The following is a 57671-nucleotide window of genomic DNA, read 5'->3' on the forward strand; positions in this document are numbered from 1 at the left end:
TCTCATCGCTATAGGCCTTCGCCGCGACTTCCGACACTTCCTCGCGCGCCAGTTCCGCAATGGCGTGAACGGCGGCCATCTTCATTTCTTCGTTGATGGTTGTCGCGCCACAATCCAGCGCACCCCTGAAGATATAGGGGAAGCAGAGCACGTTGTTGACCTGGTTCGGGAAGTCCGAACGGCCTGTGCAGATCATCGCATCCGGGCGTGCCTGACGCGCCAGTTCCGGCATGATTTCCGGGTTGGGATTGGCGAGCGCCAGAATGAGCGGCTTTTCGGCCATGCGCGCCAGCAGTTCAGGCTTCAGAACGCCAGCAGCGGACAGACCAAGGAAAACGTCGGCGCCATCGATGGTTTCGTTCAAAACGCGCTTGTCCGTCTTCTGCGCGTAAACTTCCTTCCACTCGTCCATCAAGGTGTTGCGGCCCTCATAGACGAGGCCTTCGATGTCGTGAACCCAGATGTTTTCACGCTTCGCACCCAGCACCACCAGCAGGTTGAGGCAGGCGAGTGCAGCGGCACCAGCGCCTGAAGCGACGATCTTGACGCTCGACAGGGACTTGCCGGCAAGTTCCAGTGCGTTGGTCACGGCGGCAGCGACGATGATGGCCGTGCCGTGCTGGTCGTCGTGGAACACGGGAATGTTCATTTTCTCGCGAAGCTGACGCTCCACTTCGAAACATTCCGGTGCCTTGATGTCTTCCAGATTGATGCCACCGAAGGTCGGTTCCAGCGCCGAGATGGTGGACACCATGTCGTTGATGCCGGGGGCGTCGATTTCTATGTCGAAGACGTCAATGCCAGCGAACTTCTTGAACAGGACGGCCTTGCCTTCCATGACAGGCTTTGAGGCGAGAGGGCCGATATTGCCGAGGCCCAGCACTGCCGTGCCGTTGGAAATGACGGCGACGAGATTGGCGCGCGCGGTATATTGCGCTGCCATTTCCGGGTTTTCATGGATCGCTAGGCAGGGGGCGGCGACACCGGGGGAGTAGGCAAGCGCTAAATCGCGCTGGTTACCCAGCGGCTTTGATGCCTGTATTTCCAGTTTTCCCGGGCGGGGATAGCGGTGATAAAACAGGGCCTGTTGTTCCAGATCCGCATTGGCGTTTTGGTCTTGCGTCTTGCCCGTGTCCTGAGAACTCATTTTATCACCGCTTATTTCAATTTCTTGGAGGCCTTTGCATACAACAATCAGTCCATGCGTACAGCCGTTTATTTTGCCTCCATATCCCAAAACTGTCGTTTTGAAATTGCTTAAAAGCGGCACTTCCTGACCCGAAATGGCGTTCTGTCATCTTGCTGAAACACGAGTCTGTTTTTCCAGAGGTTGAAAATTGCCGAGACAGGGGGAAGAGTTCCATGGCCGCGCAAACCGAAACCAGACAGTTCAGAACGCTTTTCATTTCCGACGTGCATCTTGGCTCCAAGGCAGCCAAAACGGATTTCCTTCTGGATTTCCTTCGCTACCATGAAGCCGATACGATCATCCTCGTCGGTGACATTATCGATGGCTGGCGCCTGCGCCGTAACTGGTACTGGCCACAGGGCTGTAATGATGTGGTGCAGAAGCTGCTGCGCAAGGCACGCAAGGGCACGCGCATCGTCTATATCCCCGGCAACCACGATGAGTTTCTGCGGGAGTTCCCCGGCACCCATTTCGGCGGTATCGAAGTGGCTGAAAGAATGATCCATGAAGCTGCCGACGGAAAGAAATATCTCGTCATTCACGGCGATGAATTCGACGTGGTGGTGCGCAATGCGCGTCTGCTGGCCTATCTGGGTGACTGGGCCTACGACGCGGCGATTGCCATCAACGTTCTCCTCGCTGCTGTTCGCCGCCGGATCGGCTTGCCCTACTGGTCGTTCTCGGCCTGGGCAAAGCTTCAGGTGAAGCATGCCGTCAACTTCATTGGCGAGTTTCAGCGCGTTGTGGCCGATGAGGCCCGTCGCAACAATGTCGACGGTGTGATCTGTGGCCACATCCACCACGCCGTGATGGAGGACATCGACGGTATCCGCTACATCAACACCGGCGACTGGGTAGAAAGCTGCACGGCAGTTGCCGAAACGATGGACGGTACCTTCGAGCTGATCACCTGGATGAAGTCCGACGACAAGATCGAGGAAAACCCGGTGACCGAGCTGGAGCCAGTGGCTTTCCCCAAGCTCATCAGCACCTACGCAGCCTGAACGGCGCTCGTCGTCTCAGCCCCAGAGTTCAGCCTGGGGCGGGTGGACGAGTGATCCGTCATAGATGAGCCCGGGAACACGATCCCGGGCCAGTAGCAATGGGCCATCCAGATCGGCATAGGCGGTATCCTGTGCGAGCAGAATGGCCGGTGCCATGCCAAGCGATGTGCCCACCATGCATCCAACCATGATCGTATAGCCGAGCCGTTCGGCTTCCCGCTTCATTAACAATGCTTCCGTAAGCCCGCCAGTCTTGTCCAGTTTGATGTTGATGGCATCGTAACGGTCTCGCAGGGACGCCAGATCAGCGGTCAGGTGCACGCTTTCGTCGGCGCAGATCGGTACGGTACGGGTGATGCGTGAAAGAATGGCGTCTTTACCGGCAGGCAGCGGTTGCTCGATGAGCGCGATGCCCAGTTCTGCCGCAATTGCCAAATGGTGCTCTATATTATCGTCGGTCCAGCCTTCATTGGCATCGACGATGATGCGGGCAAGGGGTGCGGCGCTTCGCACTGCGCGAAGACGCGCTTCGTCATCATTCGTACCTGTCTTGATCTTCAGCAGCGGACGCGCGGCGTTCTCTGCCGCTTTTGCGCCCATGGTCTCTGCATCGCCAAGAGAGATCGTGTAGGCAGTAACGATAGGCCCTGGCTGTGACGGCAGGATCGTCGCGGCAACGCGCTTACCGGAGAGTTTGGCCTCGAGATCCCAGAGGGCGCAATCGATGGCGTTGCGGGCGGCACCCGCGTTCATCGCACCTTGCAACTCCTGACAGCCCAGCCCTTCGGAGATGCGGTCCGAGACGGTACTGATATCGGCCAGCACGCCTTCGATCGATTCGCCGTATCGCTTGTAGGGAACGCATTCTCCCACACCGGTGGCGCCATCCTGCGTAATCACGCACTTGATGACCTCGACTTCCGTGCGGCTTCCACGGGAAATGGTGAAACTTCCCGCAACCGGGAATGTCTCAGCTGTGGCTTGAATGTAACGACGCATCAAAATTGCCTTCGTGTTTTGTCATAAACCGTTAAACCGACGAAAAAACACCGGGAATCATCCGCAGTGCTGTGGCTTGGTGATCCGTCACTCGATATGAATCGTTAGAGAATCTTTAATAAGCTGCATTCGCTTGGAGCAAGATGCAAGAACTTGAAACACGGCAGCAGGTGCAGCCAGCAGCAATCTCGGCGGATGACAACGCGGAGAATGGCGGCGTGCGCTATGCTTTGACCGGTTCCTGGCGCAATGCCAATGTCGCCCCCGTTCTTGCCGACATCGAGAAAATCGAGAAGTCCAAGCCATCAGGCGCGATCACGATCGATCTGTCCGGTGTTGAAAATATCGACACCACGGGCGCTTGGCTGCTGCGTCGCATGCGCAACCGGCTGGATAAGGCAGGGACGCAGGTTTCGTTCGAGGGTAACGAGCGGTTCGAGGAAATCATTTCGGCGCTGCCGGATGAAGCGCCTATGCCGCCCAAGGACACCAGCAAGACCGGTATCGTTCAGCGCATATTCGATCCGATCGGCAAGAACATCGTTCAGGCCGGTGCCGATTTTTTGGCGGGCATGTATATTCTGGGTTCCGCCGTTCGCGGTGCGCAGATGAAGCTGGGGCGAGGGCGCGGCGTTTCGCCTGCTGCCATCGCCAACCAGATCGACCACATGGGCGTACGCGCCGTTCCCATCATTTTGCTGATGTCGTTCCTGATCGGCGCCATTATCGCGCAGCAGGGTGCGTTCCAGTTGCGTTACTTCGGTGCCGAAGTCTTCGTCGTCGACCTCGTGGGCATCTTGCAGCTTCGTGAAATCGGCGTGCTTTTGACTGCGATCATGATCGCCGGTCGTTCGGGAAGCGCGATCACTGCCGAAATCGGCTCGATGAAAATGCGCGAGGAAATCGACGCACTGAAGGTCATCGGCCTCAACCCGGTCGGTGTTCTCGTATTTCCGCGCCTGGTGGCGCTTACGATTGCCTTGCCGTTGTTGACGATCATTGCGAACTTTGCCGCTCTGTTCGGCGCGGCTGTCGTCTCGCTGCTGTACTCCGGCATCACCTTTGAAGTCTTCCTGTCGCGGCTTCATTCTGCGGTGGAAATCTCGACCATCGCATCCGGCATGATCAAGGCACCTTTCATGGCGCTGATCATCGGTATCGTGGCGGCAGTGGAAGGCATGAAGGTTGGCGGCAGCGCCGAATCGCTCGGCCAGCACGTGACGTCATCCGTCGTGAAATCCATTTTCGTTGTAATTCTGGTCGATGGCGTTTTCGCCATCTTCTATGCAGCCATCGATTTTTAAGGAGTGGCTGTGCAGGATCAGGAATTGAACACAGACAAGAAAAAAGGCGAGCGGGAAGTCATTCTCTCGGTCGAGGGTGCGACCGTTGCCTTTGGTGACAAAGTCGTTCTCGATAACCTCAACTTGGACGTCTATCGCGGGGAAATCCTGGGCTTCATCGGTCCTTCCGGTGCGGGCAAATCCGTGCTGATGCGCGCCGTCTTGCGCCTGTTGCCGCGCCAGGCTGGCACGATCAAGATTCTCGGTATCGATTACGACAAGGCGACGGATGAGGAGCGCATGGCGCTCGACACACGTCTTGGCGTTCTCTTTCAGCAGGGTGCGCTGTTTTCCGGCCTGACCGTGAAGGAAAACATTCAGTTACCAATGCGCGAATATCTGGATTTGCCGCAGGAACTGATGGATGAGCTTGCCGCTATCAAGATCGAGATGGTGGGTCTCAAGCCCGATGCGGCGGATAAATATCCCTCGGAGCTTTCCGGCGGCATGATCAAGCGTGCTGCACTGGCGCGCGCGCTGTCTCTCGATCCCGACCTCGTCTTCCTGGACGAGCCGACCTCGGGTCTCGATCCCATCGGTGCTGCCGAATTTGATATGCTGATTGCGCGCCTGCGTGATTCGCTTGGCCTGACCGTCTACATGGTCACCCATGACCTGGACAGCCTGTTCTCGGTCTGTGACCGCATTGCCGTTCTGGGCGACAAGAAAGTCGCCGTGGAAGGCACCCTTGAGGAAATGTTCGATAGCGACGATCCTTGGGTTCAATCATATTTCCGCGGAAAGCGGGCACGCGCCGTCGTTCTTCCCGATGGCACGCAACACATTCCGGGGAGTGACGGATAGCCATGGAAACCAAGGCAAATTACACCATCGTCGGGATTTTCACGCTAATCGTGATCGCAGCCGCCTTCGGCTTCGTTTACTGGATGGCGGAATTCGGTCGCGGCGGACCCACGGCGCAGTTGACGATCCGTATTCCCGGCTCCGCCAATGGTCTGTCGGTCGGCTCGCCTGTGCGCTTCAACGGTATTCCCGTGGGCACCGTGCGCGGCCTTTCCATCGACCGTGACGACCCGGCCTATTCGATCGCCTTTACCGAAGTTCAGGCCGATGCGCCTGTGTTTCCTTCCACCCGCGCCGTTCTGGAAATCCAGGGCCTGACGGGTGCGGCCTATATCGAATTGTCTGGCGGTCGTAACAATGAAGAGCGCATTTTGCAGAAGTCGTTCGACACCGGCGTGCCTGCGGAACTGACGGCTGATCTTTCGAGCGTGACCAACCTTCTGGCGACTGCCGACAAAATCCTTCGTCGTGCAGACGGCGCCATCGGCGAATTGCAGGGCTTCGTACAGGACGCGCGCGGGCCGCTGACGCAGACAGTGCGCAACGCCGAGAAGTTCTCCAACGCGCTGGCCTCCAACTCTGACGGCATCGAGAATTTCATATCCAGCCTAAGCTCGCTGTCGACCACGGTGCAGTCCGTTTCCGTCCGTCTGGACAGCACGCTGACCGCTGTCGAAGATCTGGTAAAGGCGGTGGACTCTCAGAAAATCGACTCCATCCTGACCAATGTCGACAAGGTCACAACCGATGTCGCGGCCTCTTCCGGCGGCATTCAGGAGGTGATGGAAACCGTTCAGCGCACGTCGCGAAACTTCGAACAGGCGAGTGCTGAAGTTCAGGTCGTCGTGAAACGTGCCGACGAGTTGCTGGCGTCGGTGGATGCTGCGAAGGTTGGCAACGCTGTTGAAGACGTCTCTGCTGCCACAGCCGATGCCCGTCAGGCCATCGCCACGTTCCGCCAGATCGCCGATGATGTCGGCACACGCCGCCCGGATATAGATCAGGCCATTGCCGACTTCACCGACATGTCGCGCAAGCTGAACATGGCGTCGAGCCGCGTGGATGGAATTCTGGCAAAAGTTGACGGCCTTCTTGGAACCGATGATGCCAATTCGCTTTTCTCCAAAGCGCGTGAGACATTGGCCTCCTTCAAGGCGGTTGCCGATAATCTCAACGCGCGCATTGGCCCTATTGCCGACAATCTTGCACGTTTCTCCAGTTCGGGTCTGAAGGATTTCCAGGCACTGATTGGCAACACGCGACAGACGGTCGACAATCTGAACAATGCAATCACAAATTTCGATCGCGATCCGCAGCGGCTGATTTTCGGTGGCGAGAACGTAAAACAATATGATGGCCGAACAAGGCGCTGACGGGGGTAGGAATTTGAAAAATTCGTTGATGCGCGGGCAGGCGGCTGTCCCGACCAGAACCAAGGCTTTCGTGATGCTGCCTTTGCTTGCTGCGCTGTTGGCGGGCTGTGGCGGCAGCGCGAAGAATGACACATTCGACCTTTCGGTGTCGGCGGCTCCGGTGACGCGCGGTCCAGTGCTGCGGTCGCGCCAGTTGCTGATCGCCGACCCAACTGCGCTGAAGGCGCTGGACAGCGAGAACATTCTGGTGCGCCTGTCAGGCTCCGAGGTTCAGTATCTTGCCAACTCGCAATGGAGCGACCGCCTGCCTCGCATGGTACAGTCGAAGCTCGTGGAAGCCTTCGAGGACACCGGTCGTCTCGGCGGTGTGGGTCGTCCCGGCCAGGGCTTGGCGATCGACTATCAGGTCGTGACCGACATCCGCGCCTTCGAAGTCGATACGGCGAAGAACCTTGCCAATATCGAGATTTCGGTAAAGCTGCTCAACGACAAGAACGGTACCGTCAAGGCGCAACAGGTTTTCCAGTCCAGCGCCCGCGTCAGCGGTTCCGGCAATGCGAACCTCGTCAAGGCGCTAGACAGCGCCTTCGCCGGCGCTTCCCGTGACATCGTGGCCTGGACGCTGAAGTCGCTCTAAGCGGAAGACTTCGACTGACAAAAAACGCTGCGTATCGGATAGATGCGCAACGTTTTTGTTTCTGGATTAAGCGTGATCTTACTCGGCGGCCTGTGCCTTCTTCCATTCCGGTAGAGGAAACAGCCGGTCGTAGCACCAGTTGAAGACGAAGGCGTAGACCACGTAGAACAGTGCGAATGAAACATCCATGATCAGCGCATGGGCGAGGCTGATGTTCAGATACCAGGCGATGAACGGCATAAGCACCACCAACAGGCCAAGTTCGAACAGCACCGCATGGACGACGCGGATACCGGTCGTTTTTAGTGTTGTGCCTCTGGAGCGCTGCATAATGTGATCGAAGATGAGATTGTAGAGGTAGTTCCAGGCCGTTGCGATGGTCGCGCTGACGACGCCGACAACACCGATGTCCTCCGCAGGCATGCTGAATAAAAGCGCGCCCAGCGGTATCATGAGAATAAGGCCGATAATCTCGAAGCTGAGTGCGTGACGTATACGGTCGGCAATGGTCCGCATGGAAAACTCCCGAAATGTCCCGGGCCGTCCCGTATGCTTTGCCCCAATGGCCGAGGTCGTCCTCGCAGGCTCCATATAAATCCTCAGCGACTTTTCTTCAAGCCTGCGGTCTCACGCGTAAAAGAAAAGCCCTCCCGGCGGACCGGAAGGGCTGATGTCTTCGCTATCGCGCAGGCGCTTAGCTGAAGCGTCCTGCTGCGTGCGCCAGCATGGTATAGACCTTGCCGGTATCGGAGGTGAGGTAGGACTGGGTGACCGTGCGGTCCCGGTCCGTACGCGCCACGTCTGCAAGCAGCTTTTCGAAATCGGAAATGTAGCGATCGACCGCAGTACGGAATTCCGTCTCGCGTTCGTATTTGCGCTTGATTTCGTCAAAGGTCTGCTGACCCTTCAGCGTGTAGAGGCGACGGGTGAAGACGTCGCGTTCGCCACGCTGGTAGCGGCCCCAGAGTTCGACCGACGCATCATGATCGATAGCGCGGGCGATATCCACGGACAGGGAGTTCAGCGATTCGACCACATGGCGTGGGTTGCGCGCATCGGCTGCCCGTGTCTGTGGCTCCGACGACTGACGTGGCACAGGTGCAGACTGACCGTTGCCATCCTGTCCGTCGCGCGATGCGCCACGCAGCAGGTCGCTGATCCAGCCGCCGCCATCTTCACGGCGTTGAACAGGTGCTGCTGCGATGCCTGCCTGCGGCGGTACGCTGCGGGTTTCGAGTGGCGCTGTGGTGCGCAACTGCGGTGCGGTGGGCTGCTGTGGTGCAGGGCGTGAGATGACAGGAGCAGACTGCACGATGGGAGCGGGAGCGGCCTGCTGTGGGCGAGGCTGTTCGACGCGCGGCTGCTGCGGCTGTGGTTGTGGTTGCGGCTGAACCGGTGCAGCAGGCTTTGTGGCTGCAATGGCGCGGGCTGCCGGTTCAGAGATTTCCAACTGTTGCGTGGAGCGACCCACGAGCTGCGAAATGTCCTGCAACGCCTTGATCTGCTCGGAAACGGCGCGGCGCATGGCGGCAGCGCTTTCCTTGGCTTCTTCCGGCAGGTCGAAAGCACCGCGCTTCAGTTCTGCGCGGGTCGAGTCGAGTTCTCGGCGGATGTCATGGCTGGAGCGGCGTATTTCATCGGTCGCGCCTGCAAAGCGTGTGACAGCGTCTTCGACCGCTTCGCGCAACGTCTCGCGCAGAACCTCTGCGGCGGCGTTGGACTTGTCGGTTGCGTTGCCGAGCAGCTTGTCCACATCCGAGAGCGAGGCAGCGACGCCGCCACGCATGCGGTTGACCAGCGCGTCCGAATATTTCTGCGCTTCGGCCATTGTGCCTTCGATGGATCGGCTGGCGTCTTCGCCAGCGGAAAGAAGCGCACCACGCATGTTCTGCGCGGCAGACTGTGCCCGCTGTTCGGTCTCATCAAGCGAACGACCGATCTGCTCGAAGGACGAGTTGAGATTGTCGCGCAGGTTACCCGCGACATTTGCCGAACGCTGCTCAGCAGTGGCAAGGGTCTGTTCAACCACGCCCATGACGCCGCGCATCGAGGTTTCGATTTCTTCGGAGCGCTTCAGAAGACCGACGGACAGGGTCCGCAAGGCTTCCTGGCGCTCGTCCAGCGTGCCGACGAGGCTGGTCTGGGCTGCACTGAGCAGCTCGGATGCCTGCGACAGAACCGACGAATGCTCTTCGAAGCGACCGACAATACCCGCGATTTGCGACAGGGTCTGGCCGGAAATATTCGTCAGGCGATCGATCTTTCCTTCCAGCAGACGGCTGGAGCTGGAGACCATATCGGCAGCACGGGATGCGGTTTCCGTAAAGGTGGTTGCCACCGTGTTGAGGGTCTGGTCGGCAGCCCTGAATTCCTGCGAAGCACGGGCGACGGCGACGTTCAGGTCATCGACGGCGCCTGTCACGACGTCGGCCATGCCGGAATGGGTCTCGGTCAGCATGGTGGTGCTGTGGCGTGTCGCCGCGACAAGGCGTTCAGCCGCATCGTTGCCAGCCTTGGCGTAATCACCGATGGCCTGTTCGACCAGCTGCGCCATGCCGCTGTTGCTTTCAGCCAGAAGGTTTGCGCTCTGCTGTGCGGCGGTTACGATCTTTTCTGCCGCATTATGGCCAATCGTCGCATACTCGTTGACGATGGGCTTGGCCTTCTCTTCGATGAGGCGCGACAGTTCCGCAGAGCGGCTTGCCAGCATCGAGTTGAGTTCGCGGGTGCGTGTATCGAGCGTCGAGCGGATGGATTCGCCACGGGCGTCGAGCGAGCTTTCCACGCCGGACAGCGTTTCAGAGATTGCACCGACCTGTGTACGGACAACCGCTTCGGCTTCGGCAACCTTGTTGACGATGGCATTGCCCGCCTCGGAGAATGTCTGGGCAACAGCGGCAGCCTGGCCGGAGAGGCGACCTTGCGCATCGGAAATACGTCCAACGATTTCATCCGAACGCTGCTCGATGGCGCGGGCGAATTCATCATTGCGCGACTTCATCTGTTCTGCAAATTCCGAACCGGTTTTCGCGAGCAGTTCGGTCGAACGAAGCGCTTCGCCATCCATGGTCTGCGTGGCGTTGACGACAGCATCGCGAAGGCTGACGGCTAGGTTGGTCGCCTTGCCTTCGATGGTGCGGTTGACGTTGTCAAGGCCGATGTTCAGCGCGCGATCCATGGTGCCGAGACGTTCGTCGATACGGGCGGTTCCGCTGTCCAGCACGCCTGCGATGCGCTGGGTGGCGTCATCGCTGGTGCGCACGAGATCGGCAGTCTTGCCGTCGAGCGTTTCGGAAATCTTGCGGCTCGCATCTTCGATGGAGGCGTTGACGTTGCCGAGATCGGTCTGGATCCGATTCTGCAAGCCGTCGATGTTGCTTTCCAGCCGCGCGCCGGTTTCGTCAAGACGGGTGGAGACATTGCTGACGGACTGTTCGACACGAGAGGTGAGGGCGTCGGCTGCGCTGCCGATTTCACGGGCTGCGTCGTCGATACGACCAGCCACGAGACCGGCACTGTTTCTCAGCCGCTCTTCCAGCGTGGCGCCACTGGCGTCGATGGTGCGCTGAATGGCTTCCTGCTGATTTTCCAGCGACATTTCCAGCATGCTGGCACTCGACGCAATCGTCGTGCCGATGGACATGGACTGTTCGGACAACAGGTCGTTCATACGTTCCTGCGCAGAACCCAGTGTTTCGCTGAGCGCACCATGGTGCTGATCGAGCGTGGTGCGGAGCAGATCGTGTGAGGAAGCGAGGTTGTTTTCCAGACGCGAAACGCCGCTTTCCATCGTCTCGGCAAAGCGGCCAGCGCCAACTTCGGTGGCCGTTTCGATGCGTGTTGCGGCGGTGCCAACTGTCTGCTCGATGAGACCGCTGGTGCGCTCGATTGTGCGTGTGATCGCGTCGGCCTGAACGCCCAGCATGGTGTCGAGGCGCAGATGGCCGACGGACAGTGCTTCCTCGATGGTGGAGGCGGTAGACGAGAGGCGCTGCTCGGCACCCGTAACAGACTGGGTGAGGGCGGCTGTGCGGTTGTCGAGTGTTTCAGTGATACGCTCTTCCGCGCCGGATATGGCCATGTCGATCGCCAAAGCACGGCTGTCGAGCGCATCTGCAATGCGGTCTTCCACGCCGGAAACGGCGTTGGCAAGCGCCGAGGTGCGGCTGTCGAGTGTGTCGGCAATGCGGCTCTCGACGCCGGAAACCGCGCTGGTGAGCGCGAAGGTGCGTGTATCCAGCGTTTCTGCCAGACGCTCTTGGGCGCCCGAGAATGCCATGTCGATGGCCAGGGTGCGGCTGTCCAGCGTGTCGGCCAAGCGTTCTTCCACGCCTGATACGACGCTGTTGAGCGCAGCCGTGCGGCTTTCCAGCGTGTCTGCAATGCGATGCTCGACGCCGGATACGACGCTGGTAAGCGATGCTGCGCGGGCATCCAGTGTCTCGGCCATACGCTCTTCAGCACCGGAGAATGCCATGTCGATTGCGAGCGTGCGGCTATCGAGAGTGTCCGCAATGCGCTCTTCCACGCCGGATACGACGCTGGTGAGCGATGCCGCGCGGGCATCCAGTGTCTCAGTCATACGTTCTTCGGCGCCGGAGAACGCCATGTCGATAGCGAGCGTGCGGCTGTCCAGCGTGTCAGCGATGCGCTCTTCGACACCCGCAACCACGCTGCTGAGCGCAGCCGTGCGGCTATCGAGAGTTTCAGCGATACGATCTTCGACGCCATTCACGGCATTGCTGAGTGCAGCCGTACCGGTGTGAATGGTATCGGCGATGCGGCTTTCGACGCCCGAAACGATCGTGTTCAACGCAGCGGTTCTCGCGTCCAGGGTATCAGCGATGCGTTCTTCCGCACCGGAGAAAGCCATGTCGAGTGCCATGGTGCGGCTATCGAGCGTATCGGCGATGCGCTCCTCAATACCGGAAACAACACCACTGAGTGCCGCCGTGCGGCTATCCAGCGTGTCCGCAATGCGGGCCTCGACCCCAGAGACGGCGTCTGTAAGCGCTGTTGTACGTCCGTCCAACGTCTCGGCCAAGCGCTCTTCTGCTGTAGAGAAAGCCATGTCGAGTGCCATGGTGCGGCTGTCGAGTGCATCGGCAATGCGTTCCTCGACGCCGGAAACGACGCCGCTGAGGGCTTCAGTGCGGCTATCCAGCGTGTCCGCAATGCGGGCATCGACGCCAGACACTGCATTGGTCAGCGCGGTCGTGCGTCCATCCAACGTTTCGGCCAGGCGCTCTTCTGCGGTGGAGAATGCCATGTCGAGTGCCATGGTGCGGCTGTCGAGTGCATCGGCAATGCGTTCCTCGACGCCGGAAACGACGCCGCTGAGGGCTGCAGTGCGGCTATCCAGCGTGTCCGCAATGCGGGCATCGACGCCAGACACTGCATTGGTCAGCGCAGTCGTGCGTCCATCCAACGTTTCGGCCAGGCGCTCTTCTGCGGTGGAGAATGCCATGTCGAGAGCCATGGTGCGGCTGTCGAGCGCGTCGGCGATACGCTCTTCAACGCCGGACACAACGCCGCTCAGAGCAGCGGTGCGGCTGTCCAGGGTTTCGGTGATGCGAGTTTCGATACCGGAGACGGCGCTGGTCAATGAGGCCGTGCGTCCATCCAGCGTTTCAGCCAGACGCTCTTCCGCTGTCGAAAACGCCATATCGAGGGCCATTGTCCGGCTGTCGAGTGCATCGGCAATGCGCTCTTCGACACCGGAGACGACGCCGCTGAGAGCGGCAGTACGGCTATCCAGTGTCTCGGCGATGCGATCTTCCACGCCCGACACGACGTTGGCGAGTGCAGCCGTGCGGCTTTCGAGCGTATCGGCAATGCGGTCTTCGACGCCCGCTACGGCATGGTGAATGGCAGCGGTGCGCATATCCAGCGTATCGGCCAGACGTTCCTCGACACCGGAAACGGCGCCGGTGATGGCGGCTGCGCGGCTGTCGAGGGTTTCGGCAAGACGACGCTCTACATCGGCAACGATGCTGTTGATGGCTGCGGCACGCTCGTCCAGCAGTCCGGCAAGGTGCTCGGCAGTGCCGGACATAGAGCCGGTAATGGCTTCCGCGCGGCTGGCAAGCGCTGTGTCGAAACGATCCTGGCTGGCAGACAGCGCGCCGAAAAGGGCTGCGCTGCGTTCTGCAAGAACAGTGTCGATCTGCTGGTGTGTGGTGGTGAATGCGCCGGTGATTTCCGCCGTGCGCGCGCCGATGGCATCGCTCAATTCGCGGGTGTGGTTTTCCAGCGAGCTTTCGAGCATTTCCTGGCCTGTGCCAAGGGTGGTGGCCAGCGCGAAGGATTGGTCGGTGAGGGCGGTGCTAAGACGTTCGATGCCGGAGTTCAGCATGCCGTCGATGGAGTCAGTGCCGCCAGCAACCGTTTCATTGATGCGGGCGAGGCTTTCCATCAGCTTGCTGTCGAGGCTGCCTGCACGCTGGTCAAAGGCGCTGGTGAATTCCGCGACACGATCATCGAAGGCCGAGTTGACGAGGCCGACGGTCGTCTGAAGCTTTTCTTCAAACAGGCCGGTGCGAAGATCGAGATCCATGATCGCATCGTCGGCGGAGCTTTGCAGGTTCTGGCGGAACGACAGACCTTTTTCTTCCAGCGTCGTTGCCAGCTTGTCGAGAACGTTATCGAGCGAGCCGCCGATGATTTCCTGACCGCGATCGATGTTCTGCGTCAGTTCCAGCGTGCGCTTGGACAGGATGTCGTTGAGAAGACGGGTGCGCGCTTCCAGCGACGTATTGAGGTTCTCGGTTCCAGCAGACAGCGTCGAGGCCTGTGTTGCAAACTGCTCCAGAAGCAGACGACCGCGATCATCCAGCGTCGTGGAGAGGTCATGCAGGCGCAGATCGAATTCGTTGGAAATGGACGCGCCGGACGTGTTCAGCGCCTTGAGAAGATTGTCGGTCTTTGCCGCAATCAGGCTGCCCATGGCCTCGGTGGAAATACGGGATTTCTCGAGCAGTGCAGCCGAGCGCGTGTCGATCATCGAAGCGAAAGCTTCGCCGCTGGTCGCCAGACGCATCGAAAGCTCTTCACCGACGATGGAGAGCTCTTCCTTGATCTGGTCCTGCGCGCCGACGATGGAGGAACGAATGCGTTCGGCGTGGTTGATGATGGCATCGCGCTCTGCGCTCAGTTCCTGAACGAGGCTGCGAACGCGCAATTCGTTGTCGGCATAGCTGCGCTCAAGCGCGTTGACTTCGGAGTGAACGAGCGTTTCCAGCTCGGTGGCGCGCGCAATGGTGCGCTCGATGCCGTCATTCATTGCCGAGACTTCGCGGCGAACGGCCTGTCCCACGGACATGATGCGCTCAGACGCGATGGTCTCTGGTTCCGACAGGCGAAGAGCGACTTCCGCCATGGAGCGCGCAGCGTTGCGCAGATCCTTGGCACGCGCCATCATGATCGCGAAGGCGAAAAACAGCATGATCGGCACGATGACGCCGACGATGATGGCCATGACGCCGGGAACGGCAAAGAGTTCGGCAAGCGAACTGACGTTCCAGATCAGATTTCCGTAGATGACATTGGCAAGGCCTGCACCGGCGATGGCCCAGAGGACGGACACGATACCGGCGTTGCGAAGCGCACCCGTCATGGAGCCGGCATCCAGCGATTTCAGGATCATGGCGGGGCTGCGCTTGGAGCCATCATTGGCAGCTTCCAGAGATGGCGATCTGGGTGCTGCCTGTTCGGCAGCAGGCCTCTGCTGCTGCGGCTCAGGTGCGCGGGCTTTGTTCTTCTCAGGCACTCTCGTCTGTTCTGGCACTTTGGCCCCCGCAGGCTTTGGAGTGGATTTTTTCCGAGGCTCCGGCTGATTTTCGTAGGCGCCGAGCTGCAAGGCATCTTCCAATGCCTGAAACGCAGTCTCGTCGATCGAGTCGCTAATCTTGTTGTTCGCCATGCGGTTACGCCTCGTTACTATACGCCCGGCTTCATGCCGTTCAATCCCATGCCGCCTGCACGGGAAATCCGCCATCGTGCCTCGAGGCACGATACCAGCCGGTATATAGTGCCTCGTTTCTTACTAATTCCTGAGAGCAGGTTGCCGCGCCCCAGGTAAAACTACATTTACAAGCCGGATTCACAAAGCCTGCAATGAGGTTAGGAAACACGGCAGTACCGTAGTGACACATTTGTGGCTTTGAAACAATTAATGCCGCGTTGGCGCCTGAGCCAAGTGGCGGTTTGTTAACAGTTTTTAAACCTCGTCAGAAGGCTGAACGCCTTGTTTCGTATAAGTTTAACATAAATTAACCATAGCGGAAGATTTCCACCTTCGTTGCGCCCCAATTTAAGCTCATCGCAGTCCTAACCTGCGCAAATGCAGGACATATGTGCCTCAAAACAAGAAACCGGCCCAAACGAGGAATTCTAAAAAATGGCAGCGTTGAGTATCGCATTCGAAGCTCCTGACAATCGCGGCGGCCCAGCGCCCGCCAGCAAGCCTATCGATTTCGTGCATCTGGCGCGCCAGACCATGGGCGACAAGGAACTGGAGATCGAAATCCTGCAACTGTTCACGCGCAACGCCCGAACATTGCTGCATGATCTGGCAGTCGCCAATGACATCGACATGAAAGCCATCGCGCATCGCCTTAAGGGTTCTGCCGACGCCGTCGGTGCTTTCAACGTATCGGCAGCCGCAGAGGCAGTCGAAAACGGCAGCCGTGATAGCGCAGCCCTTGCAAAAGTGGCGTCTTCGGTCATCGAGGCGGAAAATTTCATTCTGAAACTGTGCCGTTGATCGCATTCGTCTGAATGTTTTTGAGGCCGGATATGCGCGGTAACCACTTTGACGGGTTGCCAAGCCTATCCGGCCTTTCTATTTGTTTAGAAACATTCTCAAACATTTGCTCTGGATTTCCGAAATGACAAAACTGACCATCGTTGCTTTCGACGGCACGCCGCACGAACTTGACGTCAGCAATGGCTCCACGGTGATGGAAAACGCCATGCGCAACTCCGTACCCGGTATCGATGCGGAATGCGGCGGCGCCTGTGCCTGTGCCACCTGTCATGTCTATGTGGACGACGCATGGTCAGAACGCGTCGGCCCGCCAGAGCCGATGGAAGAGGATATGCTGGATTTCGCGTTCGATGTGCGCCCGACGTCGCGACTTTCCTGTCAGATCAAGCTGACCGATGCGCTGGACGGATTGGTCGTGCACGTGCCTGAGCGCCAAGGCTGAGCCATTCAGCCGGGCCGCGATGCGTGTCCCACAAAAAGCCTCGCTTTCCGTTTCGCGGGATAAGCGAGGCGAGTTGGGCACGTCACCATCAGGCAGGAGGAGAGGCCTAAGGCTCAAGGACGCGCCGAGGGACCGACACTTTAGAAACATAAACGCGATGATTGATTTCGCGTTATTTCTCAAAACAATAGTCGAGTCGTGGTCTGACCGAAACGACTAGAATTCAATCATCATAAACACGCGGCGTTGCCTCACTTTAAGGTTGCGGTGGAACTTTAAATTATTCCCATAAGTAATCGTAATGAATTGATATTCAACGCCCGGATGCTTTTTGCGACATACGGTTTTTCAAAAGCCGAGTCATGCGTGAATCGAAGTTTTTCGACTCCACCATATCGAAACGCAATTGATCCTTGTCATGCTCGTCCATCACGCTTTGCGTGGTGCGCGTCACGAGCGCCTGCATCTCCTCGCACGTCTTTTGCGGACGAAGGGACTGGAGCTGCTTGTCGAGGCCGCGGGCATAGCCGCGGGAGATTTCGGCGTGGCGTTCTTCGTGCCGCTTGATGTCGGCTGACAGCGTGTCCCAGATCAGGGCAAGATTGGCCGTGGTGCGCCGGCGGTTCGTCCATTGCGGCAGCAGAATTTTCGTGTGTAGCGTCACTTTCACCGTGCCAACGGCGCAGAGCGAGCCCTTTTCGACATAGGTGATCTCGCCGCCGAACTTGATTTCCGTTGCACCTGGGTGGCGCGCGCCGGTGGATTTCGTCATCGGTCCGTGGCGGGAAAGTTCACGGTCCAAGTCCTCGGCAGTCTTGCCGCCAACCTTGAAGTAGGAGAAGGACTTGCTGATCACGCTTTCTGCGCTGGCAAACTGCGGAACGGACAGAAACATGACGCCTGAAAGAACGGCGGAGAGTATGCGGGACTGTGGCGTCATTTACCGGCCTTCCGGTTGAACTTGGAAGATGATTGCGGCATAGAACGCCATGTGCACGGCACGTCAGGCTTAGCAGGCGGAGTGGTAGGACGAGCGATGGCGGGGCACTCCGTTATTCCGGAAAGGCTTGATGTTACGTGATAACAGCCAGTGACAAGGTGTGGCAAGTCGCGCATGGGCGCTCCCTGAAACTTGATGGGGATGGCCTTATTATGGCTATCGTCAATGCGACGCCGGATTCCTTTTCGGATGGCGGCCAGTTTCTGGCAGCGGATGAAGCCATAAGCCATGCGTTATCCTGCGTAGAGCAGGGCGCGCACATCATCGATATCGGCGGTGAATCGACCCGTCCCGGTGCGGCTGTTGTGACAGCGCAGCAGGAACAGCATCGCGTGCTGCCCGTCATCGAGAGGCTGGCAGCAGAAACGGACGCCCTGATTTCTGTGGATACCTATCGCGCATCCACAGCGAAGCTGGCTATCGAGGCCGGTGCGCACATCGTCAACGACGTCTTCGGTCTCCAGAAAGAGGCCGACATGGCCCGCGTGATTGGCAATGCGGGTGCGGGTGTCTGTATCATGCACACGGGCCGCGAGCGCCAGAAGCTGGCCGATATCATCGAAGACCAGTTTCTTTTTCTCAACCACTCGCTGGAACTGGCGGATGCCGCAGGCATTGCCCGCGACGCCATCGTTCTCGATCCCGGCTTTGGATTTGCCAAGGACACGGATGAAAACGTAGCGCTGATGTCGCGTTTCGAAGAGCTTGCAGGGTTCGGCTTGCCTATTCTGGCTGGAACGTCGAGAAAGCGATTTATCGGTGCTTTGACCGGTCGCGAAGGCGCCGAGGAGCGTGATGTCGGGACATCGGCAACCACGGCACTTCTTCGCATGGCAGGGGCAGTTATTTTTCGCGTCCATAACGTGGTAATGACACGGGATGCCCTTGCGATTGCCGATGCGGTTTTGAGGCACAAGAACCATAATTAGGGGTGGGACACCAATGAGCCGCTACACGATTTTGCTGAAGAACTGTTCGTTCTTCGCCCGCCACGGTCTGCTGGAGCAGGAAGAGACCCTTGGACAACGGTTTTTCGTCGACGCCGAAATGGAAGTCGAGGCCGGAGACGCCTTGGAGACCGACGACATCAAGAACACCGTCGATTACGGTGTCGCCTTCGACGTCATCGAAAAGATCGTCGCCGGTCAGCGCCGCTATCTCATCGAAGCGCTTGCCAACGACATCGCATCCGCGTTGCGTCGCCGCTACCCGCAAATCGTGCGTGTCAAAGTGACGGTTCGAAAGCCATCCGCGCCGGTTCCCGGCATTCTCGATTATGCGCAAGTTAGCGTCGAGCAGCATGGCTGATGGCATGACGCTGGCGGCGTTGGGGCTGGGCGGTAATATCGGCGATCCGCCCGCAGCCATGGCGCAGGCGCTCGACGCGTTTTCCCGCCACGAAAGCTGCCGGTTGGTCGCGGTTTCGCATCTCTACAGGACGCCGCCATGGGGCAAGGTCGATCAGGCAGATTTCTTCAATTGCTGCGTCCTGATCGAAACGTCACTGGCCGCCGAAGCGTTGCTCGACCTCGGTCTTGACATCGAGCGGGGCATGAAGCGTGTGCGCATCGAGCGTTGGGGGCCGCGTACGATCGATATCGACGTGCTGACCTATGGCGACGAACATGTGATGACCGAGCGCGTTGAAATCCCCCATCCGCGCATGACCGAGCGCGCATTCGTGCTGATGCCGCTCGCAGATATGGCGCCCGATCTCGTGGTCAATGGGAGGCGGGTGCTTGACTGGCTTGGAGATGCCGACAAGACCGGGATTGTTCGAGCCAATGAAAAGCGGGAATGGTGGGCGCTCAAGTGAGCCGCGCAGAGGCGGCTCTACCGGGGACGAGCGAAAGAGAAGCTTACGGCTTGATGGAGCCGACGGCCATCTGATCGACGTTGCGAGCAAGCGTCAGTCCAATCACGGGAACCATCTGGTCCGCGACTTTCACGGAAATGGTGATGTTCATGGATGTGTTGTTGGTCACGCGCGCAACCATTGCGCCGTTCAGCTTTGCGCGGTTGATGCCAAGTACGACTTTGTCGCCGCTGACCTGACCCGATACGATGTCGAGACCCTTGCCTTCGGAGCCATCGAGGAACTTGCCTTCGTAACCATTGCCCTTTTTCGAGATGACGGCCGACATGGGCTGTTTGAAGACGCCAACGCGGCATGTGCCGCCTAGCTTGATGCCTGTGTCCTTGTCACTGATCGGTTCGCCCGTGAGGTCGCAGGTGAATTTTGTACCCTTGTATTTGCCAGCAACGATCTCGCCGGGACCCGACCAGACGCCAGCGACAGAGCCAAAGAACTGGTCATCGCGAGAGGCTGCCTGAACGTCGGAAACTGCAAGTCCGCCACTGACGGACATCACGGCGGCGAGGCCACCCAGTAGCGAAAAGAAGCGCGAATACATGATACTTTCCCTGGCGAATAGGCCGCTTTGTGTAGCCCCAATCTATGCCGGGAATGGTTAATGCTTCGTTTCACTCGCCGATATTGCTGCTGCCAGCAGTAACCATTTGGTGAAGGATTCACCGAGAAATCATGGCTTTTCAACACCTTTGCTGCCCGTCAGATCGGGCGTCAAATCCGAGACGAAATCGCCTATACCCGGACGCTTCAGCGCCCGGAACGGAAGCGGTCGGCACAGATCCATGGCGGCGATGCCGATTCGTGCCGTCATCAGGCCGTTGATCACACCTTCACCCAGACGCGCAGACAGGCGGGATGCTAAGCCGTGCCCGAGAACCTGCTGCGCCAGTCCGTCGCCAACCGCGATTGACCCGGTAACAGCAAGATGTGCGATGACATCGCGCATCAGCCTCAGCATGCCAAGCGTGCCGGGACGACCGCCGTAAAGCTCCGCCATGGTGCGCACTAGCCGAGTGACCTCGAACAGGACGTAGGCCAGATCAACCACCGCGCGGGGACTGACAGCCGTCACGACGGATACACGTTTGGACGAGTTGAGAATCAGAGCGCGGGCTTGCCGGTCGAGCGGGCTCAACAACTCCCGTTCTGCCAGATCGATCAGATGCGGCCCATCGATCACGTCGTTTTCTGTCAGGTTGAGCGCGGCACGACCTTTCGCCGTCTCGGCTCTGTGAGAGAGGACAGTGGTCAGGCGCGAAATAACGGCGCGGGCCGCCGATGGCTTTTTCTCGAGTGCGGCCTTTTCCGCATCCGCCTTCAGCGATTGCACGGCGTTGAGCCGCATGATGCCGACACCTTCACGAATGACGAGCGCGAGTAGGCCGAAAACGGCGACCGCAAGCGCCACCGTCGCTGTATAGCCCAACCAATCGGAGCGGGTGAAAAGATCGCGGATGAGCTGGTCTGCCCATAGACCGAAAGCAAGCGAGAGCAGAACACCGATTGCGCCCATGGCCAGCTTGCCGAAGGAGAAGCGCCGACGCCGAGGAGCAGCAACGGGCAGGGCTGCTGCATCGACTGTCTCGGGTGCCAGAAACGGGTCTTCTTCATCCGGCGTCATCGATATGTCGGCGTCGAAGCTACGCGGTGCGCGTCGGGCGTCCATCACCCGCGTCGGTGCGGGCTCGCTTTCCAGCGTGAATGCTGCCGGGCGGCGGCCTGGGTTTTCGGGTTCATCCTTCATGCGAGCCTATCTCCGAACAGGAACTGCATGGCGCGGTCCAGCCGGATATGCGGGACCGACAGCTTGATGCCGTCACTGTTTTCCTCGAGTTTGGGCGGGCGAAAACGCACGACGTTCACATCCGGCAGATCGGCCTTGTCGCCCTCGACGTCCAGTGCCCGAAACAGCGGCTCCGGGTTTTCCGGCAGGTCGCCGGGAAAGATCGCAGTCGGGCGGTTTCCGTCAAAAATCTCGCCGTTGATCTTCTCGCCCGCAATGGGCGTACCAACGATGACGGGCAGGGTGTGACCATCCTGACGTACGCTGGCTTCCTTGGTGGCCCGCACCGAGGCCAGCGCCATGACCTCGATGCCAGCGCCGCTCATGCCGATTGTAGTGATAGCGCGGTCAACCAGACGGCGTGTCAGGCTTTCAAGACGGTCGTGGCTTTCGTGGTGCAGGTGATCAGCCTTGGTCGCGGCGACCAGAACCTTGTCGATGCGCCTGCCGACGAGCGAGGACAGCAGGCTGTTCTTGCCGGGCCGGAAGCACGCGAGAACATCGCCCAGAGCCCGTTCCAGATCCTGAACGGCTTCGGGACCGCGATTGACGGCCTGAAGCGCATCGATCAGCACGATCTGTCGATCCAGACGCGCGAAGTGCTCTCGAAAGAACGGTTTGACGACGATGGATTTATAAGCCTCGTAACGACGCTCCATCATCGCCCTGAGAGAGCCTTTCGCCGCCTTGCCATCGGTCAGGCCGGGAAGCGGCGAGAAGGTGAGGGCAGGCGACCCTTCCAGATCACCCGGCATCAGAAAGCGACCCGGCGGCAGGGTTGACAGTGAGCGCTCGTCCGACTTGCAGGCGCGCAGATAAGTGGCGAAGCTTTCCGCTAGACGACGCGCCGTCATCTCATCGGCAGGACCATCGAGATCCGCCGAATTGGCGATCTCGAGCCACTCGCGCGCAAGTTCCGCCCGCACGCCGCCCTGTGCCAGTGTCACGGTGTTGTCGCTGAAGGTCTTGTAATCCTGCCCCAGCAGCGGCAGATCGAGCAGCCACTCGCCGGGGTAATCGACGATGTCGATCGCCAGCTTTCCCGCCGAAAACCAGCGACCCCAGCCGCTCGCGCTCTGATAATCGAGTGTGATGCGCAGCTCCGAGATGGCACGGGTCGAGTCAGGCCAGATACGGTCTCGCACCAGCGCCTGAATGTGGTCTTCATACTGAAAGCGAGGAATGGCGTCATCCGGCTGCGGCTCAAGCCGGACGTTCGAAACACGACCGGACCGGATGGCCTCGAAGATCGGTAGCCTTCCGCCATTCAATAGATTGTGGACGAGGGACGAGATGAAAACCGTCTTGCCGGCACGCGACAGCCCTGTCACTCCAAGCCGAAGTGTCGGGTTGGTCAGAGCACTGGCGCGGTCTGCAAGATTGTCGATGGCAATCAGTGCGCTATCGGTGACGGAGGTAAAGGATGGCGCCAAAGACTGTTTCCCAAAAAATATTTCACTATCCGAAAATATATAGGGTGGCTGTCTGCTCAAAAAAGAAGCGGCTGTCGGAAAGTTTTCTGATCGCCGCAGGATGTCTCAGGGGTGAAAAAAGTCGATGAGGTGCCATAGCGCTTCACCAGAGGAGGTTGGGTCAGCATCGAAAACGGCAAGACCGGCGGTGGGAAAACCGGAGGGCAGGAGATCCTCCATCTGTTTGCGACCGATCAACGCCTCTGCAACGGCTTCGATAGTGGGGTTGTGCCCGACCAGCATCACCGCGCGGCTCGCAGTCTGTGCCGCGATCAATGCGAGATAGATGTCGGCCTCGGCATTGTACATCTCATCGATATAAGCGACGTCTAAGCTATCGTTGAAGGCTCGGCGCACAGCCTGCGCCGTCTCGCGGCAACGCAACGCCGTCGAGCTTATCACGGCATCCGGCAGATAGCCCTTATCGGCAGCCCGATCTGCGATCACCTCGGCTTCCGCAAATCCTGCAGCATCGAGCGGCCTGTCGAAGTCCCGTTGTCCGGGCCCGGCCCAGGCCGCATGGGCGTGGCGCAGCAGATAGATCCGGGAGGGTCGCGATGAGGGCTCGTGCATGCCGGGTATCCTATGCGCAGCGAAACAATGGCAGCAGCTTTACAGGAATAGACCGTGAGGCTGCAAGTGGCGGGCGCTATACGCAAGTTATGAAAACGTGATCGAAGAAATAATTCGTGTAATGCCAATAAAGCATAAAAAATAATCGTTTAGCTGAATTTTGTGACAGATTTAAAAATGCCTGAAAACTGTTCTGCGCACTTGAACGGGCCTACGATATCGGAGTATACCCGCGCAATATGAGATGTTCTTCGAGGAGAATCGCGTGAGTGAGAAGATCGATCTTAGCAATTATGTACTCTCGGAAAGCGATGAGTTCATGAATGCCAACCAGCGAGCCTATTTCAGGTCAAAGCTGGTCGGTTGGAGAAATGACATTTTACGGGAAGCGCGGGAGACGCTGGGTCATCTCGCCGAAGAAAGCGCCAATCATCCTGATCTGGCCGACAGGGCATCGTCAGAGACAGACCGTGCCATCGAACTTCGGGCCCGCGACCGCCAACGCAAGTTGATCTCTAAGATCGACGCCGCGCTGCAGCGGATCGAAGATGGGACCTACGGATACTGCGAAGAAACCGGCGAACCCATCGGCCTCAAGCGACTGGACGCTCGCCCCATCGCCACACTTTCCATCGAAGCCCAGGAACGCCACGAGCGCCGCGAGAAGGTTTACCGCGACGAGTGAGCCGTTCTCCTCGACCTACGTTTTTCAAAAGGCCGTTTCCGAGTGAGACGGCCTTTTTGTTTTTAGCCTTGTGCTAACGCACATCAGCCCGATCAGGCAGGCTGTCACGTGCCATTTCCGCACGCATCCAGCTGGAATCTCCCCACGTAGAAAGCCAGATCATCAGATCGGTGAGGGCTCCGATGATCGGCAACAGAACTTTGCGCATCGTACCACGGCTTTTCTGGCTGTTTTCGGCCTCGGTCAAATGGGCCAATTCCTGTTCCTGAATCGACAGGATCAGCGCATGCAGTTCAGGGTCGCGTTTTCGAAGAAAAGTCAGCTGGTCTTCGAGGTGTTGATGAACGGTACTTTCGACAGCCTCTGTGCAAATCCAAACCGTGTTGCGTCCACAAAGCGCCGTCAGAAAGCCGAGAACAAAGCCGCCCAAGCTCCATAGCGCCATGATCCGGCATGGCCTTGCGCCTCGCGCAGGCATTGCGTCGCGAAACAACCGGCAATGATCGATCTCGTCGTCGCGCATCTCTTCGAGTTTCGAAACGATATCTGGGAAGAGCCAGCGGGCGACGAAAATCTGCGCACCGTAAATCCTGATAGCACCGAACTCGCCAGCGTGATTGACTTTTAAAATGCGGCGCACGGTTAAAGCAGGATCACGGTTGTTGGTCACATCAAATCCATCTGGTTCGGGTGAAAACTTTCTTAGAAGCTCAACCTCTATGTGTGTATTTCTGAGTTCTCGTCAAAGGAAAGAGGCCCCGCAATGCGGAGCCTCAATTCATTCGTCAGCGTTGAAAGCTAAGGCTTAAAAGAAGCCGCGTCTTTGCCACCAGCCGCCCTTGCGGGGCTTGGATGGATCGGTGTCGCCGCCTTCGGGTGCTGCCGAGGTAACGACCGGCTCCGAGGAGGAGACGTTGTCACCGCGGTTGGCGCGGGTCGGCTTGGCAGCTTCTTCCGTCGTTTCCTCAACGGAAACGGCAGGTGTCGCAACAGCAGGTTCCACAGGCGCCGGAGCAGGGGCTTCGGCAACGGGTGCCTTGGCTGCTGGCGGTTCAACGGCTTCGACAGATGCCGGTGCTGGTTCAGCCGCAGCCACTGCTACAGCAGCAACTGCCGCAGGCTCAGCCTCGGTGTCGCCAGCCTTGTCCTTTGCCTTACGGGTCCGGCGAGGCTTCTTCGGCTTTTCCGATTCTTCGGCAACAACCGCAGGCGCTGCTTCTACAGCGACAGCTTCGATGACAGCAGCTTCTTCCGAGACCTCGGAAGAAGAGGCAGTTTCACCTTCTTCTACGGCCTGTACGGATTCGGCTTCGTCATTGTCCTCGATGATGTTGCCGTTTTCATCGCGATTGCGGCGTCCGCCACGCTTGCCACGGCGGCGGCGCTTGCGCTTTGCTTCGTCGCCAGATGCGCTGTCGGTCGTTTCCAGTGTCGAGGTGGATGCCTCGTCGTCGGATTCGCCTTCGGCATCATCGTCCTGATCGTCGGAAGAGGTGTCGTCATCCGACTCGCCTTGAGCCTCGGTGCCATTCTGGCTGCCCTTGCCCCGACGACGACGACGACGCTTGCGCTTGCGCTTGCCATCTTCGCCCGCGTCTGCCTGTGGCTGACGTGCTTCGGTCTTTTCAGCCTTTACGACGACTTCTTCCTCGTCTTCATCCTCATCGGCTTCGATGATGATGTCGTCTTCCTCTTCCTCGAAATCAGGAAGCATCTGGATGAGGCTTTCGATCTTGACCGGGTTCTCAACGGCTTCACCACGATCGATGGCGAAGTGCTGTGCACCCACGCTGTCGTCCGCCGCGATGATGATGGCCACGCCGAAGCGGGCTTCATAATCCACGATGGTCGCGCGCTTGTGGTTGAGCAGGTAGAGCGCCGTATCCGGCGTGCAGCGAACAGTGATGTTGTGGGTGGTGTTGCGCAGCAGATATTCTTCCACGCCGCGCAGAACATGCAGGGCGATGGAAGATTCTGAGCGCACATGGCCCGTACCGCCGCAATGCGAGCAGACCTGAGTTGTAGATTCCAGAACCGATGCGCGAATACGCTGGCGCGACATTTCCAGAAGGCCGAAATGTGAGATACGGCCGACCTGAATGCGGGCGCGGTCGTTCTTCAGGCAATCCTTGAGCTTCTTTTCGACGGAGCGGTTGTTGCGCTTCTCTTCCATGTCGATGAAGTCGATGACGACAAGACCAGCAAGGTCGCGAAGACGCAGCTGGCGTGCCACTTCTTCTGCGGCTTCCAGATTGGTCTGGACGGCAGTTTCTTCGATCGAATGTTCGCGGGTCGAACGACCGGAGTTCACGTCGATGGCAACCAGTGCTTCCGTCTGGTTGATGATGAGGTAACCACCAGACTTCAACGTGACCTGCGGCTGCAACATGCGGTCGAGCTGCGCTTCGATGCCGGAGCGCGAGAAGATCGGGTGAATGTCGCGGTAAGGCTGAACAACCTTGGCATGGCTCGGCATCAGCATCTTCATGAAGTCTTTCGCCTCACGATAGCCTTCTTCGCCAGAGACGATGATCTCGCTGATGTCCTTGTTGTAGAGATCGCGGATCGAACGCTTGATGAGCGATCCTTCTTCATACACGAGGCACGGAGCCGTGGAGTTGAGCGTCAGCGTGCGGACGTTTTCCCAAAGGCGCATCAGATATTCGAAATCGCGCTTGATCTCGACGCGCGTGCGGTTTGCACCGGCTGTACGCAGAATAACGCCCATGCCCTGTGGCACTTCCAGGTCGCGTGCGATTTCCTTTAGGCGCTTGCGGTCTGTCGGCTGGGTGATTTTGCGGGAAATACCGCCGCCACGTGCCGTGTTCGGCATCAGAACCGAGTAACGGCCTGCGAGCGACAGATAGGTCGTCAGCGCAGCGCCCTTGTTGCCGCGTTCTTCCTTGGCAACCTGAACCAGAAGGATCTGGCGGCGCTTGATGACTTCCTGAATGCGGTACTGCTTGCGTGGCTTGCGCGAAACGCGGTCTGGAACTTCTTCCATCGCATCTTCGGCACCAACGGATTCGATGACTTCCTTTTCGTGGTGGTCATCGTCATCATCGTCGTCATCGTCATTGCCACGACGGCCAAGACCTTCGACCTCTTCCGAAATCGTGTCGGTATCAACCATGGCAGCCATTTCGCCGCCCTTGCTGCCATCGTCTTCGGAACCATCGTCCGAAGGGGCTGCATCGGCAGACGCTTCATCTGCTTCGGTCTTTTTCTTGGTGCGGGGACGACGAACGCGCTTCTTCGGCTTTTCGTCTTCGGCTGGTGCTTCTTCAGCCACGGCCTCGACAGCCTCGACTTCGGTTGCAACCGGTTCTGCTACGATCTCGGAAACTTCGCTCGTTTCATCGGCAGCTTCGGGTGCTGCGACGATACCGATATCAGGCTGGTCGATCTGGGAAAGATCGACGGCGAGCGACGACGCGGAGGATGGCTCGTTGGGACCATCGTTTGCCGATTCGAAGTCGTCATTGCGGCGATGGTCTTCGGCTTCCGCTCTCAGCAGAGCCTGTCTGTCGGCCAGGGGAATCTGGTAATAATCGGGATGGATTTCCGCGAATGCGAGAAAACCATGGCGGTTGCCGCCGTAATCCACGAAAGCAGCCTGAAGAGAAGGTTCAACCCTTGTTACCTTGGCAAGGTAGATGTTGCCACGGATCTGTTTCTTATGTTCAGATTCGAAATCGAATTCCTCGATCCGATTTCCCCGAACAACGACTACCCGCGTCTCCTCTTCATGGGAGGCGTCGATAAGCATTTTGTCTGCCATGTAAGCTGTGCTCCTCGGCGCAGCCCTGTCTTATACGAGAACAGGCCCGCCGCGAGGACAGGCCTTTCATCTATGGTCGAGGGTGTGCCGGAAATGAAGTTTCTTGCCCGGCGTCTGTAAACTGGCAGCATCCGAACGCATGGCAGAGCATGAAGCCTGCTCCTGGTATCCGGTTCATATGAAAGCTGCTGCAACGACATCATTGGCCAAGCGAGAACGACTTTAATAAATAGACCCCGAAGGATCCGATGAAAATGCTCTCCTCGAGCGTGCGGTGGCATGCCACCGGGTATTGTTCCGACTAGCGCCGGAATTGATCCAGTTTCAGGAGAAAAATGCAGCGACGGCAGATGATTGCCCGATATTACAGCGCCAGCGTCTTTGGTCGATTGGCAGCCGGCGGGCATCTATCCCGTCAACACTTTTAACCCTCATTCATGTTGTATGTTCTATCTGTCATAATAGCAATAGGGTGGCTAAATATGCCATATCATTGGCGGAATTTGGCGGTTAAGAATTGCTTCACCAAGGGCTGCAATTGTTGCGCGCATGTGCAAATCAGGCCATTCTAGTGACGGCTTAAGCGATATTTTGGCCAGCATGTCACGATATCCGGCCCCAATGACCGAAATTACGGAAACGACGTTGACGACCAGCAAACATCTCATCGGCGGAGCTAAAGTCGCCATCCTCACCACTCTGACGGGGCGAATCGCATCTGTGCTGCTGGTGGCCGCGCTTTGCGCACCGATCATGTTGTCATCGGCGAATGCGACGGACAAAGCACCATCTTTGATCGTCAGTTCTGCCCGTATTATCGGCGATGAGGCGCGGACGCGCATCGTGCTGGATTTCAACGAAGAGCCGGAATTCGAAGTCCATTATCTGGATGGACCTGCGCGCATCGTCGTCGATTTTCCAGCCGTCGGTTTCTCGTTTCCGACGAAAGACCTCGCACCCACGGGGCTGTTTAGCGATATCCGGTTTGGAACCATGGGCGAGGGCAGTGCGCGGCTGGTGCTGACAGCGAAGAAGCCTGTGCAGGTCGCCATCGCAGACGTCAAAGCCGAAGATGGCGGCAAGGTTTACCGCTTTGTGCTCGATACTGAGATCGCGACCAAGCAGAAATTTGCCGATCTTCTGAAGAATCAGAACTGGCAAGCGCTGGCTCCCGCCACCACGGCGTCTGTCACTGCCGATGTCTCTCCCAAGACCAGCAGGCAGTCGGATTTCGTCATTGCCGTCGATGCTGGCCATGGCGGTATCGATGCGGGTGCGAAGGGTGGCGTCAGCGGAACGGATGAAAAGGTCATCACCCTGACCTTTGCCAAGGAACTGACCGACCGGCTGAACAAGATCGGCGGCATCAGGGCGTTTCTAACGCGGGACGACGATACGTTTCTGGCGCTTTCGGAACGTGTGACGCTGGCGCGGCAGCAGAACGCCAATCTCTTTATCTCCGTGCATGCCGATACGCTCAAACAGAAGGGTATTCGTGGTGCGACTGTCTACACCATATCGGACCGGGCCTCGGACCGCATGGCGCAGGACCTTGCCGAGCGCGAAAACCTTTCGGACCAGATTGCAGGTGTCGCACAGCAGCATTCCCAGCCCGAAGTTGCCGATATCCTGCTAGATTTGACGCGGCGCGAGACGCAGGCATTTTCCGTGACGCTTGCGGAAAACATCGTTAAATCCTTCGAAGGCCAGATCGGTCTCATCAACAATCCGCATCGATATGCAGGTTTTCAGGTGTTGCGCGCCCACGACGTGCCATCGGTTCTCCTAGAACTGGGTTTCCTGTCCAACCCGGATGACGAAAAACTGCTGCTGGATGAAACGTGGCGTCAAAAGGTTGCAGACACGCTCGCTGTGGCCGTTACCCGGTACCGCGCGCAGGCTTTGGCCAACGGCGGTTAAGGCTGCGCGTTCAGCGTCGATGGGTCGCGAGCGATGTCACCTGTGACATCTTCGCGACCGGCGCGATAAAAAGGGCGTAGAGACACAATATCTGGAATGATAATCTGCGACGGGCCCTATTTTACTCACATTCCCCACGTTACTCGGACACAGGATTCGATGGTGATGTGTGCTTTTCGCGAAGCAGAAAGCCACGGCTCACTTTAATGTATGAGAGAATGCTGCTCTTGGCGGCTTGTCATCGATGAAGCGGTGTGCAAAACGGCATGCTATATGCAAGAATGTGCTCATAACAACGGGCGCAACCAGTTACGATTCGAAGTATCGGTAGCTTTAATATGATCAGACTTATTGGATATTTCTTCGGCTTGGCCAGCATGCTGTTCCTTGTGGTGGCTGGCGGTGTTGCCATTTATTTGGTGACTATTACGAAGGATCTGCCCGATTACGCGGTGCTGAACAGTTACGAGCCACCGGTAACGACACGCATCCACGCCGGTAATGGCGCGCTGATGGCGGAATACGCCAAGCAGCGGCGCCTGTTCCTGCCCATTCAGGCGGTGCCAGACCGCGTCAAGGCTGCGTTTCTGTCTGCCGAAGACAAGAATTTCTATCAGCACCCCGGCATCGACGTCACCGGCTTTGCCCGCGCAGCCGTCGCTTACGTGACGGGCGGTCCGACGCAGGGTGGCTCGACGATTACGCAGCAGGTTGCCAAAAACTTCCTGTTGACCAATGAGCAGACCATGGAGCGTAAGGCCAAGGAAGCGATCCTGTCCTTCCGTATCGAGCAGGCCTACAGCAAGGATAAGATCCTCGAGCTTTACCTCAACGAGATTTTCTTCGGTCTCAACTCCTATGGTATCGCCAGTGCTGCTCTGACCTATTTCAATAAGTCGGTAACCGAACTGACGATTGCGGAAACAGCCTATCTCGCAGCGCTTCCAAAGGGGCCTGCTAACTACCATCCTCTACGCCGTGAAAAGGCGGCGGTCGAGCGCCGCAACTGGGTCATCGACCGCATGGCGGAAAATGGCTACATCACGCAAGCCGACGCAGCCGATGCCAAGACGCAGCCCTTGGGCGTGAATATTCGCACAGGCGGAGCCCGTCTTGCGGCATCAGATTACTTCTCCGAAGAAGCGCGTCGCCAGATCGTTGAGAAATACGGCGAGAAGGCTTTGCTGGAAGGCGGCCTTTCCGTTCGCACGTCATTCGATCCCGATATTCAGTTGGAGGCCCGCAAGGCGCTTCAGGATGGTTTGCTGGATTATGATGAGCGTCGTGGCTTCCACGGCCCTGTCGATCAGATCGACACCTCCGGCAACTGGAGCGATGCGCTGGCGAAGATCAAGCCGCTTCGTGATGTGCCCGAGTGGAAACTGGCCGTCGTGCTGGCCGCATCAGCCGATGGCGTCGATGTTGGCCTTCGTCCCGACGGTGATAGCGACAACCCGGATAAGCGCAGCCGAGGCCATATCAAGCCGGAAAATATGCGTTGGGCCTACCGTGATGCCAAGGGGCAACGCGCGACAGCCAAGTCACCTGCGAGCGTCTTAAAGACCGGCGATGTCGTTTATGTTGAGCCGCTGTCCAATGACGGTGCGGAATACCGCCTTCGTCAGCCTCCGAAGGTGCAAGGCGGCATGGTGGTGATGGACCCGCATACCGGTCGCGTTCTGGCCATGGTCGGCGGCTTCTCCTATGGCCAGTCGGAGTTCAACCGCGCGACGCAGGCAATGCGCCAGCCGGGTTCCTCGTTCAAGCCGTTCATCTATGCTGCGGCCCTGGATAATGGCTATACGCCTGCATCTGTGGTCATGGATGCACCGCTGGAGGTTGTTTCCGGTGGTCAGGTCTGGCGGCCGCAGAACTACGGCGGCGAAGTGGCTGGCCCATCGACACTGCGTCTGGGTATCGAGAAATCCCGTAACCTTATGACCGTGCGTCTGGCGCAGGATATGGGTATGAACCTCGTTGCGGAATATGCGGAGCGCTTCGGTATTTACGACAAGATGCCGCCACTGCTGGCGATGTCGCTCGGTTCCGGTGAAACGACCGTGATGCGGATGGTTTCTGCCTATTCCGTGATTGCGAATGGCGGCAAGCAGATCAACCCAACGGTCATCGACCGCATTCAGGACCGCTACGGCAAGACGATTTTCCGTCATGAGGAGCGCGGTTGCGAAAGCTGCAACGCTGCGAGCTGGCAGAATCAGGACGAACCCGAGATCGTTGACAATCGCGAGCAGGTTCTTGACCCGATGACGGCGTATCAGACGACATCCATGCTTGAGGGCGTCGTTCAGCGCGGTACGGCGGCAGGCAAGATCAAGGTCAACCTGCCGGTTGCTGGCAAGACCGGCACGACCAATGACGAGAAAGACGCTTGGTTCGTAGGTTACACGCCTGATCTGGTGGCAGGCCTCTATATCGGTTTCGATAGCCCCGCACCGCTTGGCCGTGGCGGCACCGGCGGTTCGCTGGCAGCGCCGATCTTCGGTGAGTTCATTGCGCAGGCTGCAAAGCATCTCCCACAGAGCAAGTTTATTGTGCCGAACGGCATGCAGTTCGTTGCCGTCAACCGCAAGACCGGCATGGCTGCCAATGAAGGCGAGCCCGATACGATCATGGAAGCCTTCAAGCCTGGCACGGGTCCGGCCAGCAGCTTCAACGTGATTGGTATGGACGGCGCCATGTCTCAGGAAGACATTCTGCGCGCTTCGCCACAGGCCCAGCAGGCCATTACCGGCGGTGGCGGCGGCCTCTATTGAACCCAATTGATGGAAAGGCGAGGGGCGCGGGCTTTACATCCGCGCCCCTCGCATTTATTCAGCCATCGAGTTTTAATGCTAATTTCCATGAAAGCGAAGTATCTGCGAAATGCGCAATGAGATCGTGAACGTCGTCGACGAAATCAGGCAGGCCATAAGCCTGCTGAGGAGGCATCTTTGACTGGGACCAGGCGATAAGACGACTGGACTGGTTGAACAACAAGGCCGAAGACCCAAACCTCTGGAATGACGCGACGGAAGCGCAGAAGCTGATGCGCGAGCGCCAGCAGCTTGACGAATCCATCAACGGCGTCAAAGCCCTCGAACAGCAGGTCAACGACAATGTCGAGCTGATCGAGATGGGTGAGGCGGAAGGTGATGCCGACATCATCAAGGAAGCCGAATACGCTTTGAAGACGCTGCGAAGCGAGGCGAACCGCCGTCAGGTGGAAGCCATGCTTTCTGGTGAAGCCGATAGCAACGATACCTATGTCGAAGTGCATTCCGGCGCCGGTGGCACGGAAAGCCAGGACTGGGCCAATATTCTGCTGCGCATGTACACCCGCTGGGCGGAGCGTCAGGGCTACAAGGTCGAAGTTCTGGAAGTTCACGAAGGCGAAGAAGCGGGGATCAAATCCGCGACCATTCTGGTCAAGGGCCATAATGCTTTCGGCTGGATGAAGACGGAATCGGGTGTTCACCGCCTCGTTCGCATCTCGCCTTATGACAGCAATGCGCGCCGACATACCTCCTTCTCGTCCATCTGGGTTTACCCGGTGGTCGATGATTCGATACAGATCGACATCAACGAAAGCGATTGCCGCATCGATACTTATCGCTCGTCGGGTGCTGGCGGACAGCACGTCAACACGACCGACTCGGCTGTGCGTATCACGCATATTCCAACCGGCATCGCGGTGGCCTGCCAGCAGGAACGCTCCCAGCACAAGAACCGCGCCAAGGCGTGGGAAATGCTGCGTTCGCGCCTCTACGAAGCCGAGTTGATGAAGCGGGAAGCTGCAGCAAATGCTCAGGCAGCATCCAAGACCGATATCGGCTGGGGCCACCAGATTCGTTCCTACGTCTTGCAGCCCTATCAGCTGGTCAAGGATCTGCGCACGGGCGTGGAAAGCACCGCGCCGAGCAACGTGCTCGATGGCGAACTGAACGAGTTCATGGAAGCAGCGCTCGCCCACCGCATCAGCGGCGGAGCAGACGTCGAAGTCTCCGACATCGACTGATCCCAGGTGTCTTGCTTATGATAAAATTGGCCTCTCGCATGTGTTGCGGGAGGCTTTTTGATTTGGAGCCCAATTAACAAGGGAGCGGTGTATCGTGAAACAGGTTCTCTATATTGTGGACGTGCAACCAAGTTTCGATCCGCCTGCGGACCTCGTCAGCAACATTGCCCGCCTTGCCACGCTGCTGCCGAGTGTCGCAAGCGTGGAGCGGCATGATGAAAGCATTACGCCTTTCGAAAGCCAGTTGGGCTGGAAGCCGGGTGCTTCGGACAATTCGCTGGTCGCTGCCGACCGCGTCTTTATCAAGTATGGGTATGCTCCACCGAAAGAAGCCATCGACTACCTCGTGTCATTGAAGCCAGACCGTGTGCTGGTCTGTGGCATTCAGGCCGATACTTGCGTTCTTGCGGCGGGGTTCAGCTTCTTCGACGCCGGGTTACGCCCTACGCTGATACCGTGGCTGACCGTCGGTTCCAGTCTGGACCGAAGCGGCGCTTTGGGCGCTCGCCTCTGGAAACATCATTTCGGTGCGGTGCTGGAGAGGCCTGAGGACATCGGCCTCTGATTGCCCACTCAGTTCGACGCTTTCTCGATCTTCATGTCGCCGAGCTCATCGATCAGCACCGTCCAGGCATCGGCATCCTTTTGCGTGGGGTTCGTTTTCAAGTGAACCGTGACGAAAAGGCCGGGAACATCGGAGGCACCGGTGGAGCTTTCCGGGCGGATGTCGGTTACATAGGCCTTCATCTGGGTGAACTCTTCAAGCTCAACAGTTTCCACGAGACTGGGGCCGGTTGCTGTATAGGCGATCTGCTGAAGGTAAATCTTCGCGGTGCCATCGGTCTGGCGCATGGCGATGACCTTATAATAGCCGCGTGTTGGCTCAGCCGATCCTGCTGACTTGTTTTCACCCTGGGCTTGGGCATCCTGTTCCCACATACCGCTGCTTGCTACGAAAATCGTGGAGACGGGCAGGGCATCGATGCCGGGTCCTTGTGTCTGGGCGTTAGCCACGCAGAGGCTGGCAGCGAGAAATGTGGTGGCGAGGAAGCTTTTGATCATCGTTATCTTCATCAATTCGTAAACTGTTCGGCAAGCACCCTGTCCGACCACGATCGATCGGGATCCGACAGAATTTTTGCGGTTCTGTCCTCGGATTGCGCAATACGCACGGTTTGCACCGACTTTACCTCCGTGTGGTCGGCAACGGCGTTGACCGGACGCTTTTCGCTCTCGAGAACGTGGATATCCACCGTTACCTTATTTGGCAGCAGAGCGCCACGCCAGCGGCGCGGGCGAAACGCACTGACTGGCGTCAAAGCCAGAAGCGGCGATTCGAGCGGCAGGATTGGACCGTGCGCCGAGAAGTTATAGGCTGTGGAGCCCGCAGGTGTTGCCACCATCATGCCATCGCAGATCAGTTCGTCCAGCCGTGTCTTGCCATCCACATCCACCCGCAGTTTTGCGGCCTGGTGGGACTGGCGGAACAGGCTGACTTCATTCATGGCGAGTGCAGAGAAGTCTTTGCCATCGGCATCGATGGTGGTCATGCGCAACGGATGAAAATCATTGCCGGTGGCAATCGCGATCCGCTCCGGCAGGCCTTTGACCCGGTAGTCATTCATCAAAAACCCGATCGAGCCACGATTCATGCCGTAGACACGCTTGCCGGAGTTCATGGTCTCGTTGAGGACCTGCAACATGAAACCATCACCGCCCAGCACCACGATGACATCGGCTTCGTCGAAAGAGGCATTGCCGTAATGCGTGACTAGTTCGTCCCGCGCACTTTGCGCATTGTCGGTGGTCGAAGCGACGAAACACAGACTCTCAGTTGAACGCGACATGCAGTCACCCCTGTTGATGGCCTTTGGTACATGAAGACCTGCTGTCAGGACAAGCTCTTTAAAATGCACCTGCCACGTCCACAGCTTCTTGAGTGCTTGCGTATAAACAGGGTTGCAGTGCCCAGTCAGGTCAGGCAGTTTGCGGGACATTGCAGGTGCCCAAGGAGTGGGATGTGGCGATAGAGTACAGTATCTACGATGTCTTCACCCGCCAGAAACTGGCCGGGAACCCGCTGGCCGTGATGTTCGGCGCAGATGGTCTGGATGACGATACGATGCAGGCCATCGCGCGGGAGATGAACCTGTCGGAAACCGTTTTCGTCACGCAATCCGATAACCCTGCCTATGCCGCATTCCTCAGAATATTCACGCCTGCATCGGAGCTGCCTTTTGCAGGACACCCCACAGTGGGTGCTGCCATTGCCATCGCTGAACGAAATCACAGCCAAGGCTCTGCCGATATGGTGACTGTGCTGGAGGAAAAGGTCGGACCCGTCAGATGCGCCATCCGGGTTCGCGAAGGTGAAGCGAGCTTCGCGGAATTCGACCTTCCGCGAAAATCGTCTCGTGTCGACTTGCCGCTGCACAATGACCAGCTTGCCGATGCTCTGGGCCTTGCAGAGGCACAGCTTGGCTTTGAAAACCACCACCCGTCGATCTGGACTGCGGGCGTGCCGTTTCTCACCATTCCCGTTCACAACATCGCCGCGATGGAGGAAGTGGATTTCGATGCGGGCCTGTGGCTTAAAAATGCGCCGCTTGTCGAGGGACGCCTGACATCTGCCTATCTTTACTGTCGCGGCGGCGTGAACCATGCGGCGAAATTCCACGCCCGCATGTTCTCGCCCGATATGGGCATTTCAGAAGACCCGGCGACCGGCTCCGCGGTCGCAGCGCTTTCCGGTGCTATCCATCACTTCGACAGGTTGGCCGATGGGCACTACCCGATGTTGATAGAGCAGGGTGTCGAAATGGGACGCCCATCGCATATTCATCTCACAATGGATGTGAAGGAAAACGAAATTTCCCGCGCCCGAATTGGCGGTCATGCCATGCGTGTTGCCACAGGCGTCTTCGATATCTGAGACTTAGCGGAAACCGCCCAAGGTTTCATCCGCGACAATCACGAATTCGTGACTGTATAAAGTATTTTTTCGAAACGAATTGTTAACCTTTGCTTGCGTGACGCAGGAACCAAAGGTCTCGCCCTCCGTTTATTTGGCGAAGGAGAGGTGGCATGAAATTGCAAAACAGCTCGAACATCAGACGGATATTGCAGGCGGCCAACACGACTTCGGCCTCCACATACAAGCCGCTCATCGTTCCTCTGAGCGGAACATATGTGGCGATGATTTTCCGCCGGTCGCTCAAGGCAAGACTTGAACTCAGCAAGAGCTAACCCGGATTTGCGAGCCGCCTAGCACAAACGTGTGATTCCACGACAATCAGTTTGATGAATATATTTCTAATATAAACAAGAAGGGAGAATGACATGAAGCCAATTCTCATTATCGCAGCAATGATCGGCTTTTCCGCTTCTGCGGCCCTTGCCGATAGCGTCGTCAACAAGAACATGAATACATCGATCCCAGTCGACCGTGAGTTCAAGACTGCAAGCATAACCCCACCGGTTGAACCCGCACAAAAGCCAATCCTGGTTCTCAAAAAGACCGATCGACTGCCCGGGAACGCAGAAGCAGCGACTGCCTCACCTCAGTCAGCACTTCTAAGAATGCAGTAAGCCAATGCGAACACCTGTTTCAAAAAATCCCGTGCGGAGATGATCTCGCACGGGATTTTTTGTGTCAGCAAACGTCGTTCGAAGTACATGCGGTTAGAAAGTAGGGCGCGTGTCAGCCCCTTAGCTATCCAACCGAAGCGACAACTGCCGTCCACCATTCTTTTTCAAAATGTAGAGCGGCTTGACCGTCACCATTTCGGCGCGGCGCTGTAATTCGCGACGCCGTTCCAACGCGCGCTCACGAAGGCTGCGTGACTGGGCGACGAGAGACATGGCGTGTTCAATGGTTTTATCTGCTGCGTTCATTGCTGCAACTCCATATGTTCACTTTATGTTCTACTGTTTTATGACGGTTGTCAAGCGCTGGCCCATTTATGGCGAAGTGGACGAATCGGAGTTGGGTTGGGAGATGAGGATGTGGTCATCCTCACTTGGCGCAATTCGGGAGACGAAGCTCTCGACCGAATGCCCTGAATCAAAAACGGCGCCCGAGGCGCCGTTATGATTACCTGTCGCTCAGCCATTCAACGCCCGTGGGAGGTCGGTTGGCGGAATGGCCCTTTACGCTGATTAGCGGAACGAACGGGAAGCAACGTTGCGGATGTCGTAACGTGTCAGGCCGATGTCGCTGAGGGCCTGGTTGGAAAGGCTACCCAACTCATTGATTGTGCGGCGGTAGCTGATCCAGTTTTTTGCAATGCGGATAGGGTTCATGGTCGTTTCCTCGATCTATGTTCTGTTTGACTTCGAATTAGGCTGCCGAGGCGTTTCTGTCTGCGCTCTCTGCTGTTGATGTGTATATACATATGCAGACCGAGGATGTGGAGTGCAGAATTTAGGCGACTGCCATGCATTTGTGCAGTGCGTCGACTAATTTTCAGCCATTTACGTGGTGATGGGTGTTTTTTAAGCGCGGGTACTCTCGCCTGGAATGCCGACACCGCATGTAAAGCGCAGACAAAGAAAAAGGCCCGGAGCCGAAGCTCAAGACCTTTTTAAAAACGTACCAGAACCAGAGGCTGATGCCCCCGATATTCTGTTTAATATATTAGATGCCGACGGCTGTGCGTGCAACGCGACGGATATCGCTGCGGCCAATGCCGAGGTCGCTGAGTTCGCGGTCGCTCATGCGGCCCAGTTCAGTTACGGTCTGACGGTACTTGCGCCAGTTGTTCAGCGAGCGAGTGATGTTCATGGTCGTGTCCTTCGTTTCGTCTTTGAGCGCTGCTTGGGTCAGCGCTGATTTGATTTCCTGAGACCGAATATAATCGGTTTAGGAGAAACAAAAACAGACAATGAAGTATGCCACCTATGCACACAGCGCATTGCATTGCCCGAAAACACCCATGCTTCGTTAATAAATGCATAATTTGAGGGCAGTGTGAGCGTCTAGGTGGCTTCGACTGAGTGGAGATGCCCAACAATGCACAATACCGATCGCTGTTTTCGATCCTCCCGACTCATAGGCTTTCGCATTATTCCCTTGGCTCATCTGGTTGCTTGATAAGCCCGAGCGGACCGATAAATCTTCGGAGGGGCGGGCAAAACCCGGCAAATAGCGACGTAAAACCGTCATTTTCCCTTTGCGCTCCAGAAAACGGGTGATATAGAGACGCGCGCTCCGGAAGGCCTCGTGTGCCAGATGTTGTTTATGCAGGATTCAAGAGCGCGGGTATGGCGGAATTGGTAGACGCACCAGATTTAGGTTCTGGCGACGAGAGTTGTGGGGGTTCGAGTCCCTCTACCCGCACCACATGAATCGCCGGGAAGATGCGTGGGGATTTTCTTCGCGGATTCCTTGGCTCAAGCGCAGTTTTTGCTCGGCAAAATGCTTGTGCATGCACTTTATATAGCAACGGCCGGTTAATTTAGATTCCGGCGCTGTGCTCGAAAGTAAACCAACGGCTGTCTGAGCACCGCCGCCATGATGTGAAGGTATGAAAATGCAGGTTATCGAAACGCTCGCTGAAGGGCTGAAGCGCGAAATCAAGGTCGTAATTCCGGCTGCCGATATGAAGTCTCGCCTTGACGAGCGCCTGGTCGACGCCAAGGACAAGGTTCGCATCAACGGCTTCCGTCCAGGCAAAGTGCCTCTCGCACACCTGAAGAAGATGTACGGCAAGTCCATCATGGCTGACCTCGTCAACGAACTCGTTCGCGACAAGCCATCCGAGATCATTTCCGGTCGTGGCGAAAAGTCTGCAACGCAGCCTTCCATCTCCATGACGGAAGATCAGGACGAAGCCGACAAGATCCTCGCTGCTGAAGCCGATTTCGAATTCAACCTCGCATACGAAGTCATTCCTGCGATCGAGCTGAAGTCGAACGACGGCATCAAGGTTACGCGCGAAGTCGTTGAAGTCACCGAAGACGAAATCAACGAGCAGATCCTCAAGATCGCTGAAAGCGCTCGCACCTATGAAGCCAAGGACGGCGTTGCCGCTGAAGGCGACCGCGTTACCATGAATTATCTCGGCAAGGTCGACGGCGTAGCCTTTGATGGCGGCGCTGCCGAAGATGCAGAGCTCGTGATCGGTTCCGGTCGCTTCATTCCTGGCTTCGAAGACCAGCTAGTCGGCGTCAAGGCTGGCGATGAGAAGGCGATCACCGTTACCTTCCCAACTGAATATCCTGCTGCAGAACTTGCTGGCAAGGAAGCCGTGTTCGACATCACCGTCAAGGAAATTGCATCGGCAGCAGCCGTTGAAATCAACGACGAACTGGCGACCAAGCTCGGTCTCGAATCGGCTGAAAAGCTGAAGGAAATCGTTCGTGGCCAGATCGAAAGCCAGTACAGCAACGTTACCCGTCAGAAGGTAAAGCGTCAGATTCTCGACCAGCTCGACGAAGTCTACAAGTTCGAGACACCGGCTGGCTTGGTTGACGCCGAGTTCGACAACATCTGGCGCCAGATCAACACCGATCTCGCACAGTCCGGCAAGACATTTGCCGACGAAGACACGACGGAAGAAGAAGCACGCGAAGAATACCGCAAGCTTGCAGAACGCCGCGTTCGTCTCGGCCTCGTTCTCTCCGAAATAGGTGAGAAGGCTGGCGTTGAAGTAACGGAAGAAGAAATGCAGCGCGCGCTGTTCCAGCAGTTGCAGCAGTTCCCTGGCCAGCAGAAAGAAATCCTCGATTTCTTCCGCAACACCCCAGGTGCTTCCGCTTCGCTTCGCGCACCGATCTTTGAAGAGAAGGTCATCGACAAGCTGCTCGAAGAAGTCTCCGTTACGGACAAGACCGTAACGAAGGAAGAGCTGCTGGCTGAAGACGCCGAAGAAGGCGAAAAGGCTGAGAAGAAGCCTGCAAAGAAGAAGGCTGCTGCCAAGGCCGACGCTGCGGAAGGCGAAGAAGCCGCTCCGAAGAAGAAGGCTCCTGCCAAGAAGAAGGCTGCTGAAGGCGACGCCGAGTAAGCTTCTTTCTCAAAATATTTTGAAAGGCCGTGGCGTGAGCTGCGGCCTTTTGCATTGCGTGCTGATAGATGATTTTCGGCTGCATGCGCATCATACAAAAGAGACGTTGAATTCGGTCGCGAGAAAATAGGTCAGGTCTGAGTTAGCGAGCACTTAGCCGTGCCGTTTCGATCACAATGCAGCGCACAATGAATTTTTGCTGCATCTGCTCTTGTTCATCTGCCGTTCATCTGGCAGACTCGGTTCATTGATTTGCGGTCGCCACGAGCACCTTGCAAATCCGTCGTGCGTCGCGCACGGCCCGGCTTTTAGCCCTCAGTTTCAGCTCTCCATTCGGCATTGTCGACCACTTCGTCATGCCGGATGATCAACCACGCGCCCTTTATTGCTGGCGCGGTCTGCCAACTCGGGACGTGTGGTCATTCCATCCGTCCAAAGCCGAACAAGGCGCGTCATTGCCCTCCCAGCAATGATGTGCCTCCCAAAGCTTGAGGAACAGAAGTGATGTTTCAGAAAACCAGCGGCCTCGTGATTGCCGCGATTGCCGTCATCTTTTCGGCTGGAACTGTCCATGCGCAGGAGCGGGGACTGATCTGGTCTCCGGCCAAGAATTCCGATCAATCCTATTCCGCACGGGTCGGTGCGAAGCTTCCCATCCAGACCCCGGTGCGTGCCGGGCTGGAAATGGGCATGAACGCGTCCGAAGGTGGCGCGCTGGTGGATACGCCGGTCAAGTTTTGGGGTAATGTCACGCTGCTGTCGTCCAATGTTCCCGGCGCGAAGGTTGCGGGTGACATCGCGGTTCTCATGAACGCCCTGACCGGCTCCAGTGCCTGGACCATGACGACGACGCAAAAGCGCATCGCAACCCCCGAGCTTGATGTAGAGGCCAATCGTAACATGACGGTGCGATATGATGGCACGGCGCAGCAGTGGAGCGGGCTCGATGTGTCGCAATCCCTACGCCTGACCCGTTCGGAGACCGGAACCGCTTTTGTGCTGACAGGGGCCAGCCGCGAGACTTTCGATGAATTCACGTCCAGCGTCGCGCTTGAGCAGAAATTCGGTGAAAATCTCACCGTGACGGGCAAGCTCAATCAGGGATACGAAGACCGTTTTCGCCCCTCAGTCAACGCCCGCTACCAGATTCGCTGGTAGGGGCGTCCGTGCCTCAGGCGTTATCGTTCTTGATGTCGCCCATGCGGTTCCACGCATCGAGACCGGCGATCTTATAGGCCTCGGCGAGCGTCGGGTAATTGAAGGTGTTTTCGACGAAATACTCGACAGTTCCCTTGAGGTTGAGAACCGCCTGTCCGATGTGGACGAGCTCGGTCGCACCCTCGCCGACGATATGAACACCGAGAAGGCGACGGGTTTTCAGAGAGAAGATCAGCTTCAGTAGACCGGTGTCCAGACCCATGATGTGACCGCGCGAGGTCTCGCGGAAGCGGGCAATGCCGCATTCATAGGCGATCCCGCGTTCCTTCATTTCCTCTTCGGTCAGGCCGCAGGTGGAGATTTCAGGCACGGCATAGATGCCGTAGGGAAAGTATTTCTGCGGTTCCATGCCGATGGCACCGACTGCGACGCGCGCTGCAATGCGGCCCTGTTCCATGGAGGTCGAGGCGAGGCTTGGAAAGCCGATAACGTCACCGGCGGCGAAAATTCCCTTGACCGAGGTTTCAAAGGTTTCAGGATTGACGGACAGGCGGCCTCGGTTATCGGCGGACAGACCAGCGGCGGCCAGGTTGAGCGTATCGGTAGCGCCCATGCGGCCAGCAGCGAACAGAACCATTTCCGTAGTCAGCGTACGCCCGCTATCCAGCGTCAGCATGACCTTGCCTTCCGGCGTATGCTCGACCTTCTCAGCCTTCTGGCCCAGCAGCAGTTTCATATTGCGGTCGCGGAGCTGGTAGGTGAAGTCCTCGACGATTTCCTTGTCGATGAAATCGAGCATCGTCGGCTTCGGATCGATGATGGTTACAGCCGTGTCGAGGGCGCTGAAAATCGTGGCATATTCGATGCCGATAACACCCGCACCGATGACGACCATCGAGCGAGGCAGCTTTTCCAGCTCCAGCAACTCGTCGCTATCGATAACGGTCTTGCCATTGAACGGCATGTAATCCGGGCGGAAGGGGCGGGTGCCGACGGCCAGCAGAATGCTCTTGCCCTTTACGAGAACGACCTCGCCATCGTCCTTGCTGATTTCCATCGTGTCGTTCGTCACGAAGGCTGCCTTGCCGCGAATATGGGTCACGCGGTTTCGCGCGAACTGGTGTTCCAGCACTTCGACTTCGTGGTCCAGCGTGATGAGCAGGCGGCGACGCAGGTCTTCCGCGCTGATTTCCTGCTTCACGCGGTAGGAGCGTCCGTAGAACCCACGCTCGCGCCAGCCGGAGAGATTGAGCGCGGTTTCGCGCATTGTTTTGGAGGGAATTGTCCCGGTGTGCACGGAAACGCCGCCGACGCGGCTGCCTTTTTCAATGACGAGGACTTTTTTATCCAGCTTTGCTGCCTGAATGGCAGCACGTCTACCAGCGGGACCGCTACCGACAACAACAAGATCGTACTCGTTCATGAAAAATGCCTCTGAACAGAATTTCGATAGCCGGAGATCGTGTCTCCAGCGCGTGGGCTTCGCTGCTCGGAAAAGCGTGATGCCTTCTGATACGGAAAGTGATTCCCGTGTCGCTGCACCCAGAGTGCAATGCAACAAATGCCCGCGTCAATCTGTAGCGGAAGAATCTGACGGATTCGTAACCAATGCAGAAAAAGGCGCAAAATGAATATTGAACAACAATAGACGTGTTGCGCGGGTGCAAGTCACGGCAAATCGGTGCTGTTTTCCCGGCGGGTATGAAGCTTGGCGATTTCTGCTCGCAGCGCCACCAGTTCTGCAAGCACCTTCACATCGATCTTTTCGTGCAGAGACAGGACCTCGAGTTCGGACTTGAGATTGACCTCGTAATCCTTGGCGGCCTCGAAACGGTCACGCGTTCCCTGACGGTTCTGCGACATCATGATGATAGGCGCCTGAATGGCCGCCAGCATGGACAGAATGAGATTGAGGAAGACGAAGGGGTAGGGGTCGAATGCCTGTGTCGTTAGCACCACGGTATTGATGACGGCCCAGACAACCAGAAAAACCATGAAGCTGATGATGAAGGCCCACGAGCCGCCGACGCGGGCGATGCCATCTGCGAGCCGCTCTCCGAAGGTGGAGTTCTTGGAAAATGCCGCGTTGGTATCTGTGGAAATGAGTTGCCGCTGATGCGCGATGTCGAGAATGTGCCGTTCCACATCTCCGATCTCTTTGGACGATCGTTTGAAATGAGAGGCAATATAATCGGGGATAGCAGGCATTCTTCGATCTCCAGCCAAGGTTCGGAGCCGCCCGGGACGACGGTCCGCCAGTCTTGACGAGTAACCGGCGCCAATACCGAATTCAACCGAATTCGGTATTGCGATCACCGCCCTCAGCTGGATGGCTGAGCCGGATTGACCCAAGCAAAACCGGGGAAAAACCGGTCTTTGCTGAATTGTTTTCCGAACATCATATCGAATTGCAGCTGTCGATATTCGTTGATGACGGAAGGGACCGCGCCTGTGCCCGTTGACCAGTCCGGCACGGCAGAGCCGTCTTTTTCCACCAGCATATGCCGGTCTATGACGGAGTAAGATGCCTGCACCTTGCCAAGAACGCCGGTGTAGAACGGGTCGGCGAAACCAGCCGTTTTCAGGACGTGGTAAGGCAGCAACGCTGGGCTGATCGTGCCGATCCTGTTGTGCAATCCGGTTTTGGAGGACCAGACCACAAGCGGCGTTTCGTGTTCCTTTCTCATGGTATCAAGCGGCGCGCGGCGTGTCGCGACCATGCCCGGCATGTGGCCGCTTTCGACATAGACCTGCCCCAGCGGCGGTAGATGGTCTCCGAAGAGAACGATAACGGTCTCGCGCTCACGGTTCTTGGCCCAATCAATCAGCCGCGCAAAACTGTCGTCAGCTTCCGAAACGCCTTGCGCATAAGTCGAAAGAGCTTCAGCAGCACCATCCGAAAGCGATCCATCCACGGACACCGTGTTTTGCCTATATCGGTTCGGCTCATAGGGGCCGTGACCCTGCAAGGTGACGGCGAAGAGGAACAGAGGCTTTTCCGCTGCATCCACCGTCTGCATGATTTCGGATGTCAGCGCCTCGTCGGAGGCAAACATGCCACGCTTTTCCATGGCTGGAAGCGTTTCTTCCGAGCGGAACTCCTCAAAACCAAAGGACTTGTAGACCTCGCGGCGGTTCCAGAACCAGTCCTGAAACGGGTGCATGGCAATGGCGGAATAGCCTTCGGCACGGAAGAACGTTGCCAGCGAGGGAACGGGCTGGCGCACATATTGCTGATAGGGAATGCTGCCATAGGGCAGGAACGCGTTGGAAAAGCCGGTCAGTGCTTCGAACTCGACATTGGCAGTCATGCCGCCAAATTCGGGAGAGAAGATGTGACCTGATTGCCGGCTGCGAATGTTTGGCATCGGATCGCGGGATAGCGAGACGTTGGGGAGCCGCGTCGGGTCCCAGAGCGACTCGCTCATGATCATGATGACATCCGGCCACTGACTGTGGTTGACGGCAAAAGCCGAACCATCTGAGGCGATGTCTGCAATTGTGTTTTCGCCATAGCCTGCCGGAGCTGAAACATTGGCCATGGGAATGTTGAACGCGAAGGCCATCAGAAAGCCGTTGTGCCGATAATTTTCCTTCTGGTCCCACATCATGGGAATAATGTTCAAACGGTCGCGGACCCACGAGTTGTCAGAATATTCCATCAGCGACGCAAGGCCGGTCAGCAGCGGGACTGCGAGCGCCAAGCGAACCAGTCGTGCTCTCGCCGAAAGCGCCGGTGTGTGTTGGCGCACGAACCGCCATAGATGGATGGCACCTGCACCTGCCACGATCAAGCCGATCGCGAGCGCTACCGCCGTCAGCGGCTGGGCTTTCAGCATGGCAGGCATCAACTGCAAGATTTGACGCCCGAACAGCAGATCGGATGGATAGAGCGGATCGGAAAGATAAAGCTGTTTTTGATGCGAGACGAAGGCCGTGACGAGCAGCACCGGGCCAGCGATGAGCAGCGACTGATATTGCCTGCCAAAAACGGCATCCAGCGCCAACAGTGACAGGAGAATCGCGACCACGGTGGTGATTCCCGGCCGCACAGGTGAGGTAAGGAAGGTTCCGACATCGTGTAGCGATCCGCGCGCGATCCACTCTACGCAGACGATCATCAACAGGGACGCTAATATCAGATTGACCAGCGGCTGAAGGTCGCCCGCGATGCTGGTTGGGTTGCGTGCCAACGGGTGCGAAAGGACGAGTTTCATCCTTTCGGCGACCGTTGTTTTGGGCGCCAAATTCCTCAATATTCTAACTCCGGTAGTCTGTGACGCACACGGTGAATCGGGCGTCATGAAGGTGTCATGTAACTGTCACATAAGCGGAGTGAATGCGACATGAACTCTGCAAAATCCACAATCGTCCGGCATAACCTTTGCGTGAAATGCATCATGATGATGCGACGGTCGTTTTTTCGGTGACTTTAATTGCCTGCGTTGCACAGCGGGCATGACCACGGTAGACAAGTGTTATGAGCCAAATACACACCAATCCCAATGTTTTGCGAATTGCCGTTGGGCAGTTCAATCCCACAGTCGGCGATGTCTCTGGCAACCTTGCCAAGGCGCGCGAAGCCCGTGCGGACGCCGCATCGCAAGGTGCGGATCTGCTGCTTTTGTCAGAGCTTTTCATCTCCGGTTACCCGCCGGAAGACTTGGTCCTGAAGCCATCCTTCCTGAAGTCTTGCCTGAAGGCTGTGGAAGAACTGGCGGCGGAAACGGCGGATGGCGGGCCGGGCGTGATCATCGGTTTCCCGCGTCAAGGTGAGACGGGGCGGCACAATTCGGTGGCGCTGTTGGATGGAGGCAAAATACTGGCGCTGCGCGACAAGGTCGATCTGCCAAACTATGGCGAGTTCGACGAGAAGCGTGTTTTTTCCGAAGGCTCCATTTCCGGTCCCTACAATTTCCGGGGTGTCCGCATCGGCATTCCGATCTGTGAGGAAATCTGGAACGACTTCGGCGTGTGCGAAACACTGGCCGAAAGCGGCGCTGAAATTCTGCTGGTACCGAATGGCTCGCCCTATTATCGCGGCAAGGTGGATGTGCGCCATCAGGTGGCCTTGCGACAGGTCATCGAAAGCGGCCTGCCGCTCGTCTTCGTCAACCAGGTCGGCGGGCAGGACGAGCTTGTGTTCGATGGCGCAAGCTTCGCCTTCAACGCGGACAAGACGCTAGCCTTCCAGATGAGCCAGTTCGAATCGACGCTTTCTGTCACGGACTGGAAGCGTACCGAAAAGGGTTGGCATTGCAGCGAAGGACCGTTCTCGCAGATACCGGAAGGCGAGGAGGCCGATTACCGCGCATGTATGTTGGGCTTCCGCGATTACGTCAACAAGAACGGCTTCAAAAGCGTGGTGTTGGGTCTTTCCGGCGGTATCGATTCGGCCATTTGCGCAGCCATTGCGGTGGATGCGCTGGGCGAGGAGCGTGTGCGTTGCATCATGCTGCCCTATCGCTATACATCAGAGGATTCGTTCAAGGATGCGGCGGATTGCGCAAAGGCGCTTGGATGCCGATATGATATCGTGCCGATTGCCGATCCGGTCGATGGCTTCCTCTCTTCGCTGGCAGAACTGTTCGAAGGCACGGAAGAGGGTATTACCGAAGAAAATCTGCAAAGCCGCGCGCGCGGCACCATTCTCATGGCCGTTTCCAACAAGTTCGGCTCCATGGTCGTGACAACGGGCAACAAGTCCGAGATGTCTGTGGGTTATGCCACGCTGTACGGCGATATGAATGGCGGTTTCAACCCTATCAAAGACCTTTATAAGATGCAGGTCTACGCCATCTCCGCCTGGAGAAACAGCCACGTGCCACCAACGGCGCTTGGTCCGTCGGGCGAGGTCATTCCCGCCAACATCATCTCCAAAGCGCCGTCGGCGGAACTGCGCCCAAACCAGACCGATCAGGACTCGTTGCCGCCTTATCCCGTGCTGGACGATATTCTGGAGTGCCTAGTGGAGCAGGAAATGTCGGTGGAAGATATCGTCGCACGTGGCCACGACATCGCAACCGTCCATCGCATCGAGCATCTGCTCTATCTCGCCGAATACAAACGTCGCCAATCCGCGCCAGGCGTAAAGATCACCAAGAAGAATTTTGGTCGTGACCGGCGCTACCCGATCACCAACCGCTTCAGGGATCGATGATGTGACCGAAAAGCTTCGCAGTTCCGTTGAGATCTTCAACATTCGCACACGGGAAAACCGGGTGGTCTGGCAGACGCCGGAACTGTTCGAAGCGCCCAACTGGTCGCCGGATGGTACGTATCTTTTGCTGAACAGCGAGGGGTTGCTATACCGCCTGTCACTGACTGGTGATGCAGCAATCGAAAAGGTCAATACGGGCTTTGCCAGCGAGTGCAACAACGACCATGGCATTTCGCCGGATGGCTCGCTCTACGCCATTTCCGATAAGGTTGAGTTCGGGAAAAGCACGATTTACCTGCTACCCGCCAGCGGCGGTACGCCCAAGCTGATGACGCATAATCTGCCATCCTATTGGCATGGCTGGTCTCCCGATAGCAAAAGCTTTGCCTATTGTGGCATTCGCGATCAGGTTTTCGATATCTATTCGATGGATGTCGAGACAGCGACGGAGACACGCCTGACGCATGGCGAGGGGCGTAATGACGGGCCGGATTATTCGGCGGATGGGCAGTGGATTTATTTCAACTCCAGCCGCACGGGTTTGATGCAGATCTGGCGCGTGCGGGTGGATGGATCGGCGGTCGAGCGCGTCACGGACAGCCCATATGGCGACTGGTTTCCGCATCCGTCACCGAAGGGTGACAAGGTGGTTTTTGTTTCCTACGACGCTGACGTTTTCGATCATCCGCGCGATCTCGATGTAAGAGTGCGGCTGATGGATGTGGATGGAAGCAATGTGGAGACGCTTTTCGAGCTTTTCGGCGGGCAGGGCACAATGAATTCTCCCAATTGGTCACCTGATGGTGATGAATTCGCCTATGTCAGGTACTTTCCCGAATAGAGTTCTAAAAGCACAAAAAAAGCCCGACTGGAGAAATCTCCTGTCGGGCCCGATATCGGTCAATCCATGGTTCTTAGAACACTGCGAGATATTTCAGCAGGGAAATAATACCGATGATGATGACGATCACCTGTGCGATCTGCTTCGCGCTGCCGCCAACGGGCAGGCGGTTGATCAGCCAGAGAATGAGTACGATGACCAGAAATGTGATCAGAATACTTACGAGTGCGCCTGTAGCCATATGTCCCAGCTCCTATTTATAAATCTGTAACGGTCGATCACCGTTCCGTGAGTAAAAGCGCAAGCTTGTATTTTGGTTCCATTGTGCAAAATGTAATTTTTGAAAATTCGAAATTAAGGACATTGGCGTGAGCGAAGTCAGGGTGAAGAAGCGCGAGACCGGTGCCACCGCAACATTGGGGCGCAACGGTCACCCGCAGATCGCGACACCAACCGGCGGCGCGCTGGCCGTCGTCACGGCTGCGTCCGAGCCCGGTTTCAACCCGCTTGACCTGCTCTACTCCTCGCTCGCCGCCTGTCTGGTGCTGAGCGCTCGCATCGCGGCCAGCCGCATGGGGGTGCTAGACCGTTTCGAAAGCGTGGAGGCGCGGGTGACCGGCGAAAAATCTGAGGGAGAACCAGCGCGCATCACGCGTTTCCATATGAGCCTAAAGATTGCCGGCGATTTCGATGCTGAGACGAAACAGGCTATCGCTCATCAGGCTGAGGAGATTTGCACCGTCAGCAACACGTTGCGTGGTGACGCCGCGTTCAATCTCTCCGTCGAATAGTCAGCGCTGTGCCTTTTCCCATTTGCGGATCAAGCGATCGCGCTTGAGTTTCGACAGGCGCTTGAGCCAGAACATGCCGTTCAACTGATCGATCTCGTGCTGGATGCAGATGGCGTGAAAGCCTTCTGCCCGCTCTTCGTGCCACTGGCCGGAGACATCCTGAAAGCGCAGCGTCACCTTGGAGGGGCGCTCCACCTCTTCGGTAAAGCCCGGCATTGAAACGCTGCCTTCTGTGTGCCGCATCGTTTCAGCCGAAGTCTCCAGAATCTCTGGCTTGACGTATGTTCTGACATCACCGGGTTTCAGCTCCAGCACGAAGAGGCGTTGCAGCACGCCGACATGCGCGGCAGTGATGCCGACGCCGGGGGCGGCGCGCATCGTTTCCACCAGATCCTGTGCGAGTTGCGCGAGTTCGGGCCCGAACTCAGTCACAGGCTCGCAATAGGAGCCAAGCGCCGGATGCGGGTAGAACACGATAGAACGAGTTGGCATGGGACGTTCCATTTATTCTATTCAGCTGTAAGCGAGCTCTTAAGCAGGATTTGGGAGGCAGATGAAGCAAGGGACGATGCCTCATCCGTCAGTTCCACCCATGTTCGCTGCGTGCGCGCATCGCGCTTGACGATGGTCAGCATCCGACCAGACAGCGTGTTGATTTCCCGCAGCACCAGCGCGTGCGCAATGCCGAGCTTATTGGAAAGGCTGCGGCTGTCATTGCCGATGCCAAGGTGAACCGCCGCAATGAGCGCGGCCCCGGTGGCGTCGAGCGCAACCGGGGCCGTTTGGCTGATCTGTTCCACCACGGCCAGAAAGCGCGCGGCGGACTGATCGTCATTCATCAGGCGGCCTCTGCCTCTGTGCGCAGGCGAACCGAGACCAGAACGGATTTCGACGTCGGTGTGAAGCTGCCCTCGCCATAGCTGTGCAGTGGCACCAAAACGTTCAGCTCCGGGTAATAGCCACCGACGCTGCCTTCTGGAATATTGTAGGGCACGAGGCGGAAGTTTTCCGCAATGCGCTCGACGCCGTCGCCATATTCACCAATGACATCCACACGCTGCTTGGCATGCGCGCCCAGCTTTTCCATGTCCTTTGGGTTCATGAAAATCACCTGTCGCTCGCCATAGACGCCGCGATAGCGGTCATCCATGCCGTAGATCGTGGTGTTGTACTGATCGTGGCTGCGGAAGGTCTGCAGAACGAAGATGCCAGTTTTGGAAAGCGCTTCTTGATGGTCGGTCTTTTCCGGCAAGGCACCGGTAAAGAAGGTGGCCTTCTTGGCAGGTGTATTCCACTCACGTTCCGCCGCCGCATTGCGCAGGTGGAAGCCGCGAGGCACGCGCACACGCTCGTTGAACTCATGAAAGCCCGGCAGAACGCGCGAGATCATGTCGCGGATCAGATCGTAATCGTCGGCCAGCTTCGCCCACTGAACGCGCTCGCTGCCGAGCGTTGCCGCCGCAATGCCGGCGATAATGGCGACTTCCGAGCGCAGTTCCGGCGACGCGGGCTCGTTGATACCACCAGAGCCGTGCACCATGCTCATGGAGTCTTCCACGGTCACGATCTGCGACTTGCCCTGCGAGTTGCGGTCGATTTCGGTGCGGCCAAGGCAGGGCAGGATGAAGGATGTTTCGCCCGGCACCAGATGCGAGTGGTTGAGCTTGGTGGCGATGTTGACCGTCAGCTTCTGCTTTTCGAACGCCTTGATGATCAGCGGGCTGTCCGGTGTGGCGCGCAGGAAGTTGCCGCCAAGCGCGATGAAGGCCTGTGCCTTGCCATCCAGCATGGCGCTGATGGCTTCAACCGTGTTGTGGCCACGGTTACGCGGCATTGGCACGCCGAGTTCCTTTTCCAGCGCATCGAGCAGGGCAGGCGGGGCCTTCTCGTCGATACCAACCGTGCGGTCACCCTGCACGTTGGAGTGACCACGCACTGGGCAGAGACCCGCGCCGGGACGACCGACATTGCCGCGCAGCAGCATGAAGTTGGTGATCTCGCGGATGGTGACAACCGAGTGCTTGTGCTGGGTAATGCCCATCGCCCAGGTCGCAATCACGGCATTCGACGCCATGTAGATACCAGCGGCTTCTTCGATCTGCTCGCGGGTCAGGCCGGACTGATCGAGGATTTCTTCCCAGCTCGTGGCCTCTACGGCAGCTTTGTAGGCGTCGAACTCCACCGCATGTTCGGCTAGGAAATCATAGTCGATGACCGCAGGTTTGCCAGCGGCGCGGGCTGCGTCATCAGCCGCAAACACTGCCTTGCTCATGCCGCGCACGGCGGCCATGTCGCCGCCCTGACGTGGCTGGTAGTAGTTGGTGGCAATCTTGGTGTTACCGCCGGTGATCATTTCGATCTTGTCCTGCGGATCGGTGAAGCGTTCCAGACCCTTTTCGCGGATGGGATTGAAGACCGCGATGCGCGCGCCACGAATGGCCGCACGGCGCAGGTCACCCAGCATGCGCGGATGGTTGGTGCCGGGATTTTGGCCGATCACGAAAATGGCATCCGCCTTCTCGAAGTCTTCTAGCAGCACCGTGCCTTTGCCAACGCCGACGGAGGCCTTGAGGCCCACGCCGCTCGCCTCGTGGCACATGTTAGAACAGTCAGGGAAATTGTTGGTGCCGTAGAGACGAACCATCAACTGGTAGATGAAGGCTGCCTCGTTGGAAGCGCGACCTGAGGTGTAGAACTCGGCGCGATCAGGGCTGTCGAGGCTCTTCAGGACGCCGCCGATTTCAGCAAAGGCATCGTCCCAGGAAACAGGCAGGTATTTGTCGGTGGCGCGGTCGTAACGCAATGGGTCCGTCAAGCGACCCTGCTTTTCGAGGCTGTAATCCGACCATGTGCGGAGCTCGGAAACCGTATGGCTGGCAAAGAAGTCCGGCGGCACGCGTGCTTCAGTCGCTTCCCACGCAACGGCCTTCACGCCGTTTTCGCAGAACTCGAAGGAGGAGCCGTGCTCCGGGTCACCCCATGCGCAGCCAGGACAATCGAAACCATCCGGCTGATTGGCCTTGAGCAGGGTTCTGGCACCGGAAATCGGAGCACCCGATTCCAGCAGGCGCTTGCCCACGCTCTTGAGTGCACCCCAGCCGCCAGCCGCGCTGGAAGCCTTTCCGATGAAATCCATTTTGCCCATTATAAGGTCTCTTTCTGATTTGTTATTTGCCGCTCGTCCGGGTGCCATCCCGGCGGTTATATTTTCGGCACTTTGCTTCAGATTCCTGCATAACTGGCATATGTCAACTCGTAACTTCATAACCACACGGGTAGGGCGATCAATTCAGCGATAGTGTTAGGCTGCGGTTAATGCATCGTCTCACGCCGGGGGCGAAAGCAGCGGGCAAAATGCAACTTATTTTGTCCTATCCTGTTGTTGACATTGTGCTTTTAACAGCCATTCTCCAGCCCTTCGCGAAGCAGGCAAATCAACCGGAAAAAGGGGCGCAACTTGACGCAATCCGACCACCATCATCCCGTGCCGGAAGATGCCAAAAGGCCCGAGATCATGGCGGACATTTATTCCGAGGACGGCTCTATCAGGTCGGACTTCCTCGCAATGGTGGGTGCGGCTATCGGCGACCGCGATGTCCTTTTTCTGCGCCAGAACGTAGCGCGGCTGCACGAATCCGAACTGGGTGACCTGCTCGAATCGATCCTGCCGGAACAGCGCCATGCCATGGTGCGCCTGCTGGGCGCCGATTTCGACATGACAGCGCTGACCGAGGTGGATGAAGCCATCCGCCTTGATATCGTCGAGCAGATGCCCAACGACCAGATCGCTGCCGGTATCGGCGAAATGGATTCGGACGACGCCGTCTACATTCTCGAAGACATGGACCGCGAAGACCGCGAGGACATTCTTGCGCAGATGCCGTTTACCGAGCGTGTCAGGTTGCTGCGCGCGTTGGATTATCCCGAAAGCTCGGCTGGTCGCCGTATGCAGACGGAATTCGTGGCCGTGCCGCCATTCTGGACCGTCGGCCAGACCATCGACTACATGCGCGAAGAGGAGGAACTGCCGGAATCCTTTTCGCAAATCTTCGTTGTCGATCCCACCTTCAAGCTCGTCGGCGCGCTCGATCTCGACCGTCTGCTGCGCTCCAAGCGGCAGGTGAAGGTCGAATCGATCATGCACGAGACCAACCATCCCATCGCAGCAGAGATGGACCAGGAGGAGGCGGCGCAACTTTTCGAGCAATACGACTTGCTGTCCGCAGCTGTGGTTGACGACAACGGTCGCCTAGTCGGCGTGCTCACGATCGATGACGTTGTCGACGTTATTCAGGAAGAAGCCGAGGAAGACTTGCTGCGTCTGGGCGGTGTGGGTGACGAAGAACTGTCCGACTCCATCGCGGTGACCTCGCGCTCACGCGTGCCGTGGCTGGCGGTCAATCTCATCACGGCCTTCATGGCTGCTTCCGTCATCGGGCTCTTCGATGCGACGATCGAGCAAATCGTGGCGCTAGCCGTTCTGATGCCGATCGTGGCGGGAATGGGCGGCAATGCGGGCTCGCAGACCATGACGGTTTCGGTGCGCGCGCTTGCCACCAAGAATCTCGATATTCACAATGCCGCCCGAATTATCCGGCGTGAGGCGGGCGTTGGTTTGCTTAACGGCGCGCTGTTTGGCTGCGCGATCGGTATCATCGCTGGTCTCTGGTTCAACGATGTCAATCTCGGCGGTATCATCGCGACGGCCATGCTGATCAACATGTTCGCCGCAGCGATCGCTGGCATCATCATCCCATTGCTGCTGGATAAATTCGGCGCGGACCCTGCCGTGTCCTCAGCTGTTTTCGTGACCGCCGTTACCGACATCGTCGGTTTCTTCTCATTCCTTGGCCTCGCGACCTGGTGGTTCGGCGTTTCCATTTGATGGCTTCAAAATTGACTTTTACGTGAAGGTCAATCATATTGAATTGCTAAAAGATAAAACTGGCAGGCGCGGAACGCTTCGTCATTCTATCTTGTTGTTTGAGCAACGGATATTCCGAAAACCGTGTGTTATTTTCGGTCCGATGCTCCAGAATCGGATGAAGTCTTGAACAAGTATTATAGCATCACGGAACTGACACGCGAATTTGGGGTCTCTACCCGCACACTCCGCTTCTATGAGGATGAGGGCTTGATCCATCCTGAGCGGCGGGGCCGCACGCGGCTGTTTCGCATGGCAGACCGCAGGCTCATTCAGGAAATTCTGCGCGGTCGCCGCATCGGCTTCACCATCGCTGAAATTCGCGAAATCATTCAGGTCTACAAGGAGCCGCCAGGTGAGTCCGGGCAGCTCGTTCTGTTGATGAAGAAGGTCGATGAGAAGCGCGCCGACTTGCGTCAAAAGCGCAAGGACATTGAGGAAACCTTGGCCGAGCTCGACAATGTCGAAGAGGCCTGCCTCACGCGGCTCGCCGAAATCGGCGTCGGCACCTGATCCTTATTGACTCTGGTTCGAGCATTGCGCGGCGATTTCGCCAATCTTCGACTGCTGCTCAGGCTGGAGACTGTTGGCCATCATAGGGTCGAACAGGCTTTCGGCCTGAAGCTTTTCCAGCGTACATCCACAGAAGCTCTGGCATAGTTCCAGCCCGTTCTGCTGCCGCATGCAGCTAGCCTCACAACTCTTCTTATAGGCTTCGACCTGATCGACCGGCGGTGGCGGGGCGATGAGGGATGCCAGATAGACGATGCCGATCAGGATCGGCTGGTGGACGATGTAAAACAGCAGGCTATGACGCCCAAAGAAGGCGAGGACGTTCTTGCGTCCACTTGGCTTTCTGAAACGGTCCAGCCAGCCACGTGGCGTGACGAATTGCGAAACGGCAAGTCCCAGTAGAAATGGTGCGAGGAACGGCAGGACCGGAACATAGTCGTTGGACCGGGGAGGGACAGTCGAAAGGCCGATCCATGACAGCCATATGGGGTTGAAGCTATCCGAGCTGAGATAACGGGGTGCCAGCAGCGCGAGGGCTGCGAAGATCAGCGTCACGACAAACGGAAGCCGCAAAAACAGCAAGCCAATCAGACTGGCGGCTGCGATATTGTGCAATATGCCGAAGAATATCCAGCCATCCGGCACGGCAAAATAGGTCGCGACGGAAATCAGAAGAGCGGCACCTGCCACCATCGCAAAACGTTTGCCGAAGGATGGCCAGTGAACGCCGCGCCTGTGGGCAAGGTAAAGGCTGAAACCGGCAAGAAACAGGAAAGAACTCGCGATTGCGCGGGCGTAAAGCCGCCACCACCCTTGGGTCGCCGTGCCCGGATCGAGATATCCGAACATCTCCAGATCCCAGGTAAAATGGTAGCTCGCCATGGCAATCAGCGCAAAGCCGCGCAGCGTATCGAGCGCGCCGATCCGGCCCTTTGTCTTGGGTTCGATGGCCGCTACAGGGACTTCACTCATCAATTCCGTCCTTTGCAACGGTTACAAACTGCTGGCAGCGCTTCGCCTGTGAAGTGCGTCGTTTTCATGGCATTTCACAGGTCGTCCATGATCGCGCGGCGCGCTTCCGAGAAGAACTGCCTGCGCAACAACGCCACCATGATGATGATGGTCGACGCCATGAAGACGTAAGGACTGATGAACCAGCCGAGATAACCGATGGAGAAGAAAATGGTTCTCAGGCCATCGTTGAAATTCTTCGCGGCGATGATGTTCATGCGAATGACGTTTTCGGCAGCATGTTCGGCGGCCTGCCGGTTCTCGTTTGCTTGGTGCATCATCGGCATCCCGCCGAAGAGAATGGTGCAGTAATTGAACAGACGGTAGGACCAGCCGAATTTGAAGAAGGCATAGCCAAACAGGCAGGTGAGGCCGATGACCTTCATTTCAAAGGCGGTGCGACCCGCATAGTGAACAAACGGCATGTCCCGAAACACCGATTCGACCTGATCCGTCGCGCCTAAAAGTGCAAAGCATCCGCCGATGGCGAAAATCGACGTTGACGCGAAAAAAGCCGTTCCGTTCTGTAGGCCCGCCATGATCTGGGTGTCGATCATTTTCAGATCGCGGGTCAGAGAATTGTAAATCCACTGACGGCGGCGTTCGGCCATGGCCAGGTTGAGGCTGGTGCGACCGAATGCCGACTTCGACGTTGTGATGAGCGTATAGGACGTCCACAGCACCAGAAAGACAATCAACGCTAGATAATCGACGGTCGTCATGATCACAGTCTATCCTTTTGGTCACGCCCGAATCTCCCGCGCTATATTGATGCGATTTGAATGCATGGCAATCTGGATGAAAACTCATCCCTTCGTTCTTTTCCTGTTTGCGCTAACCATCCGGTAACGAACTACCGTTATTGGTGTTCGTGCACGCCGGATTTGTTTTGCGTACCGGTGTGCCATTCCCCGTTGTTTACGGCGGATTCCAATACCGCGTTTGCGCTCTGGCGTAGCGCGGTTTTTGCTTTGCGGCATTTGACAATTTTCCTGACTGAACCTACTTTATCAAGACGATCCGGCGCTTTTGTATCGAGCGGGTTTGCTGACATGTCTTGCACAATGCGGGCGGGCAAACAGGTTCCGATCCTCTACCGGGTGAGCATTGCATGATTGACCGGGAGAACGCCTCCATATCTACGAATCGTTCTCTTTTCATGCCGAATGCCCCCCGGCTTTTGCTTCAACCCGCAATGGCCGCCGGATCGTTTTATCATCCCATCCATATTATGTTCCATGTCTAACGCCGCGCACTCTGTGCTGGTGCTGGGCGGTGCGCGCTCCGGCAAATCGGCCTTTGCCGAGAAACTCGTTCTCTCTGGCAGTGGGACCGCGCATTACATCGCGACCGGTCGCGCCTGGGACGATGAGATGAAAGACCGCATTTCCCACCACCGCGACCGCCGCGGTGACATGTGGACGACGCATGAAGAGCCTCTTGCGCTGACCGAAATGTTGCGGCAGTTGGACCAGCCGGAGAACATCATTCTTGTCGATTGCCTGACGCTTTGGGTGACGAACCTGATGATGGAGGAGGGGCGTGATGTCGAATTGGCCTTTGCCCCTCTGGTTACGCATGCTGGTACTGCTCGGGCGCGGATTGTGTT

51 protein-coding genes and 1 tRNA gene (2 of these 52 only partly in view) are annotated in these 57671 nt (G+C 57.5%); 27 read left to right on the forward strand and 25 right to left on the reverse strand.

From position 1 onward, the window contains the following. On the reverse strand, window positions 1-1147 hold the 5' portion of the coding sequence (locus QRN55_RS16055; RefSeq protein WP_284777470.1) for an NADP-dependent malic enzyme. Its footprint begins 1169 nt before the window's first position; the window shows 1147 of its 2316 coding nt (coding positions 1-1147); the start codon lies at window positions 1145-1147; the stop codon falls past the left edge of the window. A 215-nt stretch (window positions 1148-1362) separates the two neighbouring features. Between QRN55_RS16055 and QRN55_RS16060 the strand changes: the two genes are divergently transcribed. Further along, the gene (locus QRN55_RS16060; RefSeq protein ID WP_284777471.1) at window positions 1363-2193 is read left to right on the forward strand and encodes a UDP-2,3-diacylglucosamine diphosphatase; all 831 of its coding nucleotides are present in this window, start codon (window positions 1363-1365) and stop codon (window positions 2191-2193) included. 15 nt (window positions 2194-2208) lie between these two features. On the opposite strand, the gene dgcA is transcribed toward QRN55_RS16060, so the two are convergent. Beyond that, window positions 2209-3192, reverse strand: a complete 984-nt coding sequence (gene dgcA / locus QRN55_RS16065) for an N-acetyl-D-Glu racemase DgcA (RefSeq protein ID WP_284777472.1) — start codon at window positions 3190-3192, stop codon at window positions 2209-2211. A 143-nt stretch (window positions 3193-3335) separates the two neighbouring features. On the opposite strand from dgcA, the gene QRN55_RS16070 reads away from it, so the two are divergent. The 4 genes from QRN55_RS16070 to QRN55_RS16085 are packed head-to-tail and all read left to right on the forward strand — an operon-like array spanning window position 3336 to window position 7349. After that, window positions 3336-4496 (forward strand): ABC transporter permease, encoded by a 1161-nt coding sequence (locus tag QRN55_RS16070; RefSeq protein ID WP_284777473.1) that lies wholly within the window; start codon window positions 3336-3338, stop codon window positions 4494-4496. A gap of 3 nt (window positions 4497-4499) precedes the next feature. Then, window positions 4500-5339 (forward strand): ABC transporter ATP-binding protein, encoded by an 840-nt coding sequence (locus QRN55_RS16075; protein WP_422387254.1) that lies wholly within the window; start codon window positions 4500-4502, stop codon window positions 5337-5339. 2 nt (window positions 5340-5341) lie between these two features. After that, window positions 5342-6712, forward strand: coding sequence for an MlaD family protein (locus QRN55_RS16080; RefSeq protein WP_284777474.1), 1371 nt, complete (start codon window positions 5342-5344; stop codon window positions 6710-6712). 28 nt (window positions 6713-6740) lie between these two features. Continuing rightward, window positions 6741-7349, forward strand: coding sequence for an ABC-type transport auxiliary lipoprotein family protein (locus tag QRN55_RS16085; protein ID WP_162698247.1), 609 nt, complete (start codon window positions 6741-6743; stop codon window positions 7347-7349). Between the two features lie 78 nt (window positions 7350-7427). Here QRN55_RS16085 and QRN55_RS16090 read toward each other — a convergent pair whose 3' ends face one another. Further along, a complete protein-coding gene (locus QRN55_RS16090) occupies window positions 7428-7865 on the reverse strand; it encodes a PACE efflux transporter (protein WP_112499871.1) in 438 nt (145 codons plus the stop codon). A gap of 178 nt (window positions 7866-8043) precedes the next feature. Further along, complete coding sequence (locus tag QRN55_RS16095) at window positions 8044-15270, reverse strand: apolipoprotein A-IV repeat region-like domain-containing protein (RefSeq protein ID WP_284777475.1); 7227 nt, start codon at window positions 15268-15270, stop codon at window positions 8044-8046. 477 nt (window positions 15271-15747) lie between these two features. Between QRN55_RS16095 and QRN55_RS16100 the strand changes: the two genes are divergently transcribed. Both QRN55_RS16100 and QRN55_RS16105 read left to right on the forward strand, forming a co-directional pair. Further along, window positions 15748-16113: an Hpt domain-containing protein gene (locus QRN55_RS16100; protein WP_284777476.1), complete on the forward strand. Its 366-nt coding sequence runs from the start codon at window positions 15748-15750 to the stop codon at window positions 16111-16113. A 124-nt stretch (window positions 16114-16237) separates the two neighbouring features. Beyond that, window positions 16238-16558 carry a 2Fe-2S iron-sulfur cluster-binding protein gene (locus QRN55_RS16105; protein ID WP_111838234.1) on the forward strand — a complete coding sequence of 107 codons (321 nt, stop codon included), beginning with the start codon at window positions 16238-16240 and terminating at the stop codon, window positions 16556-16558. A gap of 313 nt (window positions 16559-16871) precedes the next feature. Here QRN55_RS16105 and QRN55_RS16110 read toward each other — a convergent pair whose 3' ends face one another. Further along, window positions 16872-17498 (reverse strand): DUF922 domain-containing Zn-dependent protease, encoded by a 627-nt coding sequence (locus tag QRN55_RS16110; protein ID WP_284777477.1) that lies wholly within the window; start codon window positions 17496-17498, stop codon window positions 16872-16874. Between the two features lie 212 nt (window positions 17499-17710). Between QRN55_RS16110 and folP the strand changes: the two genes are divergently transcribed. Genes folP through folK form a run of 3 tightly spaced genes read left to right on the forward strand, consistent with a single transcriptional unit; the run spans window position 17711 to window position 19374 of the window. Beyond that, window positions 17711-18487, forward strand: a complete 777-nt coding sequence (gene folP, locus QRN55_RS16115; RefSeq protein ID WP_284777478.1) for a dihydropteroate synthase — start codon at window positions 17711-17713, stop codon at window positions 18485-18487. Window positions 18488-18500: 13 nt separating this feature from the next. Next, entirely contained in the window at window positions 18501-18866 is a 366-nt protein-coding gene (gene folB, locus QRN55_RS16120) for a dihydroneopterin aldolase (protein WP_111838237.1), read from the forward strand. Between the two features lie 4 nt (window positions 18867-18870). Then, window positions 18871-19374 (forward strand): 2-amino-4-hydroxy-6-hydroxymethyldihydropteridine diphosphokinase, encoded by a 504-nt coding sequence (gene folK, locus QRN55_RS16125; RefSeq protein ID WP_502871342.1) that lies wholly within the window; start codon window positions 18871-18873, stop codon window positions 19372-19374. A gap of 43 nt (window positions 19375-19417) precedes the next feature. Here the strand turns inward: folK and QRN55_RS16130 are convergent, their stop codons facing one another. The 4 genes from QRN55_RS16130 to QRN55_RS16145 all read right to left on the reverse strand — a co-directional run bounded on the left by QRN55_RS16130 (window position 19418) and on the right by QRN55_RS16145 (window position 23259). Continuing rightward, window positions 19418-19972, reverse strand: coding sequence for a hypothetical protein (locus QRN55_RS16130; protein WP_111838238.1), 555 nt, complete (start codon window positions 19970-19972; stop codon window positions 19418-19420). 129 nt (window positions 19973-20101) lie between these two features. Further along, window positions 20102-21175 carry a YcjF family protein gene (locus tag QRN55_RS16135; RefSeq protein WP_284777479.1) on the reverse strand — a complete coding sequence of 358 codons (1074 nt, stop codon included), beginning with the start codon at window positions 21173-21175 and terminating at the stop codon, window positions 20102-20104. Then, window positions 21172-22647, reverse strand: coding sequence for a YcjX family GTP-binding protein (locus tag QRN55_RS16140; protein ID WP_284777480.1), 1476 nt, complete (start codon window positions 22645-22647; stop codon window positions 21172-21174). Before QRN55_RS16140 ends, QRN55_RS16135 begins: the two co-directional genes overlap by 4 nt. Before the next feature lie 105 nt (window positions 22648-22752). Then, window positions 22753-23259 carry a SixA phosphatase family protein gene (locus QRN55_RS16145; protein WP_284777481.1) on the reverse strand — a complete coding sequence of 169 codons (507 nt, stop codon included), beginning with the start codon at window positions 23257-23259 and terminating at the stop codon, window positions 22753-22755. Between the two features lie 265 nt (window positions 23260-23524). On the opposite strand from QRN55_RS16145, the gene dksA reads away from it, so the two are divergent. Next, the gene (gene dksA / locus QRN55_RS16150) at window positions 23525-23944 is read left to right on the forward strand and encodes an RNA polymerase-binding protein DksA (protein WP_111838469.1); all 420 of its coding nucleotides are present in this window, start codon (window positions 23525-23527) and stop codon (window positions 23942-23944) included. A gap of 73 nt (window positions 23945-24017) precedes the next feature. On the opposite strand, the gene QRN55_RS16155 is transcribed toward dksA, so the two are convergent. Then, a complete protein-coding gene (locus tag QRN55_RS16155) occupies window positions 24018-24614 on the reverse strand; it encodes a demethoxyubiquinone hydroxylase family protein (protein WP_233121071.1) in 597 nt (198 codons plus the stop codon). Window positions 24615-24749: 135 nt separating this feature from the next. Further along, on the reverse strand, window positions 24750-27725 hold the full coding sequence (locus tag QRN55_RS16160; RefSeq protein WP_284777482.1) for an Rne/Rng family ribonuclease: 2976 nt from the start codon (window positions 27723-27725) through the stop codon (window positions 24750-24752). 753 nt (window positions 27726-28478) lie between these two features. On the opposite strand from QRN55_RS16160, the gene QRN55_RS16165 reads away from it, so the two are divergent. From QRN55_RS16165 to QRN55_RS16180, 4 genes are all read left to right on the forward strand, one after another. Then, on the forward strand, window positions 28479-29645 hold the full coding sequence (locus tag QRN55_RS16165) for an N-acetylmuramoyl-L-alanine amidase (protein WP_284777561.1): 1167 nt from the start codon (window positions 28479-28481) through the stop codon (window positions 29643-29645). A 338-nt stretch (window positions 29646-29983) separates the two neighbouring features. Further along, window positions 29984-32419: a penicillin-binding protein 1A gene (locus QRN55_RS16170; protein WP_111838244.1), complete on the forward strand. Its 2436-nt coding sequence runs from the start codon at window positions 29984-29986 to the stop codon at window positions 32417-32419. 109 nt (window positions 32420-32528) lie between these two features. Further along, window positions 32529-33660 (forward strand): peptide chain release factor 2 gene (gene prfB, locus QRN55_RS16175; RefSeq protein WP_284777483.1). Its coding sequence is split into 2 segments (ribosomal slippage): window positions 32529-32597 and window positions 32599-33660, totalling 1131 coding nucleotides; the frame shifts between segments, so codons are not numbered across the junction. A gap of 94 nt (window positions 33661-33754) precedes the next feature. Further along, a complete protein-coding gene (locus QRN55_RS16180) occupies window positions 33755-34225 on the forward strand; it encodes a cysteine hydrolase family protein (protein ID WP_284777484.1) in 471 nt (156 codons plus the stop codon). 8 nt (window positions 34226-34233) lie between these two features. Here the strand turns inward: QRN55_RS16180 and QRN55_RS16185 are convergent, their stop codons facing one another. Together QRN55_RS16185 and QRN55_RS16190 are read right to left on the reverse strand one after the other, a co-directional pair. Beyond that, on the reverse strand, window positions 34234-34722 hold the full coding sequence (locus QRN55_RS16185) for a hypothetical protein (RefSeq protein ID WP_284777485.1): 489 nt from the start codon (window positions 34720-34722) through the stop codon (window positions 34234-34236). Between the two features lie 11 nt (window positions 34723-34733). After that, the gene (locus QRN55_RS16190; RefSeq protein ID WP_284777486.1) at window positions 34734-35507 is read right to left on the reverse strand and encodes an NAD kinase; all 774 of its coding nucleotides are present in this window, start codon (window positions 35505-35507) and stop codon (window positions 34734-34736) included. Between the two features lie 173 nt (window positions 35508-35680). Between QRN55_RS16190 and QRN55_RS16195 the strand changes: the two genes are divergently transcribed. The 3 genes from QRN55_RS16195 (at window position 35681) to QRN55_RS16205 (ending at window position 37248) form a co-directional block, all read left to right on the forward strand. Beyond that, on the forward strand, window positions 35681-36592 hold the full coding sequence (locus QRN55_RS16195; RefSeq protein WP_284777562.1) for a PhzF family phenazine biosynthesis protein: 912 nt from the start codon (window positions 35681-35683) through the stop codon (window positions 36590-36592). Between the two features lie 152 nt (window positions 36593-36744). Beyond that, a complete protein-coding gene (locus QRN55_RS16200) occupies window positions 36745-36906 on the forward strand; it encodes a hypothetical protein (RefSeq protein WP_162698223.1) in 162 nt (53 codons plus the stop codon). Between the two features lie 93 nt (window positions 36907-36999). Beyond that, entirely contained in the window at window positions 37000-37248 is a 249-nt protein-coding gene (locus tag QRN55_RS16205; RefSeq protein ID WP_284777488.1) for a hypothetical protein, read from the forward strand. Between the two features lie 120 nt (window positions 37249-37368). Here QRN55_RS16205 and QRN55_RS16210 read toward each other — a convergent pair whose 3' ends face one another. From QRN55_RS16210 to QRN55_RS16220, 3 genes are all read right to left on the reverse strand, one after another. Further along, window positions 37369-37554 (reverse strand): hypothetical protein, encoded by a 186-nt coding sequence (locus QRN55_RS16210; protein ID WP_112499888.1) that lies wholly within the window; start codon window positions 37552-37554, stop codon window positions 37369-37371. A 264-nt stretch (window positions 37555-37818) separates the two neighbouring features. Next, entirely contained in the window at window positions 37819-37962 is a 144-nt protein-coding gene (locus QRN55_RS16215; protein WP_003515516.1) for a DUF1127 domain-containing protein, read from the reverse strand. 334 nt (window positions 37963-38296) lie between these two features. Further along, the gene (locus tag QRN55_RS16220) at window positions 38297-38443 is read right to left on the reverse strand and encodes a DUF1127 domain-containing protein (protein ID WP_082453394.1); all 147 of its coding nucleotides are present in this window, start codon (window positions 38441-38443) and stop codon (window positions 38297-38299) included. A 473-nt stretch (window positions 38444-38916) separates the two neighbouring features. On the opposite strand from QRN55_RS16220, the gene QRN55_RS16225 reads away from it, so the two are divergent. The 3 genes from QRN55_RS16225 (at window position 38917) to QRN55_RS16235 (ending at window position 41822) form a co-directional block, all read left to right on the forward strand. Further along, a tRNA-Leu gene (locus QRN55_RS16225) sits at window positions 38917-39001 on the forward strand. A 190-nt stretch (window positions 39002-39191) separates the two neighbouring features. Continuing rightward, on the forward strand, window positions 39192-40664 hold the full coding sequence (tig, locus tag QRN55_RS16230; RefSeq protein WP_284777563.1) for a trigger factor: 1473 nt from the start codon (window positions 39192-39194) through the stop codon (window positions 40662-40664). Between the two features lie 504 nt (window positions 40665-41168). Beyond that, a complete protein-coding gene (locus QRN55_RS16235; RefSeq protein ID WP_284777489.1) occupies window positions 41169-41822 on the forward strand; it encodes a hypothetical protein in 654 nt (217 codons plus the stop codon). 13 nt (window positions 41823-41835) lie between these two features. Here QRN55_RS16235 and sthA read toward each other — a convergent pair whose 3' ends face one another. From sthA to QRN55_RS16250, 3 genes are all read right to left on the reverse strand, one after another. Further along, window positions 41836-43245 (reverse strand): Si-specific NAD(P)(+) transhydrogenase, encoded by a 1410-nt coding sequence (gene sthA / locus QRN55_RS16240; RefSeq protein WP_112499890.1) that lies wholly within the window; start codon window positions 43243-43245, stop codon window positions 41836-41838. 245 nt (window positions 43246-43490) lie between these two features. Continuing rightward, complete coding sequence (locus tag QRN55_RS16245) at window positions 43491-44030, reverse strand: DUF1003 domain-containing protein (RefSeq protein WP_284777490.1); 540 nt, start codon at window positions 44028-44030, stop codon at window positions 43491-43493. A gap of 113 nt (window positions 44031-44143) precedes the next feature. Next, window positions 44144-46039: an LTA synthase family protein gene (locus QRN55_RS16250; protein WP_284777491.1), complete on the reverse strand. Its 1896-nt coding sequence runs from the start codon at window positions 46037-46039 to the stop codon at window positions 44144-44146. 263 nt (window positions 46040-46302) lie between these two features. On the opposite strand from QRN55_RS16250, the gene QRN55_RS16255 reads away from it, so the two are divergent. Together QRN55_RS16255 and QRN55_RS16260 are read left to right on the forward strand one after the other, a co-directional pair. Then, the gene (locus QRN55_RS16255; protein WP_284777492.1) at window positions 46303-47982 is read left to right on the forward strand and encodes an NAD+ synthase; all 1680 of its coding nucleotides are present in this window, start codon (window positions 46303-46305) and stop codon (window positions 47980-47982) included. Window position 47983: 1 nt separating this feature from the next. Next, on the forward strand, window positions 47984-48823 hold the full coding sequence (locus QRN55_RS16260; protein ID WP_284777493.1) for a TolB family protein: 840 nt from the start codon (window positions 47984-47986) through the stop codon (window positions 48821-48823). 73 nt (window positions 48824-48896) lie between these two features. Here the strand turns inward: QRN55_RS16260 and QRN55_RS16265 are convergent, their stop codons facing one another. Beyond that, a complete protein-coding gene (locus QRN55_RS16265; RefSeq protein WP_103088505.1) occupies window positions 48897-49064 on the reverse strand; it encodes a Thivi_2564 family membrane protein in 168 nt (55 codons plus the stop codon). Between the two features lie 127 nt (window positions 49065-49191). Between QRN55_RS16265 and QRN55_RS16270 the strand changes: the two genes are divergently transcribed. Then, the gene (locus tag QRN55_RS16270) at window positions 49192-49614 is read left to right on the forward strand and encodes an OsmC family protein (RefSeq protein WP_284777494.1); all 423 of its coding nucleotides are present in this window, start codon (window positions 49192-49194) and stop codon (window positions 49612-49614) included. Here QRN55_RS16270 and QRN55_RS16275 read toward each other — a convergent pair whose 3' ends face one another. The 3 genes from QRN55_RS16275 to QRN55_RS16285 are packed head-to-tail and all read right to left on the reverse strand — an operon-like array spanning window position 49615 to window position 52759. Beyond that, a complete protein-coding gene (locus QRN55_RS16275) occupies window positions 49615-50106 on the reverse strand; it encodes a peptide deformylase (RefSeq protein WP_284777495.1) in 492 nt (163 codons plus the stop codon). A gap of 17 nt (window positions 50107-50123) precedes the next feature. Next, window positions 50124-50453, reverse strand: a complete 330-nt coding sequence (locus QRN55_RS16280; protein ID WP_284777497.1) for a hypothetical protein — start codon at window positions 50451-50453, stop codon at window positions 50124-50126. Then, window positions 50453-52759: an FdhF/YdeP family oxidoreductase gene (locus QRN55_RS16285; protein ID WP_284777498.1), complete on the reverse strand. Its 2307-nt coding sequence runs from the start codon at window positions 52757-52759 to the stop codon at window positions 50453-50455. Before QRN55_RS16285 ends, QRN55_RS16280 begins: the two co-directional genes overlap by 1 nt. Window positions 52760-53128: 369 nt before the next feature. On the opposite strand from QRN55_RS16285, the gene mgtE reads away from it, so the two are divergent. Then, entirely contained in the window at window positions 53129-54499 is a 1371-nt protein-coding gene (gene mgtE, locus QRN55_RS16290; RefSeq protein WP_284777564.1) for a magnesium transporter, read from the forward strand. A 165-nt stretch (window positions 54500-54664) separates the two neighbouring features. After that, complete coding sequence (locus QRN55_RS16295; RefSeq protein ID WP_111838475.1) at window positions 54665-55051, forward strand: MerR family transcriptional regulator; 387 nt, start codon at window positions 54665-54667, stop codon at window positions 55049-55051. A gap of 3 nt (window positions 55052-55054) precedes the next feature. Here QRN55_RS16295 and QRN55_RS16300 read toward each other — a convergent pair whose 3' ends face one another. Both QRN55_RS16300 and QRN55_RS16305 read right to left on the reverse strand, forming a co-directional pair. After that, window positions 55055-56023: an acetyltransferase domain-containing protein gene (locus tag QRN55_RS16300; protein ID WP_284777499.1), complete on the reverse strand. Its 969-nt coding sequence runs from the start codon at window positions 56021-56023 to the stop codon at window positions 55055-55057. 74 nt (window positions 56024-56097) lie between these two features. Continuing rightward, window positions 56098-56784 (reverse strand): DUF599 domain-containing protein, encoded by a 687-nt coding sequence (locus QRN55_RS16305; protein ID WP_111838261.1) that lies wholly within the window; start codon window positions 56782-56784, stop codon window positions 56098-56100. Between the two features lie 516 nt (window positions 56785-57300). Here QRN55_RS16305 and cobU point away from each other — a divergent pair. Next, window positions 57301-57671: the 5' portion of a bifunctional adenosylcobinamide kinase/adenosylcobinamide-phosphate guanylyltransferase gene (gene cobU / locus QRN55_RS16310; RefSeq protein WP_284777500.1), read on the forward strand. It continues 154 nt past the right edge of the window; only the first 371 of its 525 coding nucleotides appear in the window; its start codon is at window positions 57301-57303; its stop codon lies off the right edge, out of view.

The organism is Agrobacterium sp. lyk4-40-TYG-31, from assembly GCF_030209855.1.
GTDB classification, from domain to species: Bacteria; Pseudomonadota; Alphaproteobacteria; order Rhizobiales; family Rhizobiaceae; genus Agrobacterium; species Agrobacterium vaccinii.

Coding starts and splice junctions, on each gene's coding strand:
- QRN55_RS16060 (WP_284777471.1), top strand. CDS start 1,363: ATGGCCGCGCAAACCGAAACCAGACAGTTCAGAACGCTTTTCATTTCC.
- dgcA (WP_284777472.1), bottom strand. CDS start 3,192: ATGCGTCGTTACATTCAAGCCACAGCTGAGACATTCCCGGTTGCGGGA.
- QRN55_RS16070 (WP_284777473.1), top strand. CDS start 3,336: ATGCAAGAACTTGAAACACGGCAGCAGGTGCAGCCAGCAGCAATCTCG.
- QRN55_RS16080 (WP_284777474.1), top strand. CDS start 5,342: ATGGAAACCAAGGCAAATTACACCATCGTCGGGATTTTCACGCTAATC.
- QRN55_RS16085 (WP_162698247.1), top strand. CDS start 6,741: ATGCGCGGGCAGGCGGCTGTCCCGACCAGAACCAAGGCTTTCGTGATG.
- QRN55_RS16090 (WP_112499871.1), bottom strand. CDS start 7,865: ATGCGGACCATTGCCGACCGTATACGTCACGCACTCAGCTTCGAGATT.
- QRN55_RS16095 (WP_284777475.1), bottom strand. CDS start 15,270: ATGGCGAACAACAAGATTAGCGACTCGATCGACGAGACTGCGTTTCAG.
- QRN55_RS16100 (WP_284777476.1), top strand. CDS start 15,748: ATGGCAGCGTTGAGTATCGCATTCGAAGCTCCTGACAATCGCGGCGGC.
- QRN55_RS16105 (WP_111838234.1), top strand. CDS start 16,238: ATGACAAAACTGACCATCGTTGCTTTCGACGGCACGCCGCACGAACTT.
- QRN55_RS16110 (WP_284777477.1), bottom strand. CDS start 17,498: ATGACGCCACAGTCCCGCATACTCTCCGCCGTTCTTTCAGGCGTCATG.
- folP (WP_284777478.1), top strand. CDS start 17,711: ATGGCTATCGTCAATGCGACGCCGGATTCCTTTTCGGATGGCGGCCAG.
- folB (WP_111838237.1), top strand. CDS start 18,501: ATGAGCCGCTACACGATTTTGCTGAAGAACTGTTCGTTCTTCGCCCGC.
- folK (WP_502871342.1), top strand. CDS start 18,871: ATGACGCTGGCGGCGTTGGGGCTGGGCGGTAATATCGGCGATCCGCCC.
- QRN55_RS16130 (WP_111838238.1), bottom strand. CDS start 19,972: ATGTATTCGCGCTTCTTTTCGCTACTGGGTGGCCTCGCCGCCGTGATG.
- QRN55_RS16135 (WP_284777479.1), bottom strand. CDS start 21,175: ATGAAGGATGAACCCGAAAACCCAGGCCGCCGCCCGGCAGCATTCACG.
- QRN55_RS16145 (WP_284777481.1), bottom strand. CDS start 23,259: ATGCACGAGCCCTCATCGCGACCCTCCCGGATCTATCTGCTGCGCCAC.
- QRN55_RS16160 (WP_284777482.1), bottom strand. CDS start 27,725: ATGGCAGACAAAATGCTTATCGACGCCTCCCATGAAGAGGAGACGCGG.
- QRN55_RS16165 (WP_284777561.1), top strand. CDS start 28,479: ATGTTGTCATCGGCGAATGCGACGGACAAAGCACCATCTTTGATCGTC.
- QRN55_RS16170 (WP_111838244.1), top strand. CDS start 29,984: ATGATCAGACTTATTGGATATTTCTTCGGCTTGGCCAGCATGCTGTTC.
- QRN55_RS16185 (WP_284777485.1), bottom strand. CDS start 34,722: ATGATCAAAAGCTTCCTCGCCACCACATTTCTCGCTGCCAGCCTCTGC.
- QRN55_RS16190 (WP_284777486.1), bottom strand. CDS start 35,507: ATGTCGCGTTCAACTGAGAGTCTGTGTTTCGTCGCTTCGACCACCGAC.
- QRN55_RS16200 (WP_162698223.1), top strand. CDS start 36,745: ATGAAATTGCAAAACAGCTCGAACATCAGACGGATATTGCAGGCGGCC.
- QRN55_RS16205 (WP_284777488.1), top strand. CDS start 37,000: ATGAAGCCAATTCTCATTATCGCAGCAATGATCGGCTTTTCCGCTTCT.
- QRN55_RS16210 (WP_112499888.1), bottom strand. CDS start 37,554: ATGAACGCAGCAGATAAAACCATTGAACACGCCATGTCTCTCGTCGCC.
- QRN55_RS16215 (WP_003515516.1), bottom strand. CDS start 37,962: ATGAACCCTATCCGCATTGCAAAAAACTGGATCAGCTACCGCCGCACA.
- QRN55_RS16220 (WP_082453394.1), bottom strand. CDS start 38,443: ATGAACATCACTCGCTCGCTGAACAACTGGCGCAAGTACCGTCAGACC.
- tig (WP_284777563.1), top strand. CDS start 39,192: ATGCAGGTTATCGAAACGCTCGCTGAAGGGCTGAAGCGCGAAATCAAG.
- QRN55_RS16235 (WP_284777489.1), top strand. CDS start 41,169: ATGTTTCAGAAAACCAGCGGCCTCGTGATTGCCGCGATTGCCGTCATC.
- sthA (WP_112499890.1), bottom strand. CDS start 43,245: ATGAACGAGTACGATCTTGTTGTTGTCGGTAGCGGTCCCGCTGGTAGA.
- QRN55_RS16245 (WP_284777490.1), bottom strand. CDS start 44,030: ATGCCTGCTATCCCCGATTATATTGCCTCTCATTTCAAACGATCGTCC.
- QRN55_RS16250 (WP_284777491.1), bottom strand. CDS start 46,039: ATGAAACTCGTCCTTTCGCACCCGTTGGCACGCAACCCAACCAGCATC.
- QRN55_RS16255 (WP_284777492.1), top strand. CDS start 46,303: ATGAGCCAAATACACACCAATCCCAATGTTTTGCGAATTGCCGTTGGG.
- QRN55_RS16265 (WP_103088505.1), bottom strand. CDS start 49,064: ATGGCTACAGGCGCACTCGTAAGTATTCTGATCACATTTCTGGTCATC.
- QRN55_RS16275 (WP_284777495.1), bottom strand. CDS start 50,106: ATGCCAACTCGTTCTATCGTGTTCTACCCGCATCCGGCGCTTGGCTCC.
- QRN55_RS16280 (WP_284777497.1), bottom strand. CDS start 50,453: ATGAATGACGATCAGTCCGCCGCGCGCTTTCTGGCCGTGGTGGAACAG.
- QRN55_RS16285 (WP_284777498.1), bottom strand. CDS start 52,759: ATGGGCAAAATGGATTTCATCGGAAAGGCTTCCAGCGCGGCTGGCGGC.
- mgtE (WP_284777564.1), top strand. CDS start 53,129: ATGGCGGACATTTATTCCGAGGACGGCTCTATCAGGTCGGACTTCCTC.
- QRN55_RS16300 (WP_284777499.1), bottom strand. CDS start 56,023: ATGAGTGAAGTCCCTGTAGCGGCCATCGAACCCAAGACAAAGGGCCGG.
- QRN55_RS16305 (WP_111838261.1), bottom strand. CDS start 56,784: ATGACGACCGTCGATTATCTAGCGTTGATTGTCTTTCTGGTGCTGTGG.